The 57,671-nt window shown below is 33.3% G+C and carries 54 protein-coding genes and 2 tRNA genes (1 of these 56 only partly in view); 20 read left to right on the forward strand and 36 right to left on the reverse strand.

Features of this window, described 5'->3' with window-relative positions; all coding sequences use genetic code 11:
• Positions 1 to 4,535: the 3' portion of a GW dipeptide domain-containing protein gene (locus NGI30_RS07155; protein ID WP_251943173.1), read on the forward strand. Its footprint begins 91 nt before the window's first position; 4,535 of the gene's 4,626 nt are visible here — the last part of the coding sequence; the start codon falls outside the window, past its left edge; its stop codon occupies positions 4,533 to 4,535.
• Positions 4,536 to 4,634: 99 nt separating this feature from the next.
• Here NGI30_RS07155 and NGI30_RS07160 read toward each other — a convergent pair whose 3' ends face one another.
• Positions 4,635 to 5,057 (reverse strand): MarR family transcriptional regulator, encoded by a 423-nt coding sequence (locus NGI30_RS07160; RefSeq protein ID WP_251943175.1) that lies wholly within the window; start codon positions 5,055 to 5,057, stop codon positions 4,635 to 4,637.
• A gap of 195 nt (positions 5,058 to 5,252) precedes the next feature.
• Here NGI30_RS07160 and NGI30_RS07165 point away from each other — a divergent pair, with 195 nt between their 5' ends.
• Together NGI30_RS07165 and NGI30_RS07170 are read left to right on the forward strand one after the other, a co-directional pair.
• Positions 5,253 to 6,257 carry an acyltransferase family protein gene (locus NGI30_RS07165; protein WP_251943178.1) on the forward strand — a complete coding sequence of 335 codons (1,005 nt, stop codon included), beginning with the start codon at positions 5,253 to 5,255 and terminating at the stop codon, positions 6,255 to 6,257.
• A gap of 80 nt (positions 6,258 to 6,337) precedes the next feature.
• The gene (locus tag NGI30_RS07170) at positions 6,338 to 7,498 is read left to right on the forward strand and encodes an aminotransferase class I/II-fold pyridoxal phosphate-dependent enzyme (protein ID WP_251943179.1); all 1,161 of its coding nucleotides are present in this window, start codon (positions 6,338 to 6,340) and stop codon (positions 7,496 to 7,498) included.
• A 239-nt stretch (positions 7,499 to 7,737) separates the two neighbouring features.
• Here the strand turns inward: NGI30_RS07170 and NGI30_RS07175 are convergent, their stop codons facing one another.
• The 5 genes from NGI30_RS07175 to NGI30_RS07195 form a co-directional block, all read right to left on the reverse strand.
• The gene (locus tag NGI30_RS07175) at positions 7,738 to 8,181 is read right to left on the reverse strand and encodes a MarR family winged helix-turn-helix transcriptional regulator (RefSeq protein ID WP_251519497.1); all 444 of its coding nucleotides are present in this window, start codon (positions 8,179 to 8,181) and stop codon (positions 7,738 to 7,740) included.
• A 535-nt stretch (positions 8,182 to 8,716) separates the two neighbouring features.
• Positions 8,717 to 9,535, reverse strand: a complete 819-nt coding sequence (gene menB, locus NGI30_RS07180; protein WP_251519486.1) for a 1,4-dihydroxy-2-naphthoyl-CoA synthase — start codon at positions 9,533 to 9,535, stop codon at positions 8,717 to 8,719.
• Positions 9,528 to 10,334, reverse strand: a complete 807-nt coding sequence (gene menH, locus NGI30_RS07185) for a 2-succinyl-6-hydroxy-2,4-cyclohexadiene-1-carboxylate synthase (RefSeq protein ID WP_251519484.1) — start codon at positions 10,332 to 10,334, stop codon at positions 9,528 to 9,530. Before menH ends, menB begins: the two co-directional genes overlap by 8 nt.
• Positions 10,321 to 12,003, reverse strand: a complete 1,683-nt coding sequence (gene menD, locus NGI30_RS07190) for a 2-succinyl-5-enolpyruvyl-6-hydroxy-3-cyclohexene-1-carboxylic-acid synthase (protein WP_251943181.1) — start codon at positions 12,001 to 12,003, stop codon at positions 10,321 to 10,323. The genes menH and menD overlap by 14 nt, the downstream gene beginning before the upstream one ends.
• On the reverse strand, positions 11,990 to 13,348 hold the full coding sequence (locus NGI30_RS07195; RefSeq protein ID WP_251519480.1) for an isochorismate synthase: 1,359 nt from the start codon (positions 13,346 to 13,348) through the stop codon (positions 11,990 to 11,992). Before NGI30_RS07195 ends, menD begins: the two co-directional genes overlap by 14 nt.
• A 181-nt stretch (positions 13,349 to 13,529) precedes the next feature.
• On the opposite strand from NGI30_RS07195, the gene NGI30_RS07200 reads away from it, so the two are divergent.
• Positions 13,530 to 14,468, forward strand: coding sequence for a 1,4-dihydroxy-2-naphthoate polyprenyltransferase (locus NGI30_RS07200; RefSeq protein WP_251943183.1), 939 nt, complete (start codon positions 13,530 to 13,532; stop codon positions 14,466 to 14,468).
• A gap of 60 nt (positions 14,469 to 14,528) precedes the next feature.
• Here the strand turns inward: NGI30_RS07200 and NGI30_RS07205 are convergent, their stop codons facing one another.
• Complete coding sequence (locus NGI30_RS07205) at positions 14,529 to 15,083, reverse strand: GNAT family N-acetyltransferase (RefSeq protein WP_251519469.1); 555 nt, start codon at positions 15,081 to 15,083, stop codon at positions 14,529 to 14,531.
• Between the two features lie 169 nt (positions 15,084 to 15,252).
• Between NGI30_RS07205 and NGI30_RS07210 the strand changes: the two genes are divergently transcribed.
• Positions 15,253 to 15,465, forward strand: coding sequence for a TM2 domain-containing protein (locus tag NGI30_RS07210; protein WP_251519467.1), 213 nt, complete (start codon positions 15,253 to 15,255; stop codon positions 15,463 to 15,465).
• 111 nt (positions 15,466 to 15,576) lie between these two features.
• Positions 15,577 to 15,672, forward strand: coding sequence for an SAR1012 family small protein (locus NGI30_RS07215; protein ID WP_251519465.1), 96 nt, complete (start codon positions 15,577 to 15,579; stop codon positions 15,670 to 15,672).
• A 110-nt stretch (positions 15,673 to 15,782) separates the two neighbouring features.
• Here NGI30_RS07215 and arsC read toward each other — a convergent pair whose 3' ends face one another.
• Genes arsC through NGI30_RS07230 form a run of 3 tightly spaced genes read right to left on the reverse strand, consistent with a single transcriptional unit; the run spans position 15,783 to position 17,812 of the window.
• Positions 15,783 to 16,187: an arsenate reductase (thioredoxin) gene (gene arsC / locus NGI30_RS07220; RefSeq protein WP_251519463.1), complete on the reverse strand. Its 405-nt coding sequence runs from the start codon at positions 16,185 to 16,187 to the stop codon at positions 15,783 to 15,785.
• A gap of 15 nt (positions 16,188 to 16,202) precedes the next feature.
• Positions 16,203 to 17,492, reverse strand: coding sequence for an arsenite efflux transporter membrane subunit ArsB (gene arsB, locus NGI30_RS07225; protein ID WP_251943951.1), 1,290 nt, complete (start codon positions 17,490 to 17,492; stop codon positions 16,203 to 16,205).
• Positions 17,492 to 17,812: an ArsR/SmtB family transcription factor gene (locus tag NGI30_RS07230; RefSeq protein WP_251519461.1), complete on the reverse strand. Its 321-nt coding sequence runs from the start codon at positions 17,810 to 17,812 to the stop codon at positions 17,492 to 17,494. Before NGI30_RS07230 ends, arsB begins: the two co-directional genes overlap by 1 nt.
• Before the next feature lie 378 nt (positions 17,813 to 18,190).
• On the opposite strand from NGI30_RS07230, the gene NGI30_RS07235 reads away from it, so the two are divergent.
• Positions 18,191 to 19,324: a CapA family protein gene (locus NGI30_RS07235; RefSeq protein ID WP_251519459.1), complete on the forward strand. Its 1,134-nt coding sequence runs from the start codon at positions 18,191 to 18,193 to the stop codon at positions 19,322 to 19,324.
• A gap of 129 nt (positions 19,325 to 19,453) precedes the next feature.
• Positions 19,454 to 19,696 carry a DUF3923 family protein gene (locus NGI30_RS07240; protein WP_251519457.1) on the forward strand — a complete coding sequence of 81 codons (243 nt, stop codon included), beginning with the start codon at positions 19,454 to 19,456 and terminating at the stop codon, positions 19,694 to 19,696.
• Between the two features lie 124 nt (positions 19,697 to 19,820).
• Here the strand turns inward: NGI30_RS07240 and NGI30_RS07245 are convergent, their stop codons facing one another.
• Both NGI30_RS07245 and NGI30_RS07250 read right to left on the reverse strand, forming a co-directional pair.
• Positions 19,821 to 20,423: a CPBP family glutamic-type intramembrane protease gene (locus tag NGI30_RS07245; RefSeq protein ID WP_251519455.1), complete on the reverse strand. Its 603-nt coding sequence runs from the start codon at positions 20,421 to 20,423 to the stop codon at positions 19,821 to 19,823.
• A gap of 5 nt (positions 20,424 to 20,428) precedes the next feature.
• The gene (locus NGI30_RS07250; RefSeq protein ID WP_251519453.1) at positions 20,429 to 20,614 is read right to left on the reverse strand and encodes a YkvS family protein; all 186 of its coding nucleotides are present in this window, start codon (positions 20,612 to 20,614) and stop codon (positions 20,429 to 20,431) included.
• A 196-nt stretch (positions 20,615 to 20,810) separates the two neighbouring features.
• Here NGI30_RS07250 and lplA point away from each other — a divergent pair, with 196 nt between their 5' ends.
• Complete coding sequence (lplA, locus tag NGI30_RS07255) at positions 20,811 to 21,800, forward strand: lipoate--protein ligase (protein WP_251519451.1); 990 nt, start codon at positions 20,811 to 20,813, stop codon at positions 21,798 to 21,800.
• Positions 21,801 to 21,878: 78 nt separating this feature from the next.
• Here lplA and NGI30_RS07260 read toward each other — a convergent pair whose 3' ends face one another.
• Positions 21,879 to 22,097 carry an IDEAL domain-containing protein gene (locus NGI30_RS07260; RefSeq protein ID WP_251519449.1) on the reverse strand — a complete coding sequence of 73 codons (219 nt, stop codon included), beginning with the start codon at positions 22,095 to 22,097 and terminating at the stop codon, positions 21,879 to 21,881.
• Positions 22,098 to 22,349: 252 nt separating this feature from the next.
• On the opposite strand from NGI30_RS07260, the gene NGI30_RS07265 reads away from it, so the two are divergent.
• From NGI30_RS07265 to NGI30_RS07275, 3 genes are all read left to right on the forward strand, one after another.
• The gene (locus NGI30_RS07265; RefSeq protein ID WP_251519447.1) at positions 22,350 to 22,913 is read left to right on the forward strand and encodes a competence protein ComK; all 564 of its coding nucleotides are present in this window, start codon (positions 22,350 to 22,352) and stop codon (positions 22,911 to 22,913) included.
• A gap of 151 nt (positions 22,914 to 23,064) precedes the next feature.
• Positions 23,065 to 23,139: transfer RNA gene (locus NGI30_RS07270), tRNA-Asn, on the forward strand.
• Positions 23,140 to 23,142: 3 nt separating this feature from the next.
• Positions 23,143 to 23,231 (forward strand) — tRNA-Ser (locus NGI30_RS07275).
• Between the two features lie 152 nt (positions 23,232 to 23,383).
• On the opposite strand, the gene NGI30_RS07280 is transcribed toward NGI30_RS07275, so the two are convergent.
• From NGI30_RS07280 to NGI30_RS07310, 7 genes are all read right to left on the reverse strand, one after another.
• On the reverse strand, positions 23,384 to 24,892 hold the full coding sequence (locus tag NGI30_RS07280) for a bifunctional metallophosphatase/5'-nucleotidase (RefSeq protein WP_251519445.1): 1,509 nt from the start codon (positions 24,890 to 24,892) through the stop codon (positions 23,384 to 23,386).
• 148 nt (positions 24,893 to 25,040) lie between these two features.
• Positions 25,041 to 26,399 carry a TrkH family potassium uptake protein gene (locus NGI30_RS07285; protein ID WP_251943192.1) on the reverse strand — a complete coding sequence of 453 codons (1,359 nt, stop codon included), beginning with the start codon at positions 26,397 to 26,399 and terminating at the stop codon, positions 25,041 to 25,043.
• Positions 26,400 to 26,818: 419 nt separating this feature from the next.
• Positions 26,819 to 27,718 (reverse strand): hypothetical protein, encoded by a 900-nt coding sequence (locus NGI30_RS07290; protein WP_251519442.1) that lies wholly within the window; start codon positions 27,716 to 27,718, stop codon positions 26,819 to 26,821.
• Positions 27,719 to 27,954: 236 nt separating this feature from the next.
• Positions 27,955 to 28,755: a TerC family protein gene (locus NGI30_RS07295; RefSeq protein WP_251943193.1), complete on the reverse strand. Its 801-nt coding sequence runs from the start codon at positions 28,753 to 28,755 to the stop codon at positions 27,955 to 27,957.
• A gap of 291 nt (positions 28,756 to 29,046) precedes the next feature.
• Positions 29,047 to 30,609: a peptide chain release factor 3 gene (locus NGI30_RS07300; protein ID WP_251943194.1), complete on the reverse strand. Its 1,563-nt coding sequence runs from the start codon at positions 30,607 to 30,609 to the stop codon at positions 29,047 to 29,049.
• A gap of 12 nt (positions 30,610 to 30,621) precedes the next feature.
• Positions 30,622 to 30,861 carry a YueH family protein gene (locus NGI30_RS07305; protein ID WP_251519439.1) on the reverse strand — a complete coding sequence of 80 codons (240 nt, stop codon included), beginning with the start codon at positions 30,859 to 30,861 and terminating at the stop codon, positions 30,622 to 30,624.
• Positions 30,851 to 32,335 (reverse strand): UDP-N-acetylmuramoyl-L-alanyl-D-glutamate--L-lysine ligase, encoded by a 1,485-nt coding sequence (locus NGI30_RS07310; RefSeq protein WP_251943196.1) that lies wholly within the window; start codon positions 32,333 to 32,335, stop codon positions 30,851 to 30,853. The genes NGI30_RS07305 and NGI30_RS07310 overlap by 11 nt, the downstream gene beginning before the upstream one ends.
• 423 nt (positions 32,336 to 32,758) lie before the next feature.
• Between NGI30_RS07310 and NGI30_RS07315 the strand changes: the two genes are divergently transcribed.
• Positions 32,759 to 33,934: a diglucosyl diacylglycerol synthase gene (locus tag NGI30_RS07315; protein ID WP_251519437.1), complete on the forward strand. Its 1,176-nt coding sequence runs from the start codon at positions 32,759 to 32,761 to the stop codon at positions 33,932 to 33,934.
• The gene (gene ltaA, locus NGI30_RS07320; RefSeq protein ID WP_251519436.1) at positions 33,912 to 35,108 is read left to right on the forward strand and encodes a lipoteichoic acid biosynthesis MFS flippase LtaA; all 1,197 of its coding nucleotides are present in this window, start codon (positions 33,912 to 33,914) and stop codon (positions 35,106 to 35,108) included. The genes NGI30_RS07315 and ltaA overlap by 23 nt, the downstream gene beginning before the upstream one ends.
• A 143-nt stretch (positions 35,109 to 35,251) precedes the next feature.
• Here ltaA and NGI30_RS07325 read toward each other — a convergent pair whose 3' ends face one another.
• Together NGI30_RS07325 and NGI30_RS07330 are read right to left on the reverse strand one after the other, a co-directional pair.
• The gene (locus NGI30_RS07325; protein ID WP_251519435.1) at positions 35,252 to 35,761 is read right to left on the reverse strand and encodes a YjcG family protein; all 510 of its coding nucleotides are present in this window, start codon (positions 35,759 to 35,761) and stop codon (positions 35,252 to 35,254) included.
• A gap of 77 nt (positions 35,762 to 35,838) precedes the next feature.
• The gene (locus tag NGI30_RS07330) at positions 35,839 to 36,594 is read right to left on the reverse strand and encodes an esterase family protein (RefSeq protein WP_251943198.1); all 756 of its coding nucleotides are present in this window, start codon (positions 36,592 to 36,594) and stop codon (positions 35,839 to 35,841) included.
• A gap of 208 nt (positions 36,595 to 36,802) precedes the next feature.
• Here NGI30_RS07330 and cozEa point away from each other — a divergent pair, with 208 nt between their 5' ends.
• Complete coding sequence (gene cozEa, locus NGI30_RS07335) at positions 36,803 to 37,888, forward strand: lipoteichoic acid biosynthesis protein CozEa (protein ID WP_251519431.1); 1,086 nt, start codon at positions 36,803 to 36,805, stop codon at positions 37,886 to 37,888.
• A gap of 248 nt (positions 37,889 to 38,136) precedes the next feature.
• Here the strand turns inward: cozEa and fabI are convergent, their stop codons facing one another.
• From fabI to NGI30_RS07370, 7 genes are all read right to left on the reverse strand, one after another.
• Positions 38,137 to 38,907, reverse strand: a complete 771-nt coding sequence (gene fabI, locus NGI30_RS07340) for an enoyl-ACP reductase FabI (RefSeq protein ID WP_251519429.1) — start codon at positions 38,905 to 38,907, stop codon at positions 38,137 to 38,139.
• A 220-nt stretch (positions 38,908 to 39,127) separates the two neighbouring features.
• Complete coding sequence (locus NGI30_RS07345) at positions 39,128 to 40,966, reverse strand: monovalent cation:proton antiporter family protein (RefSeq protein ID WP_251519427.1); 1,839 nt, start codon at positions 40,964 to 40,966, stop codon at positions 39,128 to 39,130.
• A 10-nt stretch (positions 40,967 to 40,976) separates the two neighbouring features.
• A complete protein-coding gene (gene mgtE / locus NGI30_RS07350; protein ID WP_251519424.1) occupies positions 40,977 to 42,362 on the reverse strand; it encodes a magnesium transporter in 1,386 nt (461 codons plus the stop codon).
• A gap of 25 nt (positions 42,363 to 42,387) precedes the next feature.
• A complete protein-coding gene (locus tag NGI30_RS07355; protein ID WP_251943200.1) occupies positions 42,388 to 43,242 on the reverse strand; it encodes an RluA family pseudouridine synthase in 855 nt (284 codons plus the stop codon).
• Positions 43,242 to 44,051 carry an NAD kinase gene (locus tag NGI30_RS07360; RefSeq protein WP_251519420.1) on the reverse strand — a complete coding sequence of 270 codons (810 nt, stop codon included), beginning with the start codon at positions 44,049 to 44,051 and terminating at the stop codon, positions 43,242 to 43,244. Before NGI30_RS07360 ends, NGI30_RS07355 begins: the two co-directional genes overlap by 1 nt.
• A gap of 10 nt (positions 44,052 to 44,061) precedes the next feature.
• The gene (yjbM, locus tag NGI30_RS07365; RefSeq protein WP_251519418.1) at positions 44,062 to 44,697 is read right to left on the reverse strand and encodes a GTP diphosphokinase; all 636 of its coding nucleotides are present in this window, start codon (positions 44,695 to 44,697) and stop codon (positions 44,062 to 44,064) included.
• 17 nt (positions 44,698 to 44,714) lie between these two features.
• Entirely contained in the window at positions 44,715 to 45,062 is a 348-nt protein-coding gene (locus NGI30_RS07370) for a UPF0738 family protein (protein ID WP_251943202.1), read from the reverse strand.
• A gap of 182 nt (positions 45,063 to 45,244) precedes the next feature.
• On the opposite strand from NGI30_RS07370, the gene NGI30_RS07375 reads away from it, so the two are divergent.
• The 3 genes from NGI30_RS07375 to yjbH all read left to right on the forward strand — a co-directional run bounded on the left by NGI30_RS07375 (position 45,245) and on the right by yjbH (position 47,094).
• Positions 45,245 to 45,844, forward strand: coding sequence for a CYTH domain-containing protein (locus tag NGI30_RS07375; protein WP_251519414.1), 600 nt, complete (start codon positions 45,245 to 45,247; stop codon positions 45,842 to 45,844).
• A 70-nt stretch (positions 45,845 to 45,914) separates the two neighbouring features.
• Positions 45,915 to 46,286, forward strand: coding sequence for a truncated hemoglobin YjbI (locus NGI30_RS07380; RefSeq protein WP_251943204.1), 372 nt, complete (start codon positions 45,915 to 45,917; stop codon positions 46,284 to 46,286).
• A gap of 16 nt (positions 46,287 to 46,302) precedes the next feature.
• A complete protein-coding gene (yjbH, locus tag NGI30_RS07385) occupies positions 46,303 to 47,094 on the forward strand; it encodes a protease adaptor protein YjbH (RefSeq protein ID WP_251519410.1) in 792 nt (263 codons plus the stop codon).
• A gap of 86 nt (positions 47,095 to 47,180) precedes the next feature.
• On the opposite strand, the gene NGI30_RS07390 is transcribed toward yjbH, so the two are convergent.
• Entirely contained in the window at positions 47,181 to 47,819 is a 639-nt protein-coding gene (locus NGI30_RS07390) for an FMN-dependent NADH-azoreductase (protein ID WP_251943205.1), read from the reverse strand.
• 80 nt (positions 47,820 to 47,899) lie between these two features.
• Between NGI30_RS07390 and NGI30_RS07395 the strand changes: the two genes are divergently transcribed.
• Positions 47,900 to 48,835 (forward strand): helix-turn-helix transcriptional regulator, encoded by a 936-nt coding sequence (locus NGI30_RS07395; RefSeq protein ID WP_251519406.1) that lies wholly within the window; start codon positions 47,900 to 47,902, stop codon positions 48,833 to 48,835.
• A 277-nt stretch (positions 48,836 to 49,112) separates the two neighbouring features.
• Here the strand turns inward: NGI30_RS07395 and pepF are convergent, their stop codons facing one another.
• The 4 genes from pepF to spxA form a co-directional block, all read right to left on the reverse strand.
• Positions 49,113 to 50,921 (reverse strand): oligoendopeptidase F, encoded by a 1,809-nt coding sequence (pepF, locus tag NGI30_RS07400; RefSeq protein ID WP_251519404.1) that lies wholly within the window; start codon positions 50,919 to 50,921, stop codon positions 49,113 to 49,115.
• Between the two features lie 48 nt (positions 50,922 to 50,969).
• Positions 50,970 to 51,980, reverse strand: coding sequence for a competence protein CoiA (locus tag NGI30_RS07405; protein WP_251519402.1), 1,011 nt, complete (start codon positions 51,978 to 51,980; stop codon positions 50,970 to 50,972).
• A gap of 261 nt (positions 51,981 to 52,241) precedes the next feature.
• Positions 52,242 to 52,946, reverse strand: a complete 705-nt coding sequence (gene mecA, locus NGI30_RS07410; protein ID WP_251943207.1) for an adaptor protein MecA — start codon at positions 52,944 to 52,946, stop codon at positions 52,242 to 52,244.
• Positions 52,947 to 53,226: 280 nt separating this feature from the next.
• Entirely contained in the window at positions 53,227 to 53,622 is a 396-nt protein-coding gene (gene spxA, locus NGI30_RS07415) for a transcriptional regulator SpxA (protein WP_000258003.1), read from the reverse strand.
• A 306-nt stretch (positions 53,623 to 53,928) separates the two neighbouring features.
• On the opposite strand from spxA, the gene trpS reads away from it, so the two are divergent.
• Entirely contained in the window at positions 53,929 to 54,918 is a 990-nt protein-coding gene (gene trpS, locus NGI30_RS07420; protein WP_251519399.1) for a tryptophan--tRNA ligase, read from the forward strand.
• 55 nt (positions 54,919 to 54,973) lie between these two features.
• Here the strand turns inward: trpS and NGI30_RS07425 are convergent, their stop codons facing one another.
• Positions 54,974 to 56,227 carry an MFS transporter gene (locus tag NGI30_RS07425; protein WP_251519398.1) on the reverse strand — a complete coding sequence of 418 codons (1,254 nt, stop codon included), beginning with the start codon at positions 56,225 to 56,227 and terminating at the stop codon, positions 54,974 to 54,976.
• A 186-nt stretch (positions 56,228 to 56,413) separates the two neighbouring features.
• Entirely contained in the window at positions 56,414 to 57,658 is a 1,245-nt protein-coding gene (gene fabF, locus NGI30_RS07430; RefSeq protein ID WP_251943209.1) for a beta-ketoacyl-ACP synthase II, read from the reverse strand.
• Positions 57,659 to 57,671 lie beyond the last annotated feature (13 nt).

A 57,671-nucleotide genomic window follows, 5' to 3' on the forward strand; every position in this document is an offset into this window, starting at 1 on the left:
CAGAAAACACTCAAGACCAAACTAAAAATACGAATGTTTTAAATGATGAAAAAACGCTTAACGACAGTCAACAAATTAAATCTGAAGTGAGTAAACCAACAAATAATATTTCAGGGACACAAGCTTACCAAGACCCAACACAAGTCAAAACTTCTGATAGTGACGAGTCAAATTACGATGCTCAGTTAGATGATTTAAATAATGAAAGTGCTCAAACTACTCAAGATCAAACATCTACTACTCAACAAGACAGTAAAGACAACAGCACTCAAGCTTCTGAAGATAGTCAATCTACTGACGGTGATGCGACTTCTTCTAGTGAACAACAAGATGATGTGCAATCTCAATCTAACCAAGATTCTACTGTAGCTGATCAAAACGACAGCGAAGATAACAGCACTCAAGCTTCTGAAGATAGTCAATCTACTGATGGCGATGCGACTTCTTCCAGTGAACAACAAGATGATGTGCAATCTCAATCTAACCAAGATTCTACTGTAGCTGATCAAAACGACAGCGAAGATAACAGCACTCAAGCTTCTGAAGATAGTCAATCTACTGATGGCGATGCGACTTCTTCCAGTGAACAACAAGATGATGTGCAATCTCAATCTAACCAAGATTCTACTGTAGCTGATCAAAACGACAGCGAAGATAACAGCACTCAAGCTTCTGAAGATAGTCAATCTACTGATGGTGATGCGACTTCTTCTAGTGAACAACAAGATGACGTGCAATCTCAATCTAACCAAGATTCTACTGTAGCTGAACAAAGCGACAGCGAAGATAACAGCACTCAAGCTTCTGAAGATAGTCAATCTACTGATGGTGATGCAACTTCTTCTAGCGAACAACAAGCTGACGTACAATCTCAATCTAACCAAGATTCTACTGTAGCTGATCAAAACGACAGCGAAGATAACAGCACTCAAGCTTCTGAAGATAGTCAATCTACTGATGGCGATGCGACTTCTTCTAGTGAACAACAAGATGATGTGCAATCTCAATCTAACCAAGATTCTACTGTAGCTGACCAAAACGACAGCGAAGATAACAGCACTCAAGCTTCTGAAGATAGTCAATCTACTGATGGCGATGCGACTTCTTCTAGTGAACAACAAGATGATGTGCAATCTCAATCTAACCAAGATTCTACTGTAGCTGACCAAAACGACAGCGAAGATAACAGCACTCAAGCTTCTGAAGATAGTCAATCTACTGATGGCGATGCGACTTCTTCCAGCGAACAATTAGCAGAAGCAACATCAGAAAATACACTTGCACGTAAAGTTGCAAATAGTACTGATGATTCAACTCAACAAGAAAGCACGAACTCAAGTGAAGCACCAGTTTTCAAAACATTCGCAGCTTATAGTGCTCCTGAAGCTGGTTCAACAACTGATAGTTCTGAAAACAAAGTTTCAACACGCTCAGCTTCCCTAACTGAAGAAGCTGCGACAACAAGCAGTCTTCCTAAATATACGCCAACAGTAAGTTCAAAAATTAATGATTACATCCGTAAAAATAAATTTGAAGCGCCAAATTACGAGAAAGATATTGCAAGTTATTTACCACGTTACAACTACCGTTACGGTTCTCCAGAAGGTATTGTAATGCATGATACTGCGAATGATAACTCTACAATTACTGGTGAAGTCAACTACATGAAAAACAATTACAATATGGCTTTTGTTCATGCTTACGTCGATGGAAATCGTATAATTGAAACAGCTAATACGGATTACCTTGCTTGGGGCGCTGGCCCAGCTGCAAATGAGCGTTTCATCCATGTTGAACTTGTTCATACGCACGATTACGATTCGTTTGCTAGATCTATCAATAACTATGCTGACTATGCAGCAACAAATTTACGTTATTATGGTTTAAAACCTGATAGTGCTGAGTATGATGCAAAAGGTACTGTTTGGACACATAGAGCAGTAAGTAAATATTTAGGCGGTTCAGACCACAGTGACCCTCATGGTTACTTAGCTCAACATGGCTACACTTATGATGAATTATACGACTTAATCAGAGAAAAATACTTAATCCAAACTGGTCAAGTTGCACCATGGGGCGCTTCTTCTTCTGGTAGTACAGACGGCAGCAGTAACGATCAACCTAAAACAGGTGAAGTATCAGTAAATACTACGAATGGAATGGCACGCATTGGTTCTACAAATGATGGATTATATACAACAATTTATGACCATGATGGTAAAGAAACGAGTCGTACAAACCAATCGTTAAAAGTTACAAAATCAGCATCAATTGGTGATGAAAAATTCTACCTTGTATCTGACTACAATAAAGATAGTTTATTAGGTTGGGTCCACCAAAACGATGTAACTTATAAATCAGCAAACAAAGTACAATCAATCGATAAAGCATATAAAATCGAACCTGGTTCAAACGTATACAGCGTACCGTGGGCAACTTCTTCTCAAAAAGTTGGCTCTGTATCTGGATCTTCAACACAAACATTTAATGGAACAAAAATGCAACAAGTTGGTTCAACTAACTATGTATATGGTAAAGTCAATGACCTATCTGGCTGGGTAAGACTAGATAAACTTACAGATTCAAGTTCTGATAGTGATGATACACCATCAACTGAAAATCAATTAACTGTTACACCTTTAACAAATACTCAAGGTATCGTGAATCGTACAAACAATGGTGTGTTCACTTCAGTGTATAATTCAACAGGTACTCAAAAATCTTATGTTAATGGAAATACTTATAAATTAAGTAAGAAAGCTACATTAGGTGATCGTTCTTTCTACTTACTTACTGACAACGCTTCAAGCGATAATATCGGTTGGATGTTAACGGGTGATGTTGCAGTTAAAGTTAACAATGATTTATCTGTAACTGAATTATCAAATACACAAGGTACTGTTAAGAATACTAACAGCGGTGTTTATGGTTCAGTTTATGATAAGACAGGTACTCAAAAATCTTCAGTTAATGGCAACACTTACAAATTAAGCAAGAAAGCTAACTTAGGTGACAAATCTTTCTACCTACTTACTAATAATTCAAACGAAAATATCGGCTGGATGAAAACTGGCGATATCACTGTTAACGAAGCAGCAACTGCGACTAATTCAACGCAATCAGTAAGTCAAATCGGTCAATTAAATACGACTAATTCAGGTATCAGAACAACTGTTTATGACCCACAAGGTAAAGATGCAACAAAATATGCAGGAAAAACGTATACAGTAACAAAGCAACGTACACAAGGTGATAACACTTATGTATTAATTCAAAATGCGCAACAAAATACACCAATTGGTTGGGTAAACAAAAATGATATTAATACTCAAAGTTTAAGTAAACCAACTACTAACAATAACAAATATATTGTAAAATCAACTAATGGCGGTCTTTATGTCATTCCATGGGGAACTACTAAGCAACGCTTAGACGACTTACAAAATCTTGAAGACAATAACTTCAACGCTTCTAAGTCAATTTACGTTGGTAAAGATGAATATGTTTACGGTAATGTAAACAATAAAACTGGTTGGATTGCAGGCAAAGATTTAACTAAAGCTGATGATCAAGATGTAAATCAATCACCTGTTACAGCGAAGAATTTCAGTTATATCATATATAACGAAAATGGTGATTATTACACTGATCCTACTTCTAAAACACCAGCTGGTTCATTAAAAGATTTCTATACAGGTATTTTCACTGTATTTGAACAACAAACTATCAATGGTGTAACTTGGTATCATGGTAAATTAGCTAACGGCCAAGTAGTTTGGATTAAAGCAAGTGATTTACGTAAAGAATTAGTACAATATAATCAATCAGGCTATACATTAGATCAAGCCGTAGCTAAACAAAAAGCACTTTCTGCAAAACCACAAATTCAACGCATTGCTGGTAAATGGGAAGATGCTACTTCAAGTGAAATCAAACAAGCTATGGATACTACAAAATTAGCTAATGATCCAGTTCAAAAATACCAATTCTTACAATTAGATAAAGCCCAAAACATCCCTTCTGAGGATCTAAATAAGTTATTAAAAGGAAAAGGTATTTTAGAGGGGCAAGGTGAAGCGTTTAGTGAAGCTGCTAAACTGAATAATATCAATGAAATTTATTTAATCTCACATGCATTATTAGAAACAGGTAATGGTACTTCAACATTATCTAATGGTGGAGATGTAATTGATAATAAAGTGGTTACAAATGTAACACCTAAATACTATAATATGTTTGGTATAGGTGCGATTGATCGTGATGCAGTTAAAGAAGGCTTTAAAACTGCGAAAAACAATGGTTGGGATACAGTACAGAAAGCAATCGTTGGCGGTGCCAAATTCATTGCCGGTTCTTATATCCACCAAGGTCAAAACACACTTTACAAAATGCGTTGGAATCCATTAAACCCAGGTGTACACCAATACGCTACAGATATTTCTTGGGCTGAGAAAAACGCAACACGCATGAAAACTTTTTACGATTCAATTGGTCAATTAGGTAAATATTTCGATATTTCAACATATAAAAAATAGGATTGAAATTCAAAGAGGTCGGGACTTGATGTCCCGACCTCTTTTTCTATTTTATAAATACATGTTTATGACTTAATCCAGTATTTTTTTATTTACTACTCAAGAGATATACGTCTTCTGATTGTTCAGTTTATATAGTAGCTGATTTAATAATTCAACATCTATAGATGTCATACTTGTACATCTACCCTTTATTAATGTAATCCTTGTTTCATAAATTTGTTCAACTAATCGATTCGCCTTCTCAGTAAGTACTAACTCTTTACATCTTAAATCTGTATTCGATTGTTTACTTTGGATATAGCCTAAATGACACAGCTTCTTCACCCATCTCGACACAATAGATTGCTCTTTATTCAACTGCATCGTCAAATCATATTGTGTTAATATCTTATTGTGATACAAAATTCTTAGCATTTCTATTTGTTCAGAAGTTAAATTTGCACGTTGACCATATCGTTTATTCACTACATTTAAATCATTGCTAATTTGAGTAAGTAATATTTCCAGCTGTGTGTACATGTTGTTCATCTCCATTTATAATTTATCATCAATCCATGCGATTAATTAACAATATTATTTATTAATATTATAAGGTTATTTTTCAACATATACAATATCAATGCAACAATCTGTCTGATTTGTTGCATTTCCCCTATCTTTTATAATAAATTAGAATAAATAAAGGATAATATCGCTGTTTAAAGGAGAAGCTTAATGACGAAATTACAAAACAGGGATTATTTTTTTGATAGTGCAAGAGCTGTACTCATTATGTTAGTCGTCTTTGGACATTTATTGCAACCTTATAAAGATGAAAACATATATCTATCAGTATTATATTTAACAATTTATAGTTTCCATATGCCAGCTTTCTTATTTATTTCTGGTTATTTTGCTAAAAATGCTGGCAAAGAAGGTTATTTAGAGAAAGTATCAAAAAAATTACTAGCCCCTTACTTTATATTTTTTGTATTTTTCTCTATATATTATTACCTAACAGGTAAAGAAGATAAAGTTCAATTGGATCCATTTGATCCTGTCTTTGCGTTATGGTTTTTACTCACCTTGTTTTTCTTTCATATTATATTGGTAATTGTAAAAAACTATAAACCCTATTATGTACTTCCCATAGCCTTTATTATTTCATTATTAGCTGGATATTCTCAGGACATCAACAATTACTTAAGTTTTTCACGTACAATCATGTTCTTTCCAGTATTTTATATTGGCTTTCTATTTGATCAACGTTACACGAGCATCTTTAAAGATAAAAGATTAGTAATCATTGCTATAGAGGTACTAATTCTGTTCTATCTTATTTACCTCAATCACCCAATCAACCCAGATTGGTTACTTGGAGATTCTCCATATATGTCATTAGAAGGTAAGCATGATTTATACAGTCCGTTCAAACGTTTATTACTCTACTTCATCATATTTACATCAATGTTTGCATTTTTCGTTTTAATACCAACAGGAAAGTTATTCTTTACTTATATTGGTAGAAGAACAATGCAAGTTTACTTATTACATGGTTTAATCATAGGTGTTTTACGTGGTTTTAAAATATATCCGTTTAAAGAACATATTAGCATATTAACTATAATTTACCTGATTACCGTTACAGCGCTCATTGTATTTGTACTATCTTCTCGGTTCGTAGCAAAATGGACGAACCCAATTATTCATTTGAAATCCCCTGCAAAATTTAAGGAATAATGTAAAATTTACCGAATTGTTTTTATTTTCTTATGTTATGATGGAAATAAAATAATTCGGTATTTTTCTGAGGTGAAAAGATGAAACTTTCATTAAACAATAATTCAAAACATTTAAAAGCACCAAGTATACGTCAATTTTCAAGTCGTATAAAAAATATAGATGACTGTATTAATTTAACTATTGGTCAACCTGACTTTCCAATGCCAGACACTGTAAAAGATGCATACATACAAGCGATAACAGAGGATCAAACACGATATTCTCACAATAAAGGATTATTAGAAACTCGAGATGCAGTAAGTCAGTATTTCGAACATAAATATGGGTTTAAGTATACAAATGAAGAAATTATCATTACGAATGGTGCCAGTGAAGCATTAGATACTGCACTCCGAAGCATCATTGAAGAAGGTGATGAAATATTAATACCAGGCCCGGTATACGCAGGTTATATACCATTAGTTAAGACTTTAGGTGGTACCCCAGTTTATATAGATACTACTACCACGAATTATAAAGTTACACCAGAAGCCATCCAATCACACGTAACACCTAAAACTAAGGCCATCTTACTAAATTACCCAACGAATCCAACAGGTGTCACGTTAAGCTATGAAGAAGTTCATGCCATCACTGAAGTACTTAAAGAGAAAGAAATATTCATTATTAGTGATGAGATTTATGCTGAAAATACATTTTCAAATCAACATACTTCATTTGCCGAGTTTCATGAAATTCGTGACCAGTTATTGCTCATCGGAGGTTTAAGTAAGTCACATTCTGCTACTGGTATTCGTATAGGATTTTTAATTGGACCTGAGTATTTAATTGAAAAATTAACATTTATGCATGCTTATAATTGTATTTGTGCGAATGTTCCTGCACAAATTGCTTGTATTGCTGCTTTAACTCAAGGTCTTGAAGCTCCTCAACACATGAACGAAGCTTATATAGAACGAAGTGATTATTTAATTGAACAACTAACATCAATGGGCTTTGAATTAAATGCACAACCAGAAGGTGCATTTTATATTTTCCCTAATATTGAAAAATTTACTTCAGATGATTATGCATTTTGTGTAGATGTATTAGAAAAAGCACATGTAGCGATTGTACCTGGTTCAGCATTTACCGATGTTGGCAAAGGCCATGTTCGAATTTCGTATGCATATGATTTAGCCTCATTAAAAGAAGGAATGCGTAGATTAAGTCAATATTTAAAACTGCATTATAGTTAATACATGTAACAATATCACCAAAACATAAATACCTAGCAATAAGCCCACCAAAGGTTCTTCAAACTTTGATGGGCTTAATTTATATATCGATATTTAGTTTTGAATTTGTTCGTTACCTAAGGGGCTAGGTTGAGTCTCGGTCTCAACACATATACTCCTCCTTACGGTGTCTCGCAAACAATACTCTATTTTTATAAGTTATTACTACAAAAAATATTACATACCACTTTATTTATATCTTATTCCTGATTATATATATTTTTCTCAGCGAAGGTTTTTAAAATTTCATAATAAGCAAGCGAATCTTCTTTATCCATTCCAAATTCATCAACGACATCGTCTGTAATTTGGCTAAAGTGTTCCTTTAATTCGGCACCTTGCTCAGTGAGTTTAATCATCACACGACGCTCATCCTCTTCTGCTCGAATGCGTTGAATGAGCTTCTTCTTTTCTAAGCGTTTCATAATTGGACTAATTGTTCCTGAATCTAAATAGAGTTCTTTGCATAGTGTATTAATATAAATAGGTTTGTCTTTTTCAATATATAATAAAACAATGAAATTAGGAAAACTAATACCATATGCTTTTAGTTTGTTATTATATTGACTGATTACCTCTTTACTCGTTATATAAAACAAATAACTCATTTCTTGCTTCATTTGATTATATGATTGTGCTGTCATATTTCTCCCTCAATCCTTTTATAATAATGTCATTATACATTTTAAATAGTTTCAAATACAATAATAAGTACTAAAAAAATTGTAAAAAGATTAGTTATTTAATTTTATTGAGTCGAACTCACGCTCTATTAAAACAGAGCTATAATTGTTAGGATATTTTTAATCTGAAAATATAACGTATTCAACTTAATTTTAACGCATAATAGAAAAAAATTCAACTGATTAAAGTGTTTTTAGCATTAATCTAATTTATATTCATTTAGCATTTTAGATAATTTGCACAAAAAATAAAAAGCTGGGTTATACTTTCCTAGCAAAAAGCCCATCAAAGATCTTCAATCTTTGACGGGCTTTACTTATATATATATCTATAATGAGTATTAAATTTGCTCGCTTACTTAGGATGCTAGGTCGAGCCTTGCTCTTGACACGATTACGGTGTTATACAAATAACCATTACCAACTAGTGGGACGACAAAACCTCTCACAGAAATTTCGATTTCTGTCCCAATCCCTACTTTAACTCTATATTTTATTAAGGGAATTTAGGGAATTGGTCGAAGTCTGGTTGGCGTTTTTCCTTAAATGCGTCTCTACCTTCTTTAGCCTCATCAGTTGTGTAATAAAGTAAAGTAGCGTCGCCTGCCATTTGTTGTAAACCAGCTAAACCATCTGTATCGGCATTCATTGCTGCCTTCAAGAATCTTAAAGCTGTTGGTGAATGAACCATCATTTCTTTACACCATTGAACTGTTTCATCTTCAATTTGGTCTAAAGGCACAACTGTATTTACTAAGCCCATATCTAATGCTTCTTGAGCATTATATTGACGGCATAAATACCAAATTTCACGAGCTTTTTTATGACCTACGATTCTAGCTAAATATCCTGAACCATACCCAGCGTCAAATGAACCTACTTTTGGACCTGTTTGTCCGAAGATCGCATTATCAGCAGCAATTGTTAAGTCACATACTACGTTTAATACGTTTCCGCCACCAATTGCATAACCACGTACCATGGCAACAACTGGTTTTGGTATCACTCGAATTAATCTTTGTAAATCTAATACATTTAAGCGTGGGATTTCATCGTCACCTACATAACCACCGTGTCCACGTTTCTTTTGATCTCCTCCAGAACAAAATGCTTTGTCCCCTTCACCAGTTAAGATAATAACAGAAACACGTTGATCATCACGCGCTCTTGAAAATGCATCTATCATTTCTTGAACTGTTTTTGGAGTGAATGCATTGCGTACTTCTGGACGATTAATCGTCACTTTCGCAATACCTTCAAAAAATTCATATTTGATTTCATCATATTCTTTAAGTGTTTCCCATTGTCTAGTCATTTTGCTCCTCCTTTTGAATAAAACCTAATACTATTTTATCAAATTCTACTTCATCTTCCACGTGAACTGTATGTCCACTATTTAAAACTTCATGAATTTGTACTGTATTAAGTTCTTTTTCCATTTTACTGGCAATATCGATAAATTTTTTATCTAATTCACCTACAATTAAGCATGTTGGAAGTGTAAGTTGGCTTAGTTTTGGCCATAAATTTGGCATTTGTCCGGTACCATAACCTCTTAAAGCTTTAGCAAGTCGTTGCGGTTGTTGGCGCATACGCATATCACGAATGCGTTTCCTCGTTTCTTGTGGTAATTCATATTGTGTATAAAATAAAGGTAACTTCTCCCAATCATTTACAAATATTTCTAACCCTGCGATATCAAGTACTTTCGCTCGTGCATTATCGACTTGCATTCTTTCTTCTCTATCATCTGCTTGAGCAATACCCGGCGATGTACTCTCTAAAATGAGTCCTTTTAACTTATCTGAATATGTGAGGGCGTAATTCAAGGCGACGCGTCCTCCCATGGAATAACCATGTAAAAAGAGTTGATAACTTTCAAATTGTTGTAACGTGTCGTCTAGCTGTTGATTAATGAAATCAAAGCTCCAATCATATTCAAAGTTAGAATTATCCTCACCATGGCCCGGTAAATCAATCGTCACAATATTCATTTGATTTGATAACACGTCAACATGATAATCAAAAGCATGTTGATCGCTAATAAAACCATGTAACATGATTAACAACGTATTTGATTCTTGTTTCGACTCATAAAAATTATAATGTAACATTAATGATATCACTCAACTTTTTGTATAATTTTTGATGTTGCGCATGATTCTCTTCTCTTGAAGTTACGACTTCATAGATATGGGCACCAAAACTTGAAAGCTGTGTTTGTTGAAATGCCGAAATTGATTCGAACCGTTCAAATGTAAAGCCATATAATAACGCTGTATGTTCAAAGTTCAAACCAATTGGTGTTCCAAATAAGCGCTCGAAATAGCTTTCCGCTTCTTGCTTTTGAGGTAGATAGGAGAATATACCTCCTCCATCATTATTTAGTAATACGATATTCAATTGGATATCATGTAGTTTTGACATTAATAAGCCATTCATATCATGATAAAACGCTAAGTCACCAATGAGTAGCGTAGTTGGTTTGTGGACTGCCATACCTAAAGCAGTGGAGGTTACCCCATCTATACCATTCGCGCCACGATTTGCATATACTTTAGCCTGGCAGTCAATCAATAAATTATCAACGTCTCTGATCGGCATACTATTACTTACAAATAATGTATCCGTGTCAGAGAGTTTCTCTAAAAGTGCACGCACATAGGCCGATTCATCTGTAGCATATTTAACGTATTCTTGGATTTCAAGCTTGGCATGATGCTCTAATGATTGCCATTTTTTTAACCATTGTGTACGTTCAGCAGGCTGAACTTCAGTTGCCTGTCTGAAAAAGTCATTTGCAGACATTTCAAAGGATCTGTGCGGTGCAATTGGAAATGCATCTGGCAAATCAGTATTTTGTACTAAAATTTGATAGGCAGGCGTTACTTTCAACCATTGGTTTACCTTTTTAGAAATCACTGGCTTACCAACTCGAATGACATAATCTAATTCGACTTCCATCTCGGCTCTAAACAATAGATCATACGTCGTTATTACATTGGGATGAGATGCTTGTCTTAACTGACTTAATGGATCTGCTAACACAGGGATATCATGCACTGTAGAAAATGTAAGAATTTGGTCAACATCTTGATGTTGCATATCACCAACGATAATCAATCCTTTTTGTTGTTGGATAATCGATGCAATATCATCGATGTTTGTCATTTTTTGATAATGAGGTAGTTTTATTTCATCACTTGTTAACCATTCTACTTTTTCAGTATCAGGAGTTAAAGGCTCTCTAAATGGTAGATTAAAATGAATGGGTCCACGATGAGGTCCAGTAAGAAATTGACTTGCTTTTTGCATTTGAAAATCAATAGTATTAACCATATGGTTATTATTTTCATCCGTATCAACGATTGGGAAGTCAAACTGATATTGTACAAAGTTAGCATACATTTGGTTTTGATTAATAGCTTGAGGTGCGCCAATACCTCTTAATTCATGTGGTCGATCACTCGTTAATACGACTAAAGGTAAATGACTTAACTGACTTTCTGCTATCGCAGGTGTGTAGTTAGCTGCAGCAGTTCCAGATGTACATAAAATAGCGACAGGACGTTCATTCCCTTTCATTAGCCCTAACGCAAAAAATGCTGCACTTCTTTCATCTGGATGAATCCAAGATTTTAAATTTGGATGTGCTTCTATTGCAATCGCTAACGGGGTTGAACGTGAACCTGGACTAATCACTACTTCACGTACCCCATAGGCATAGAGGTGTGATACGAATGTAAAGACTTGTTTAGTTAAAGCTTCTTTATGGTTGGTCATAATTATCGACTCCTAATGCTCTCATCATTGGGATAAATTTCATTGCTGTTTCATTCACTTCGCTGTCTGCATCTGAATCACTTACGATACCGCAACCTGCAAATAATGTTGTTCTATTTTTCTTTATCAACATTGATCTTATAGCAACGATAAATTCGCAACTATTGTACATATCTATATAACCTACAGGCGCGCCATAAAGCCCGCGTGTACCAAATTCAAGTTGCTCTATATATTCGACGGCTTCATCTTTAGGATAACCACCTAATGCAGGTGTCGGATGTAAACGATCAAGTAGCCCAATATATGATTTCTTACTTAAGTTACCGTGTATCATTGTATATAAATGATACAAATGATCATTAGCCAAGATTTGAGGACGCTTGTTAAATGACACTTCTTCTACATAAGGCTCAATGTCATTTAAAATACTTTCCACTACAAAACGATGTTCGTTTAAGTTTTTCTCATCTTGTAAAAACTGTTCAATGTTTGCATTATCCAGTTGTTCTTGATGTGTGCGTTTAATCGTACCTGCAACTGCTTTTGTTGATAATACATCCTCATTAACTTCCATCAATTGTTCTGGTGTTTGTGAGAAAAAGACACTATTCTGTGATTCTAAAACAAATAAATAACTATTATGCTCCGCTTGAAGTGCTTGTCTTAAAATAGTAGGAATACTTATATCTTTATCAAACTGAACAATTCTTCTTCTCGCTAATACAATTTTCTTCTTATCATCTAACGTTTCTATGGTTTCTTTAACTAAATCACGCCATTCATCTTTATAGATGTCTTCAATCCGCTTAACATTTCCCATTTCTTGATCAAGCGTTATATCTGTTTGTGATAATTGTCTAATGACATGCTTAAATGATTCAATATCGAATTCGCTCGTTTCAACCGTATAAGTTATAAATGTACAACCATCTTCAATCGTCACTAATACTTCAGGTAACACAAAATGATTTATTCCAAATTCTCGCCATTCATCACCTGATTTATGAGCAGTAAATTGAAAACCACCACAAATTTTAAGGTGATGTTTATCTGATTCTGGATGAATGAGCTCAATATCGTTTCTATATTTTTCCCACTCACGAAAAATAGATTGTTTATTCTCAAAATCATTTTTGAACCTTTTTATTGCATTATAGCCAAAGAATGCAGTTTCGTTGTCATTTTTTTTGAAATAAAAACGGTCGCCCTTATTATCTTCTGTAATATGAAACAGTAACGTTGGGTCTAACTCGAAATTTAATTTCGCTTCTACAGAAACCCAGTTGCGTTTACTTTCATATACCGCTTCGACAATTTCACTTTCCTTGACATCAAAAGTCATCTATTTCACTTCTTTCATTTAACTGATTACGCTCGTTATCCTATTGTATCATTTTTCGATATTGATGTGATAAATATAGCCTATTTCATTATATAATTTTGAAGTGATTTGACCACGTTTTAAACTTCATTTAAAATAAATATGATTATATTATTAAAAAAGGATAAGAGGTAAATAACATATGTCATCTCAATATCAACAATACTCTACAGTCAAGAAATATTGGCAACTCATGAGACCTCACACATTAACTGCTGCAATTGTTCCTGTACTTGTAGGTACTGCAACAGCAAAGATTTTTTTACTTGGTAGTGAAGACCATTTGAAATTAAGTTTATTTGTAGCGATGTTACTCGCATGTTTATTAATACAAGCAGCTACAAATATGTTCAATGAATATTACGATTATAAGAAAGGGTTAGATGACCATACCTCTGTAGGCATAGGTGGCGCCATTGTACGTAATGGGATGAGCCCTAACCTAGTTATGAACCTTGCAATTGCTTTTTATGTGATTGCTGCCCTATTGGGTATCTTCATTGCAAGCCAAAGTTCTTTTTGGTTACTTCCAATCGGGTTACTTTGTATGGCAGTCGGCTATTTATATACAGGAGGTCCTTTCCCAATATCTTGGACACCTTTAGGAGAACTATTCTCAGGCATATTTATGGGAATGTTCATCATACTTATCGCATTCTTTATTCAGACAGGTAATATTCAAAGCTTAGCCGTATGGATTAGCTTACCCATCGTCATTACGATTGGCCTGATTAATATGGCGAATAATATACGTGACCGCGTAAAAGATAAGAAGAGTGGCCGTAAAACATTGCCAATATTATTAGGTAAAAAATTAAGTCTTCTATTCTTAGGATTCATGTACCTAGTGGCTTATTTATTAGTCATTTATATCGCATTCTTTAAAGATGGAGGCTCAATATTTTTCTTACTCGCATTATTATCATTCCCATTCCCGATTAAAGCATTTAACCGGTTTAAGAAGAATGATACCCCTTCATCAATGATGCCAGCTATGGCCGCTACAGGTAAAACCAATACATTCTTTGGTTTTTTATATGCACTAGGTATTTATATTAGTGCCTTACTCGGTAATATTTAATTTATTCTAAAAAAATCACCCCTTCAAAGTACATGTTCATTGACTTTGAAGGGGCTTTATTTATGCTTGGAAAATCATATGATAGTGTGGCAAACCATATAAATCAAACTCGGATTGACTTTCAAATCCTAATTTACGATAAATATGAAGTGCGCCTTTATTATTTACATCACAGTTTAAACTAAACTTTTCACCTTTTTTATGATCCATTATAAAATCCATTAATTGAGTAGCTACACCTTGTCCTCTATACTCAGGAAACGTAACTACTGTTTCAATATAATATTCATCATTGTTAGCCTCACGTTGTGGCATGGGCGTACCAAATTGACGGATATCTTGATCCAAATCTAAATCTAACCATGCTTGTTCTAATGCTTCTTCTTGATCTCCTGAATATGCAATAAGACAACCTGCAATTTTATTGTCAATTTCCTTCACCCAAATGTGACTGTAGTGTTCACGATATTTTACATCGACAATACCTTTTTCTATAGCCTTTAGCAAACGTGACTTTTCAATGTGCTTAACGACATCAACTTCTAACTCGTGCCATATGATATAACAAAGTTCAGCAAGTTGATGACTGTCCTCTGGTCTTGCTTTTCTTATCATAATTTGCACCTCTTTTATATATTTATTATTAATTATAATTCAACTTTTCATAAAATGCTAAAACCACGGTGCATTTTTTGAAATGATAAATTCAGTTAATTGTATTATTTCGCCCTTTCACTTATCATAAAAATAAGTTAGCAAGTTACATGAAAGGATTTTCATTACAATGAAAGTAAGTAAAGTCATTTATGTCGTATTAGCCTTTACACTCGGGTGGATGGGCATTCATAAATTTTATTCTAACCAACTGAAACAAGGCATGTTACATTTAATTTTCTTTTGGACAGGTATTCCTCTCGTTGTTTCAATCATAAGCGGTTTCCTCACATTGTTCTTGCACAAAGCAGATGACGAAGGTTATATCATACTTGAGAAGTAGATTTCGCAATATACTACAAATAATTTAAATAAATACCCTTAATTTGATAAAATTCGGGTAATAATTAGAAAAGTATATTCTATATACGCAACGCTTTAAGGAGGTACAATCATGAAAGAAATTATTCAACGCGTGTTCAGAGCGCTTCTAGTTGGTTATATTGTTAAGGCAATTAGAAATTTAATCAGCAGAGCAACCAATAAATAAAAATATGAAATTGTTTAATCGGGTATAATTATGGTCGATATCAATTTTGAAAAATACTCTATATTATAGAAGGCCAATCAGTATAACTTCACTGATTGGCCTTAGTCTTTTTAATTTTCTTGTTCTTTTTTAAACTGTTTTATTTTCTCTCCGATTTCGTCTCTTACACGTTGAAATTCAGCCCATGGTTGTCCGGCAGGATCATCGAATCCCCAATGCATTTTATTTACATTTGATGGTAAAATTGGGCAGTTCGAATCTGCATCGCTACACAAAGTAATAACATAATCTGCTTTGTTTAATATTTGTTGATCGATTAAATCCGATGTGTGGTCAGATATATCTATGTTGACTTCTTTCATAGCTTGTATTGCATTTGGGTTAACTCCATGTGTTTCAATGCCAGCAGAATACACTTCCCAGTTATCTCCTAATAGTTGTTTCCCCCAACCTTCTGCCATCTGACTTCGACAAGAGTTTCCGGTACAAATAAAGTAAATGATTTTATTATCCAATTGATATGCTCCTTTTTAAAAAATAATAAGTGTTAAATATAATCCCAATAAAGTGATAAAAAGGACCGGAATAGTAATAACAATCCCGGTTTTAAAATATGTGCCCCAAGAAATTTTCATACCTTTTTGTGATAACACATGTAACCAAAGTAAGGTTGCTAAAGAACCTATAGGCGTAATCTTTGGACCGAGATCTGAACCAATGACATTAGCATATATCATGCCTTCTTTTACTATATTTGAAGTGTGCGTGTGTCCAATCGCAATTGCGTCTATCAATACTGTTGGCATATTATTCATTATTGAAGATAAAAATGCTGAAATAAAGCCCATACCCATGACACTACTAAATAATCCATAATGTGAAATATTTGTGAGTACATCTCCGAGCACCGTCGTAATGCCTACATTTTTCAAACCAAAGACGACGAGATACATTCCAATTGAGAAAATCACGATATTCCATGGAGCACCTTTGATGACTTGTTTCGTATGAACTGCATTTGATTTCCTAGCCAAAACGATAAATATTATTGCTATAATACCCGCTATAAATGAAACAGGAATATGAATAAATTCGCTCATGATATAGCCAACAAATAATGCACCTATAACTAACCATGACACATTGAAGAGCTTTTGATCTTTGATTGCTTGTTGTGGAGTTTTAAGATTTGTTGTGTTTACTTTAGCTGGGATTGATTTTCTAAAATATATCCACAACACTACGACACTTGCTATAAATGAAAATAAGTTCGGTATAATCATGCGTGCCAAATATTCAATAAATTCAATGTTAAAATAATCGGCAGAAACTATATTCACTAAATTACTGACTACTAATGGTAACGAAGTCGTATCCGCTATAAATCCACTTGCAATGACAAACGGAAATATGGTCTTTTGGTCAAAACCTAAATGACGAACCATCGCTAATACGATAGGTGTTAGTATTAAAGCTGCACCATCGTTCGCAAAGAAAGCAGCAACGAATGCACCCAATATCATAATATAGATAAACATCTTCAATCCATTTCCTTTAGATGCTGCTACCATATGTAGTGCTGCCCATTCAAAGAATCCTATTTCATCTAATATGAGTGATATGAAAATGACTGCAACAAATGTTAAAGTCGCATTCCATACAATACCTGTAACTTCTATTACATCACTGAAACTAACAATACCAGTAATGATTGCTAATATTGCACCAATTACTGCTGTGATTCCTATATCTAGTCCTTTAGGTTGCCAAATCACAAAGGTTATTGTTAATACAAATATTGCAATCGCTATGCCTGTCATCATGATTGACATTCACCTTTCTCTATTTGATTACAAATACATAAATGATTAGATGTATTGATTAAATCTAAGTTATATTTTACTTCGTTTAACTTCTCGCGATTGAGTTTGTATAATCGCTTATTCCCTTCCTTTCTGGAAGAGACTATTCCGCTATCTACTAACGATTTCATATGATGACTCAAAGTCGGTTGTGAAAATTGAAAATGCTCCAGTAAATCACAAGCGCAAAGTTCTCCACATGAAAGAATATCTATTATTTCCAAACGTTTAGCATCTGCTAAAACCTTTAAAATAAGAGCTATCTCTTGATAAGACATTTAAACGCCTCCTAATTTTTATCACTATATAGATTACCATCTATATATAATATTGTCTATGTAGTTTCGGGTACTCGGTTAAATAATGATTTTTCACAACAACATAATAAATTTCATCGTTAAAATTTATATATATGGGTTTTATTTTTCATGTCTTTATGTGTATACTTGAGAAAATGTTATATACAATGATTTTAAATTTTATTTTTCAATTTTGAATATTTTTACTAATTAATAATGATATTCTTATGTTTTAGAATTCAACAATCATTCCATTTTTGCTCGACTGAATTTAGAATCATATTCATTAATTAACTATATGTATTAATCCACACACTTATTTACATTTTTTTAAATTTAATACTAGAGGTGACTGCTATGAGAAAAATCGTACTATCATTTTTTGTAATCGCTATCATTTTAACTGTCGGTTATGGCGTTTTCTATTTTACCCATAGTGAAAAAATCAAGTTTGTCGCTGTTGGTGATAACCTAATCCACCCCGTCGTTTATAATGATGCAAAAACGAACAACAACTTTAACTTTGATAAAATGTATCACCCTATCAAATCATACATAAAAAATAAAGACATTGCTTATATTAATCAAGAATCACCAATGGGAGGAGATGATCGACCCTTCCATGGATTTAAACAGTTTAATACCCCGAGTGCAATTGCTGGATCACTCGTAGATACAGGATTTAATTTAATTAATGGTTCTAATAACCATGCATTAGATCAGGGACTCTCTGGCGTCAATGCACGAATAAAAACTTGGGAGAAATATAAAGATAAAGTTTTGTTTACTGGTACGTTTAATTCACAAGAAGACCGTGACAAAACACACGTATTGAACATCAAGGGTATAAAGGTATCTATGTTAAGTTACACCTTTGGTACGAACGGATTGAAACCAGAAAAGCCGTACTTAGTTAACTATTTAAATAAGCACACAATGAAAAGGGATATTAAACGAGCTAAAAAGCATAGCGACATGGTCATTGTTTCTACACATTGGGGTAATGAAGGTAAACATTTTCCAAATAAAACACAACAAGATTATGCTAAATTTTTAGCTCAACAAAATGTAGATGCTGTGATAGGCACACATCCACATGTCATTCAACCAGTCAAATGGATTCAAGGTAACGGTAAACATAAAACTTTAGTTGCTTACTCTTTAGGCAACTTTTTAAACGGGCAACAAACAGGAACGGAAAGTAATCACCTTGGTGGAAGTGTACAATTCGATATCACTAAGCAAGCAGGTAAAATTAAAATTGATCATGTAAAATGGCGATCAATTGTCAATCACTATGAAATGCCGAACCCATATGATGTTAATAGTAAGAGAAACTTCAAATTATACATGTTAGACGACTATACGAACGAACTTGCAAGAAAGCATGGCGTACAATTCAACAGAGGTGCTCAAATGTCGAAACCTCGCTTAGTAACACTCACGAAAGATATTATAGATGATCAGTTTTTAGATGATTCAAGCTATTAATTGTCTGGTGGCTTTGTTTACATTTTACAACCAAACCCATATACTTATAGTATTGAATACTTTTTAAATTCGTTAATATCAATTTGTTTTCCTAGTTAATGATGAATATTTTATTATGGAGGGATTTTAATGAAAGTTTCGTGGATATTGTTTTGGATTGTTTGTGTACTAGAAATTGCGACATTTGCAATAATTTCGCTATTTTTATGGTTCCGTGAAGTAGATGCAACGGGCGCAACGCAAACTTTTGAGTTAAAATTAATCAACATTGCAGTCATTGCAGCATTCTTCATCATTCCGTTTATCATTCAAATTGTTTGGGCCATTGTTAATATTATGGTTTCAAAAAAGCACGCTCACGCCCAAATATAATCAAATAAGCCCTTGGCAGTCATATTGCCAAGGGCTTTAGTAATTTAGAAAGAGAGTTCTTTCCTGTTGATTATTATAGAATTGGACTTAAATATTCACATTATATCGCGCAAATTATTAAAAATTAAGCGTTAAATATTAATAAAACAACAACTGCAACAATTTGTGCAATCACTGTCGTAACAATACGTCGTGAATATAAATAACTAAATGAAAGGATAACTTGTGCAATAAAAACAAATAATACAATCCATAAATTACCTAAGTAGTAAAATAAAGATGCTGAGCAAATAGCAGTAATTAAAACTGCTATCCAACCAGGTATTTTTAACTTTAATAGTTCCTTTTGTAACACTGTTCTCATATAGAGCTCATGACACGGCACTACTAAGAATAAAGTTACAAACATTTGCCATTTGAAAGCAACGCCTGTTTTCGTTAATAATTTAACGAGTTCAGCATACTTTAACTCTGGTGCAATTGCAGACATAACCAATTGAACAATAATCAGTACTAGTCCTGCTAACAAACCAATACCGATCGAATTCAATAAGCGTTTAGATTCTAAATCTCGCTGATAAAATACATAGCTAATGCCAGCAAACAGCATTATTCCTGTATATAAATTCCAATAAACTTGATGTTCTCCTCTCATAATAAAGAGAATCACATGAAAAACAATAAAACTTACTATAAACCAAATTAATGCTTTTGATATTTTATTCATTAAATTTATCCTTCTTGTTCAACAATTGTGTATCGTTTATGATTGATCACTGTTTTTTCTGGCAAATCTAGTTGATTGAAATTCTCCATAATTGTTAAGTCTACAATTACTGAATTATCATTTATTTTTTCTACACGACCTTTTAAACCGTCATAAAATTCTACAATATTTCCAACTTCTGCAATAGTCATGCTTTATCCTCCCTAGAATTGCTTACTAGAAAACATTATACAAAAAATCTCACAACAAATAAACAAAAAACTATTAATTCTTATTGTTTTAATGGTAATTAAAAGTTTCATATTATGGAAGTATATGATTGGTAATTTTATAAAAAATGTAGGATAACTAGTAGTGAAAGTATTTTAGACGGCAAGGAGTGTTTTCATGAAATTTATTAGTAATAAAGATATCACTGACCCATCATTAAATTTAGCGATGGAAGAATACGTTTTAAAAAACATGCCTAATGATGATAGTTATTTTTTATTTTATGTTAATCGCCCTTCTATTATTGTAGGGAAAAATCAAAATACACATGAAGAAGTAAATAAAAGTTACGTCGAATCACACGGTATTGATGTTATACGCCGCATTTCAGGTGGAGGCGCTGTTTATCACGACACGGGAAACTTGAACTTTAGCTTTATTACTGACGATGATGGTAATAGTTTCCATAACTTCCGAAAGTTTACAGAACCGATTGTACAAGCGTTGAATAGTCTCGGCGTTGACGCAGAGATGAGTGGGAGAAATGACATTCAAGTTGGCAACGCTAAAATTTCAGGAAATGCAATGGTGAAAGTAAAAGAACGTATGTTTAGCCATGGCACATTGATGTTAAGTAGTGATTTAAACGAAGTACAAAACGCTTTAAAAGTGAACCCAGCAAAAATTAAATCAAAAGGAATTAAATCAGTTCGAAGTCGCGTTGCAAACATTGAAGAGTTTTTAAAACAACCACTTAATATTGATACATTTAAAGATATCATTTTAAAAACGATATTCGGTAATGAACAACCTGTTGAAGAATATATACTTTCAGATGAAGATTGGGAAAATATCGAGCAACTCAGCAATGAAAAATATCGAACTTGGGAATGGAATTACGGTAGAAATCCTAAATACAACTTCGAACGTGAAGAAAAATTCGATAAAGGATTTGTGCAAGTAAAATTTGATGTAAAAAAAGGACGTATTGAACACGCTAAAATATTTGGGGATTTCTTTGGTGAAGGTGATGTGACAGAATTGGAAAATGCCTTAATTGGTTCATTACATGAATTTAATCATATAGAAGAAGCGCTTTCTCACTTCGATTTACATCATTATTTTGGTGCAATCGATCGATATGAGCTCATTCGTTTAATGGCTTAATAAAAATAAAAGGTCTATACAGTCAATTAACTCAGTTAACTTCTGTATAGACCTTAAATGTTATCATTCGTATATAAATTATCCAACGAGAAATGCCTCCAACTTTTTATACTCGTTTGTATAACGGTTAAAGTCTTCCTCGTTCTTTCTTTCAAGCGCACGATCGATTAACGATTCCAGTTCATCTTTTCGAACATTTCTTAATGATTCATCAATAATTAACTCAATCCCTAAATCATTAATTGTCGAAACAAATGATTCTACTGTATGATATTTAATATTCGTATTGTGTTTCATACTCAGCACAACCTCTCTATTAATATTTACGAATAGTATACAGGCTTTTAATTTTAAAATCAATGAATTTTCTGACTTTTCCGAAAAAAGATATGAAGAACTTACTTTTACCAAAAATGATTAATCTCAATAATTGCATACTCAAAAATCAAATACTAGTAACCAATAAAATATTTTTATTATAAAAGTTGATTTTTATCATAGCTGCGTATATTATTTAGTTAGCGTCACAATACAAAGGAGGCAACAACAATGAATCAACAATACATTATTAAAAAAGGAGACATGGTGCTCCAGCCATGTAATTTAACCATTGGCCCTTACGCAGGAACATGTATTTACAGGTATCAAGAAGATAATTACACCGTAAAAGACCGTACACATAAAATAATAGAGAGGTCTTGCCGATTTTATGGTAGCAGTTATGTCTTTAAGAAAGAAGATACGATTCGAATTACAGGCATTAATAGTAAGCCCCCTATTTTATTCACTCCACTTTTTCCTACTTATTTTTTCCCTACACACTCTGACAGAAAAGAAGAAAACACTTGGATTAACATTCATTACGTAAGTCATATTAAGCCTATGAAAGAGAAAAAATGTAAAGTGATTTTCGTCGACAAACAATCTATCACAGTAAATATTTCAGCTCACAGTATGCAACATCAATATTTAAATGGCATTTACTATTATTATATGATGGATCGTGCAGCAAAAGTTGCAACTTTTGATCCCGAATCCCCTATTGATTATTCTAAATCTCAGATAAATATCTACGAAGCTTTAGCAAAATACTCATTGTTTGAACAAAAGTAATTGTAGCACTATTACTTAATAGTAAAATCATATATGTGGAGTATTTTGTTAATACAGTGTAAATATTCCACATATTTTTTAACATTAACCCTTGAAAAAATTACTGCAATTGATATAATTATATTTGTGCTTGATAAGAGATACATATTAATCCACAGTAGCTCAGTGGTAGAGCTATCGGCTGTTAACCGATCGGTCGTAGGTTCGAGTCCTACCTGTGGAGCCATATGGAAACGTACTCAAGTTGGCTGAAGAGGCGCCCCTGCTAAGGGTGTAGGTCGCGAGAGCGGCGCGAGGGTTCGAATCCCTCCGTTTCCGTTAATAATAGATACTTAAAGGATAGAACTTCATTGTTCTATCCTTTTTTGTTAAAAAATTGTAAGTAGTTTTAATTTATTATTGAAATGACAAAAAAGCTAAGACAAATACGTCTTAGCTTTTTTATTATATTAATTTGTCAGCATTTGCTATTAAGTTAAAACATTAAATGTTTGTTTGCACTCTATACGATAGTCTTTATCTTTTAGATTATTAGCAATTAATTCTACCATTGTGGTTTCCCCTTTATCGTGTATGATTGCATCTTCTAACAATTGTCGATAATTACGGAAACAGTAGTCTGTCATCGTTACGCGATAAACATAATCTAAATTGATGTTATTTAACGTAACACGTTCGAAAGGTTCGGCATTCATATCAATCGTATAATCGACCCCTTGCCAGAACGTGCATAACGTCTCATCAATAATTGTAGAACTCAATGCTTTATTATGAAAGGTAATATGCGCATAGCTATATTCCAATAGCATTTTAATATGTTTGCCCTTGATGGTTAAATCCATTGGCACATCTGGGTGTGGATAGGCTTCATATAATTCTTTATTAGTTACACTTTCAGACAATCCCTTCTCCCCATTGGTAGGAAGATGTACACATGAAATATCATAATTATATGCTCTATGAATACTATCATGCAATAATTGCGTGAAAGGATGCGGTTGTGTTATCACATCATCTAAACCTTCTATCTTCGTAGACTGAATGTGATCTGTTAACGTCTCATCGCCCCAGTGTTCCACAGCTTTACGATCATAATACGTTAAGTTTAACAACGTTGCGTCTTCTTCATAATTATTTAAATCAATAATGTCTGAATCAACGTGTTCCAATTCATAAGAATTTGTACGCTTTTTAAAATTTATTTTTACGTGAATAAGTTGTTCAGCATTTTGTCCTGCTTGCACATATAACGTTTGATCATCTCTTCCCATAAATGTTTGATGTTGGTGCCCAGTTATGAGCAAATCGATAACACCTAAGGACTGCATAATTTTTTCCGCTTCATTTACATTTTGTTCTCTTTCATCAGTTGATTTATTCAATTGATTTAAGCCACCATGATAAATGACAATGAGAAAGTCAGGTGCTTCAGTTTCATGGATATATCTAATCCAACGTTTTGAAGAGAGTAATGTTTTTTCAATGATGACGTCTTCTTCCATTTCAAAATGTTCACGTTCCATCAAGCCATCAGAAGTTAGACCAACAACTGCAATTTTGACGCCCTCTTTTTCTGTAACTATGTATGGTGTAGAGAAATATGGTTCACGCGTTTGTTGGTATTCAATATTCGCTGATAACCATGGAAATCTTGCTAGGGATACTGACTTTGAGAAAAATGATAAGCCAAATTTAAACTCATTAGGACTTATGCCACTCGCGTCATAATGCATAGCATTCATCAATTTGATCATTGGATGACGTTTATAAGGCGCCACGATGGCATAATAAAATGCCGCCAATGAACCTGCTAAACTACCCCCACTATCTAATAAGATAAGATTTTCATTTTGTTCTCGAACTTGATTGACATATGTACCTGCTCTATAAATATTTGATCCGTTATCACCGTTTAGAAAGTAACTGTGCATATCTGACGTTGCAATGATATCAATATCAATAGTCTCGCTTTTTGTCATATTTACCCTCTCCTCATCACCCACATTTTAACATGTTTTTTTAATATTTTGATACTATGAAAAAATTTAAGTAAGTCCATCTTTGATTTTCAGATAAAAATAACGAGGCAAGGATTTGAGTTATAATCCTTACCTCGTTCAAATTAAGTTAACCTATTTGTATACGTTCTTTCGGATAATGGAATTTATCTGGTTCTTTCCGTCCACCTATCATAATGATAAAACTAATCAAACCGACACGGCCGATAAACATTAATAGCATTAATACTACCTTCGTTAAATCATTACAATCAGATGTAACTCCTACTGATAAGCCACAAGTTCCGAACGCTGACATGACTTCGAATAAAACTTGTGTTAATCCGATACCTTCCTTTTCAGTAACTAAAATAACGACAACACTCGTAAACGTAAGTATAATCGACATAATAAATACAGCAAATGAACGTTGTACATCCGTAATATGAATTTCTCTGTTGAATACTTTGATGTCTGTCTTTTCGGAGTTATTATTGAAATTCAAAATAAATAATATAAGAATCGCAAATGTAGTCGTTCTTATACCACCGCCAACAGAGTTTGGTGAGGATCCTATAAACATCAATATACTCATAATCAAATTCGTACCATCACCAAAATGACTCACATCGATCGTTTGAAGGCCAGCACTTCTCGTCGTTGAAGATTGGAATAATGCTGAAAACAATGCTTTATGCCAGGACATACCTTGAAAAGCATGATTATGTTCCAATAATAATAGAATAAGCACACCAAAAATAAACAATCCTAAATAAGTGATTGTTGTAATTTTCGCAAACAATGAAAATCTAAAGTTTGTTATTCTATTCAGTATATATGCCTTAGCTTCAAGTAACACTGGAAATCCTATTGAACCTAACACAATTAAGAACATTACGATTGTTTGTACAAAATAATCATTAGCATACGGAATTAAAGATTCTCCGGTTATATCGAGACCACCATTTGTCGTCGCAGAAACAGAGACGAAAACACCTTGAAGAATCGCGTTTTTCAAATCTGGATTATCTCTGTAAAAATAGAAAGTTAATAATGCGGCTCCTACTAACTCAATAATTATAATCGTACGAACAATATCTAATATTAACTTTACCGTTCCACTCATCGTATGTTTATTATTATCTAACATAATGAGTTGACGTTCTCTCATACCTATATGTTTACCCAATACAAGCCATAGCATTGTACCTATTGCCATAACGCCAATGCCGCCGATATTTAAAATAATTAAAATAATAATTTGACCAAAAGTTGAATATGTATCAGCAATCGTCACGGGTGTTAAACCTGTTACACTCACTCCTGACACTGCAACAAACAATGTGTCTATCGGTTTAACATCTACACCAGGTTTATGTACAAAGGGTAAATTAAGTAATAAAAATGCCACAATAATTGCAAATATATAATAGATTACAATCCCTTGTTGAGGACTTGATTTCTTTAGCAATTGATTAAAAATAGACAATTTCTTTTCACCCCAACATTACTCCAATTTAATTTTTCTCTTTATAACTATTCGATTTTACCATTTTTCATATAATGCTCATTCATGATTTCAATAAAACAATACTTTGTCAGTAGCCTAAGTTAGCATCAACTTGTTTACCATCCAATTTTACTATGACATTATTAATTTGCAAACCTGTAACAGCACTTAATGATTTTTTGACTAACCGATTATGTGATTTTACCGATATTTCCGGGGTACAGTTTGATATATATCATTTATACTATCAATCATAACAATTTTATGCCTGTAATAGGATAATTGACTTTTCGATTTTGTGCAAGCTCTTCATATTAATGATGGTACAACATGCATTTTTGCGACAAAGCTATAACTTAAAAAGGGAGTGGGTCAGATATCTAGTTTTCTAATGGATATTACGTAGTCCCACTAATTGACAAAGAGTCTGAGACATCTATTTTGTCCCAGACTCTTGTACCTAATTCATTCTGTTGTTGACTATTTTTTCTAAATTGTTTATCTGAATTTTTTGTATCATCCGTAGCGTTTTTAATTGTCACTGCAGACGCTTCAGAACCTTCAGTATGATTCATCGCAGTGGTTTGATTTGTATTTATCTCATTATTGTATGCAGTTTCGTGAGCATGTTTATTATGATGTACTGCACCAAATATCGCTTTAATTAATAATAATAGTATGATGACCGCTACAACAATCGCAATTTTCGGCCAATGTTTAGCAAAAAATCCTTGATTATGTTCTTTTGAATTAGCATCAGTGCCTTGCTGATTCTCATTTTCGGTTTCTTTATACGTAGATTGTTTGTTATTAGTTTTAGTGTTAACAGGCGATGAATCTTCGGTAGACTTTTTATGTTCGCTATCTTCATTTAAATTAGCATTTTGCTCTGTTTCACTTTGCGTTTGATTCACCGTATTTAAATTTTTCTGTTTGTCTGAAACACCGTGCACTGACGAGTCATTTGATTGATCATCCACTTTGTGCGTCTCTTCTTTATTTTCGCTTTGGTTTTGATGATCCTTGTCATATGTCGTTTGTTGTGAACGTTTCGCAGCTAAAGCTTGCTGTTGTTGGATTTCTTCTTGAGTCAGCTTTTCAATACGGGCTTTACGTAAATTATCTTTCACGCGTTCTTCGTTATTTTTTGCTAATTGTTCCTCTTTTATTGCTTGTTGTGCTTTTCGTTGTTGTTCTTCTTTTACGCGCTGTTCCCTTTCTTCATTATGAAAGTATTCTCGTCGTTTGCGCTTATATTCATTTTTTGGGATAACGTGTTTTTCATCTTCTTTAGACATAAGTTTTCCCCCTTACTTACAAAAATTCACATCAATTATAATCTAATCATATGAATATTGCTATCTCCCATATTCTACTGCTTAATATAAATTATAATCATTTTTACTCTAAATTACTAATTTATTTTGATATCCGAACAAAATCATTAAAAAAAGACCTAGCTATTATGAACCAATCTCATTGATTGTCATAATTAGCGTAGGTCTCTAACATTCTAGTTTCTACTTTTCACTTTTTACTTTTTTTCTGCTTTCTTATTCTTTCTCGCTGAAGCAATCCAACCGATAATTACGAGAAGAATCATTACACCCCAGAAAATACATTGCCATAATAGTGAATGTGGGAAACTTTCAGGGATAATATGAATGTCTTTATGTGCTAACACCATGACGATTAATTTAATACCTACCCATCCTACGATTGCGAAGGCAGCACCTTCTAAACCTGGGTATTTATTTAATAAATTAACGAACCATGACGCAGCGAAACGCATGATAATTACACCAAGCATACCGCCCACAAACATAACACCAAATTGACCTATGTCCATTCCGCCAAATGGAATTCCAATTTTAGGTAAAGTTTGGGCAATGGCTAATGCTGCCAACATAGAATCAATGGCGAATGCAATATCTGCAAATTCGACTTTAAATACTGTACCCCAGAACTCTTTAGGGCTTGCTTCAGATTCTTCACCATCTTCATTATAGTGATGATCATCATTATCTTGTTGATCATCCTCATCTTTATGTTTGAAGAAATCAAATAGATTTTTACCAGACATATATAGTAAATAAAGGGCTCCTGCTGCTTGAATCCACCAGAATTGAGCAATAATACTAATAATAAATAAAGAAATGAATCTAAAAATCATAGCTCCTAGCAATCCATAGAACAATGCCTTTTTACGTTGTTTAGGTGGTAAATGTTTAACCATAACTGCCATTACAACAGCATTATCTGCAGCCAATAATCCTTCTAAAAAGACAAGTACAACTAATACCCATCCATATGATAATAAAATACTCGGATCCATTAGTGACAACTCCTTAAGTTTTTTTACATAAAAATAGAGACCTAGCTAAATATGCATGCACTGCATCCAATCAACGTTGAACAGACATTCATAATTAGCAAAGGTCTCACTCGACAATAAATGTATTGCCCACATTACCGGAAGTGTCTTGCACTTCGTAATGACGATAAAATGACTACATTGTTTACGTATATATAAATTACATACTGTAAATAATAGCTAAGTTACTCCCCTCTGACTATTAAGCCATAGGTATTCTATTTATAAAGTCATTATACATAAATCCAAAAGTTATAACAAACTATATAATTTGATTTCTGGGAACTTTTCTTCGAACCAACGAGTGGCAAATTCGTTTTCAAATAAAAATACAAAATTATCTTTAATATCTTTCACTAAAATTGAACGTGATGAACTCATACTATCTTTAATATCTTCTTCATTTTCTATCCATCTGGCAATTTTTTGGCCAACTGGTTCCATCACAACTTCTACATTATATTCATTCTTTAAACGGTGTTCGAATACTTCAAATTGTAGTTGACCGACTGCACCGATAATAATTTGATTTGTATGAAGTGCTTTATAATATTGAATCGCACCTTCTTGAACTAATTGTTCAATACCTTTATGGAAATGTTTTTGTTTCATCACGTTTTTAGCTGAAACTTTCATAAAGATTTCTGGCGTAAACTGTGGTAATTCTTGGAAACTGAACTTTTGATTACCACCAATTAATGTATCACCGATTTGATAATTTCCTGTATCGTATAAACCGATAATATCACCAGCTACAGCATGGTTGACTGTTTCTTTATCATCAGCCATGAAAGATGTTGAACGTGTGATTTTTTGTTTTTTCTTAGTACGTTGTAACTTCAGGTCCATACCTCTTTCAAATGCACCACTGACTACGCGCATAAAAGCGATTCTATCCCGGTGTTTAGGGTCCATGTTAGCTTGGATTTTAAAAATAAATCCTGAGAAATCTGTATCATATGGACTTACTTCAATATCCTCTACCGTTTGTCGTGCATCAGGCATAGGTGCATTATCTACATACGCATTTAAGAAGTTTTGAACACCGAAATTAGCTAAAGCTGAACCAAAGAATACAGGTGTCAATTCACCTTGTAATAATGTTTCGTTATCGAATGATTCGCCCGCTTCTTCGACTAACATCAATTCTTCAATCGCTTGTTCGAAAGCACTATCGTTTGTTACTTCATGCTCCTCTTCTAATTCGTAATCATCATTTAAATGTAAGATATTTTCTTCATCTCTAAATGGTTCAATTGTACGTGAATCACGATCTATAATACCGAAGAAATTTTGGCCCATACCAACTGGCCAATTCATCGGGTATGTTTCAATATTTAAAGTAGATTCAATTTCATCTAATAATTCAAATGGTTCTTTACCTACTCGGTCCAACTTATTAATAAATGTAAAGATCGGTATACCACGCATCTTACAAACTTTGAAGAGCTTTAATGTTTGAGGCTCGATACCTTTCGCACAGTCAATTACCATGACAGCACTATCGACAGCCATTAACGTACGATACGTATCTTCTGAGAAATCTTCGTGTCCTGGTGTATCTAAAATATTAATTTTATAATGATCATAATCAAATTGCATGACTGAACTTGTAACAGAAATACCACGTTCTTGTTCAACTTTCATCCAGTCACTTGTAGCGAACTTTCCACTTTTCTTCCCTTTAACTGTACCTGCTTCTCTAATCGCACCACCGAAAAGTAATAACTTTTCAGTAAGTGTAGTCTTTCCGGCATCAGGGTGAGAAATAATCGCAAAGGTCTTTCTTGATTCTACTTCTTCCTTAATACTCATTTATAATCTCCTTTAGTCCTCGAATATCCATTGGATGATTGCGTTTGCTATATCGTTTGATAATGATTCATCCAGTAACGTAAACAAGTGTATCACAAGTTCATCTTTGAAATCATCATCACTTAACGATTTATCTACCTCTAATGACCAGTTTAATTCTGGTATTGCAATCAAATACATGTCATTCTCATTATTTAAAGCAATATATACATTACTTGCGATATCATTAATCGACAAAGATTTAATGATCAACTGGTCCACCGCCAAACTTTTCGTAAGCAGCCTCTAAACCGATTAAATCATCTCTATGTGGAACTTTAACGTGACCTGGCATAATTTGATAAGGCTCTCTACCTTTAGATGCGAGCACAACAGTATCGCCTGGTTGCGCAATTTCAATCGCGTGACGAATACCTTCCGCTCTATCTTCAAATTCAACGTATTGATCATGTGTCGCACCTTTAGCTAATTCTGACGTTAATTTCTTTGGATCATCATTAGCTGGATTATCAGGTGTGAAAATAACATAGTCAGCACGACTTGCAACGCGACCCATTTCTGGTGTTTTCGTCATATCACGCTCACCTGCCATACCACATAGGAAAATTAATCTCTGCGTTGCGAAAGGTTTCACAGCATCTATTAATTTATCCATACCATCAGCCGTGTGTGCGTAATCAATAATTAAATCAATTGGTAAAGAAGGATCTAAGACTTCTAAACGACCTTCTACAGGTTCAAGTGTTTCAACCGCATTGATAATATCCTCTAAAGCAATACCCTTACTCCATACCGCAATCATTGCTGCCATTATGTTAGAGACATTAAAACGACCTACATAAGGTGATTTCACTTGATACGTACCTTCTGGTGTATCAAAGTTAAACGTTACTCCTTGTAATGATTCATTTATATCTTTAGCCATAAATTGAGCTTCATTTTCAATGCCATAAGTAAATGTTTCATAAGGTGTCACTGAAGCTAAGTAATCAGAGAAAGCATCATCATTATTTAACACAGCATATTTATCTTTGGATAAATCTTCACCTAATTGACTGAATAGCAATGATTTCGCATGACCATAGGCTTCCATTGTGCCATGAAAATCTAAATGATCTTGTGTTAAATTTGAAAAAATCGCAACATCAAAGTCAACACCACTTAATCTTCCTAATGACAGTCCATGACTAGAAACTTCTAATGTCATTGCTTCAGCTTTTTTAGTTACCGCTTCTTGCATTTTTTTCGTAAGTGAAACGGTCTCTGGTGTCGTATTGGCACCTTTAGTAATCTCTTCATCGATTTGGAATCCATTTGTACCTAAATACGCACTATGTTTGTCTAACTTCCTATATATATGATGTATCATTGTTGCAATCGAAGTCTTACCATTCGTTCCGGTAACACCATATGTAATCATTTGTTGGCTTGGGAAATCAAATAGAAAATTAGCTAGTATACTTGCAACGCGTAACGTGTTAGGAACAACAACCTGAGTCACGTCACCTTCAAGTGATTGCTCTTGGTTCACGACTACAATCTTACTTCCTTTATCAACAACATCCTGACAGAATTTATGACTGTCGACGGTATACCCTTTAGATGCCACAAAAATACTACCAGCCTTCACAGTACGTGAATCAGTAGTGATATCAATCACATCTCTATCTATAGTACCTATCACTTGTTTTACTTTGATTTTTTCAAACAATGCATTTGCATCCAAAATATATCGCTCCTTTATATCCAGTAGTTCTATTATACACATTTTTATAATGATTTATATGAACAAGATGCTTCATTAAAACACTTATTATTTTAACAGATTACGAATAACATATATCAATCTTTTAAATCTATACCCATTTTATTAAAGGCTCAACAAAAGATTCAGGCGATTATTAATTTGATGTTATGAATTTGTTAAAATTTTCTATATAATTTCTTAAATCGCTCTGAATTAAACACAACTTCCTATATTAATGGTATTGTATAGGTGTAAATAGATATCTTTTCGCATTAAGTATGATTTATTTCAATTCCCTATATAAAATGATATATTATTTAATAAATGTGTTTTTTCTTTCACTTGGGAAGAAAATGCGTTAAACTATGTACGATATAATTACTCTATTGGAGGGTGGCTTTAATGGTTACTCAAAATAAAAAAATACTGATTATTACTGGATCGTTTGGAAATGGTCATTTACAAGTTACACAAAGTATCGTAAATCAATTTAATGAAATGAAATTAGATAACTTAACAGTGATTGAACATGATTTATTCTTAGAAGCACATCCAATCCTGACATCCCTTACTAAAAAATGGTATATAAATAGCTTTAAATATTTTAGAAATATGTACAAAGCATTTTACTATAGTCGCCCAGATCAGCTGGATAAATGCTTCTATAAATATTATGGAATTAATAAACTCATCAACTTACTGTTAAAGGAAAAGCCTGACCTTATTCTTCTAACGTTCCCAACTCCTGTAATGTCAGTATTAACTGAGCAATTTGATATGAACATTCCAATTGCAACAGTTATGACAGATTATAGAATGCATAAGAATTGGGTAACCCCTTTCTCTCAAAGATATTACGTAGCAACTAAAGATTTGAAACAAGAATTCAAAGATATTGGTATTCCTAGCGAGAGTATTAAAGTAACTGGAATCCCAATCGCAGATAAATTTGAAGAAGAGATTGATAAGACATCTTGGTTGCAGCAAAACAATTTAGATCCTTCTAAACCAACAATTCTTATGTCTGCAGGTGCCTTTGGTGTTTCTAAAGGTTTCGATCAAATGATTAAAGAAATTCTTGCTAGCAGTCCACATTCTCAAGTCGTAATGATTTGTGGTAAGAGTAAAGAATTAAAGCGTACGTTATCAGCGCAATTTAAAGATTATGATAATGTGCTCATATTAGGCTATACTAAACATATGAACGAATGGATGGCATCAAGTCAATTAATGATTACTAAGCCTGGTGGCATCACAATCTCAGAAGCGTTAACACGTCAAATACCAATGATTTTCCTTAACCCAGCACCAGGTCAAGAACTTGAAAATGCAATTTATTTTGAAGAAAAAGGCTATGGACGTATTGCAAATACACCTGAAGAAGCGATTCAACAAGTCTCAAAACTAACACATTCACCAACAAAATTATCATCAATGTCACAAACAATGAGTGAAGCACGCATTCAATATTCTACATACAAATTGTGTAAAGATCTTTTAGATTTATTGAATCATTCATCTCGTTATGAAGATGTGTACGGAAAGGTTCCATTATATGCAAAGCTCTTCGTTAAATAATCAACATATTTCTAAAAACTTCATAATTATGTTAGTCATCTTGTTTCTTATGGAATTTGCGAGAGGCATGTATGTACTAAGCTACTTATCATTATTGCCAACTGCGACTTCTGTTGCAGTTGGTATTACATCTACCGCAATATCTGCACACTTTATTTCGGATGCAGCAACTAATTTTGTCATCGGATTTTTATTAAAACGATACGGATCAAAGTTAGTTCTAACGACAGGATTCCTTCTCGCATTCCTCAGTTTATTTTTAGTTATTTGGTTCCCAACCTCACCGTTCGTATTAATCGCGAGTGCGATTTTATTAGGTATCGCAGTTAGCCCGATTTGGGTGATTATGCTTGCGAGTGTAGATGATGAACATCGCGGTAAACAGATGGGCTATGTTTACTTCTCATGGCTCATCGGTTTAATGGTCGGTATGGTTGGTATGAATCTTATATTTAAATTCCACCCTACACACTTTACTTTTATGATGGCATTAATGGTGTTAGTGGCTTGGATTTTATACTATTTCGTTAAAATTAAACTAACGAATTATAATACGCGACCAGTGAAAGAGCAATTAGGTCAAATTGTTAGCGTAACAAAGCGACATAAGATTCTGTTCCCAGGTATATTACTACAAGGTACAGCGATTACCGCGTTAGTACCTATTTTACCTAAATATGCCAAAGAAGTTGTTCATGTTTCAACTATAGAATACACAGTCGCACTAATACTCGGAGGTATTGGTTGTGGCTTCTCAATGTTATTTTTATCTAAGATTATTGATAACAATAGCAGACAATTCATGCATATTATGATCTTTAGTGGTTTTGTTATTTATACAATCATGATTTTCTTATTCTCAATTATTAATAATATTATTGTTGTGTGGATATTAGCAGCCTTCCTAGGTTTAATGTACGGTTTACTATTACCAGCATGGAATACATTTATGGCTGGCAATATTCATAAAGAGGAACAAGAGGAAACTTGGGGCGTGTTTAATAGTGTTCAAGGTTTCGGATCTATGATTGGTCCTATCGTCGGTGGTATGATTTACGAAGTATCTAAATCATTCGACTTACCATTCTATTTCGCCTCACTCGTTTTCTTATTCTTAACGGTATTCTACGGCATTTATTTCATGAAACAACGCCGAGCTATTCAGAATAAATAACATATAAAAAACGCCACGCATTATCTTATTACAGATAATGCGTGGCGTTTTATGTTGTAGGTAAAGTAAGTATGTTAAATTTCGTAGTTTATGTTAATCACTTAAATCGATATTTTGCTACACTTTGTCTTTACCTCGTTCAATTATGCTAAGTTATAGTTTTCAAGTAGTTGCCACTTTTCTTCTTCTTCATTGAAGTAAACAAGTGATAACTGATCTATTGTTTCTTTATAATCAATACCAGCTAATTTTAATTGACCATAAACATCTTCAAATTCTTGGCTTGTTAAACCTTGTGCAATTGTAAAGTGTGGAACGAATGGGTGATCTGGTTCACCATAGAAGTCACCTTTGTTAAAGTTATTAAATAGTTTTTCTAATGCTTCTGTTTTTGCAACTTTAAAATAAATTACATTTGTGATTGGAGCAAATGTTGAAGCTTTTGTAGCGTGTACATCTACAGCTGAAACACCTTCAACACGTGCTTTAATTTCTTCTTTTACAGACTCTAAATCACTATCTTTGATTTCAAATTGCCCTTTTATTGTGATATGAGGCATAATAATAGCGTAGTGATTATCATAACGCTTACGATATGCATTCACTTCATCTTGAAAATCTTTTGACGGAATTAATGCTAATCCTAAAATCATTTAAATTCCTCCTTTGTTTAACATAACTCTATTATATCAAATTTTCGAAAAATTCGTTACTTTAAACCACATTCTCTTTATGAATTTTCAAAAGAAATGTTTTCAGATAAGAAATATATTAATAAATCATCTAATAGATTTTTCCAATATTTCCATCGATGTCCGCCTTCAAACTCCTCATAATGGTAAGTAATATCTTGACTTTCAATAATTTTGTTGAGTTGTCTATTCGGTGTTAAAAAGTCTGCCCTTTTGCCAGTTGTTGGTAATTCGAAATCCTTTTCGTCTAAACCTACGACATGCCAAATGTTCAATTGTTCCTTAAACTGACATCTATCAATAAGTGTGTCAATGACTTCATCATATTGTGGGCTTAGCATACCGACTTGGCTAAAGACATTTGGATAACAAAGTACTGACATTAACGCAACACTACCTGCAAGGCTATCACCAAAGACAAGTCGACCATTGCCTACTTTGAATGAGGAAAATGTTTTATCTACATATGGTAAGATTTCGTTTGCTAAGGCTTTAACTGTTTGTGGCGTACGCTCGCCTCTTGGATGAAACTCTTCACGTCGTTTTTCAACAGTTTCATAATGAAAACCTACAAATATTGCTCTTTCTATTTTATCTTCATCTCTTAGACGTTCATAAGTTTGATGGATTCTGCCATATCTGAAAAAATCTAGACCATCAAAACAAAAAACGACTTTATGTTTGAATAATTCCGTATAATCTTTCGGTAAATAGATAGATAAAGTAATGTCTCTATCTAAAATTTCGCTTGGAAAATTTATTTTATTTACGATACCTGGTTGAAATTCACTCATCAGCCATGTGCCTCCCTTTGTTGTCTTATTGTAATTGTATCAACTGATTAAAAAATTTAAAATAAAACAGATTCAAACACGGTCTATTGTCATTTTTATGAATTTTGTGGAATAAATTTTCCAATATTAATTATTCCTTCTTTTGTTCTATTCATTTATAAGCTATACTTGAAATTACTAAATCAATTTATTCAGGAGGAACTTTCCAATGCTCAATAAAGTTTGGTTCAGGACAGGCATCGCATTGTTGATCCTATTTTTACTGATCAAATTAATCATGGAAGTCCACAGTGTGTTTACTCCCCTATTGGTTATTATTCAATCAGTATTAATTCCTATGTTACTTAGCGGTTTTTTATTTTATATATGTTTACCGTTTCAAAAGTTATTAGAGAAATATAATATTCCACGGTGGGGTAGTATTAGTATTATCTTCCTCGTGTTAATTATTATTGTAGGGGTAATTATTGGTTTCGTTGGTCCAATGATTGTGAGTCAAATCGAAAACTTAATCTCACAAATTCCATCATTACAAAAAGATATCCAGAAAATGGTTAACTTTGGCTTAGATCAAATGAAACGTCTACCTCCAGATGTCACTGAACGTATTAACAAAATGGTTCAATCTATGAGTAAGACATCAACGAATGTATTGTCTAATTCATTAAGCTATGTTACATCATTTATTTCAACATTATTCTTACTCATCATGGTTCCTTTCTTCTTAATATATATGTTAAAGGATCACGAGAAATTCATTCCATTTATCGCTCGTATTTTTAATGGCGATAGAAAAATCTTTGTAGTTAATCTTTTAAAAGATCTTGATTTCACTTTAAGATCTTATATTCAAGGACAAGTTACAGTCAGCCTTATACTCGGTGTGATTTTATTTATTGGTTATTCAATCGTTGGTTTAAAATACACATTGTTACTCGTACTATTCGCATGTGTAGCAAACATGATTCCATTCTTAGGACCTTGGTTAGCATTCACACCAGCGGCAATCATAGCAATCATTCAAAGTCCTGCAACATTTATTTGGGTATGTGTCATTACTTTAATCGCACAACAATTAGAAGGTAATGTCATCACGCCAAATATTATGGGTAAATCATTAAGTATTCACCCACTAACGATTATCGTAGTTATACTAGCTGCAGGTAACTTAGGTGGCTTTGCTTTAGTACTCGTGGCTGTGCCATTATATGCCACAATCAAAACGATTGTTAAAAATATATTCCAATACAGACAACAAATTATGGAAAAAGCAAGTAGCGACGTTAAAGATTAATACAATATATTGAACGAACAACCCAAATGCGAAACGCATTTGGGTTGTTTTTGTTTTAAATAAAAAACTGGGAGCGGGACAGAAATCGAATTTTCTAATAGAGATTTCGTAGTCCCACCCCGGCAAGGATGACTAGGATTGAAAAAAGCTTGTTCTAAGCGCATTTTCAATTCAGACATCTACTGCCAAGTTGAAAAAGAGTCTGAGACACCTATTTTTGTCTCAGACTCAGTTTATTTTAATAGATTTTATTTCACGATATGGTAACCACTATCTACGTGGATGTTCTCACCTGTAACACCACTTGAAAGGTCGCTTAATAAGTAAGCAGCTGTTTTACCTACTTCTTCTTGGTCTACATTACGTTTAAGTGGTGCACGTTCTTCAATTTCTTTAAGGATTGTGTTGAAGCCTCCAACACCTTTAGCACTTAATGTGCGGATAGGTCCAGCAGAAATTGCATTTACACGAATGTTATCTTCACCTAAATCAGAAGCTAAGTAACGTACATTCGCTTCTAAACTTGCTTTAGCAACACCCATAACGTTGTAGTTTTGAACTGCAAATTCTCCGCCTAAATATGTTGTAGCAACGATGCTACCACCTTCTGACATTAACTTCTTCGCTTCTCTTGCAACAATTGTTAAAGAGAAAGAACTAATGTCTTGAGCTAATAAGAAACCATCACGTGACGTATCTGAAAAACGTCCACGTAAATCTTCCATATTAGCGAACGCGATTGAATGATAAACACCGTCAATTGAGCCAATGTCTTTACCAATTTGTTCGAATCCATTTATTACGTCATCATCACTTTGAACGTCAATTTGGTACATTTTTGGTTCTTTTTGGTTAAGTTGTTCAACTAATTTTTCTAATTCTTTTTTACTACGTTCTTTACGGTAAGTAAATACTAAGTTCGCACCAAATTGATCTAGTACTTTCGCAACACCGAAACCGATACTGCGTTTATTAGCGATACCCATAATGACAAACGTTTTATTTTCTAAATTAAACATGAATGACTTTCTCCTTTTTGTTAATTCATAATATAAACTGGTTCGAAGTTTTAGAGTTGTTTTCCTTATTTCGACGCCAATTCTTTTATCCTCATTTTAACATTGGCTTACCTTGGAAAACAATTTATATTACATATCACAACGATTTCAACGTAAATATGCCAACAAATTTTAAAACATTATAATCATTTTCTCTTTTTTACAGAATACATACGTGAACTTAATAATACAATTCTAATTCGCGTTTTAATTCATCCACATATTCTTTCGAGCCTGTAACGATTAATCTGTCACGATAACGCAATTGCGTGTCTCCATGAGGTACGATAGATTCATTATTTCTAATAATTCGCACGAAGATAATATCTCCATCGAACGGGAAATTTCGTAGTTGAATTTGATCATACTGATGATTTAACATCGCAATTTCATAAAGTGATGTTTCTACGTTACTTAAGATGTTAAGCATATTTGGTGTTTCAATTAAACCTTTGAGTAAAATCTTATTACTCATATAACTACTGAATACTTCGACACCTTGACTTTGTAATGCTTCATCTTCTGATCTAGACTCTAGTCTGCAGATAACACGTTTAACACCGTGCTTTTTAGCCATTAAGGCAACTTTACGGTTGATATCATCATCATTTGTAGAACAAACAACAATATTTCGTGAGAACAGACCTAATCGCTCTAACAAATCCTCTTCGTAGTCTGCGATTTCTATCATTGATATCGCATCTGACAACTTACGTTTATCGCTGAGGTCATTTCTATAATATAGAGAAACTTGGTATAATTGCGAGGATAAGTTTTGCGCAATTGGTATCGTTAGTTGGTTTTTACCAATCATACTCACTTCAATTTGTCGTGCAGCTTCGTCTGGTATAGGGAATAGCTTTTTAAATACCATAGGCACGAATACACATGTGATGACTGCACTTAAAATTAATATACCTGAAACCTCTGACGAAATCGTCTTCAACTGTTCAGCAATTTTCGCTGATGCGATAACTAACGATAACGTCGATGTTAAAAGAAATGCTGAAGCAGTGGTCGTTTTTAAATCGAACCATCTACGTATATAAAAGACTGGAATGAGCTTAGAAATTAAAAATGCTAAGATCAGTATTGGAATAATGATTAATAACGATGGTTCCTTTATTAATTGTGGAATATTTAAATCCACACCTACCATTATGAAAAATATAGGAATGAAGAAACCGTAACCAAATGAATCTAATTTCTCCACCATATCTTCCTCAGGTCCAAGTAACGAAACAATAACACCTGCTAAAAAGGCACCTAATATGTTTTCAGCACCTACACCTTCAGCGAGTGCAACTAATAATAAAATCAATGCAAACACGGCACGTATACCAATTTGCGTCGTACCATCCATCAACTTTTGTAAGAAATTGGCTTTTTTAAATTTAACACCAATAAAGTAGAAGATAATTGTAAATACTACAAGAATACCGATTAACCATAACGAAGCGCCACCTTTAGCGTGCATCGCCCCATACGCTGTTAAAAGTATCATTGTAAATAAATCTGCTAATACGGCAACAAGTAATATAAATTGGCCTATTGTCGTACGCATAATATTCATTTCCTTTAAAGTAGGAACGACAACACCTAAAGAAATCGTAGAGATGATAATCACCATTAAGAGTACATCATCAATAAGTCCAAACAGTTTAAACATATATGCTAATATGATTGAAATTATCATGATAAACATAAAGACAATCATAGCAATCTTCAAATGACTTGGTTCTTTTTTCTGTTGTTGCTCGGCAGGTTCATTTTTATCTTTTTTAAAGGCTTTAAAATCAATTTCCAAACCACTTAAAAACATTAAAAATATAAAACCGAGTGTAGATAAGATATTCAGCATCTCATCTCGCTCGACTAATTTTAAAAATGAATCACCGATAATAATACCCATTAAAATTTCTGCAACGACGACTGGCAGAAACGAAATTCTTAATCTATTAACTAAAATGGGCGTCAAAAATGCACAAATAACGACGACCACGAGTGATATAAATTCCATATAACCCCCCCTATGTTAAGTAAGTCATAAATGAAGTTGCTAAACCAAAGTAAATTAGCATACTTACAATATCATTGATAGTCGTAATGAATGGACCACTCGCCACAGCGGGGTCAATATTTAATTTATTCATTACAAGTGGAATCATCGAACCAACTAACGTACCAACAGTCATAGCAATCGTTAAACTTGCGCCAACAATCATTGCTAAAATTGGTTGATGATAAAGTACGATGATAATTAACGATAGTAAAATGGCACAAACTAAACCACTAAAGAAGCCACTACCCGCTTCTCTTAATGCGACTTTAAATTTGCTCTGTTCATCTATTTCACCAGTTGAAATATTACGAACCGATACGGCAAGTGACTGTGTCCCTGAATTTCCGGACATCCCACTGATAATAGGTATAAATGCAGCCAACAATGCAACTTTTGATAAAGTCTCTTCAAAAGAACCTAATATTGTAGCTGTAATCATACCAAGGAATGTAAGAATTATGAGCCAAGGCAAACGTTTAAATGCAGTCTTAAATACTGAGTCATTGGTTGCATCGACATCTGATACACCGGCTAAACGAGAGTAGTCTTCACTTGCCTCTTCATCCATGACGTCTAAAATATCATCGATAGTAATGATACCTAATAAATGATCTTGATAATCTACAACAGGCATGGCAATGAAATCATAATCTCGCATTTTTTGTGCAACATCTTCTTGGTCATCCGCTGCATTAGCCGAAATCACACGTTCGCTCATAATGTCTTCAATATAAGCATCATTTTCTGCAACAATTAAATCACGTAAAGATAAGACCCCTGCTAATTGCTTATCGTCATTTACTGTAAAGATGACATAAATCGTCTCAGCATCAGGTGCTTGATCTTTAACTTGTATCATTGCTTCTCTAACTGGCATCGTTGCCTTTAAAGAGATGTACTCAGTGGTCATAATACCACCGGCTGTATCCTCTTCATAATGTAACAATGCTTTTATTTCTTTAGCATCTTCACGTTTCATTAATGTCAGCAAACTTACTACCTTTTGCTTAGACAAATGATTCATAATATCAACGGAGTTATCATAAGACATGTTCTCCAGAACTTTACTCGCGTAATTTGCATTCATCTTATCAAACAAATCTTCATATTCGTCTTTATCAATTTCTAATTGTTCGAAGAAATCTGCAACTTCTGCTGGAGATAACACTTCATAGATGCGTTGACGAATTTCTTCATCACTGTCTTCAAAATATTCACTTTGCTCATAATTGTGCATTGATAAAAATTCATCACGAAATTGATCAATGTCGTTATCTTTTAATAATTGATCTAGTAATGCTTGATCGTATACTTGTTCATCATCTAATGTAATAGATTCTTTTTCATTGGCCACATTCCCACCTCCATGAATGGTTAAATTATATCATATTAAATATTGATTCTATCGCTTTATAACGATCAACCACTACAATATTTTCATGTGTAATTGGATGTTCAAACTCAACTTGAACACAACGTAACAATTGATGTTTATACTGACTATGTAAACCATTATATAACGAATCGCCTACAAGTGAATGCCCAATATGTTTAAAATGTACACGAATTTGATGTGTCCGACCTGTTAATAAACGGACCTCACATAAACTATATTGGTCTGTGCGATCTAAACATCGAAACATTGTTTTAGCTTGTTTGCCATTTTTGTCTACTCGTCGTTCTATAATACTTGAAGGGGCTCTAGCAATTGGAGCATTGATGATACCTTCTTGTTCAATTTGACCATAACAAATACAATAATAGCGTTTATCTATATTTACTTTTGACATTAAATAGTGTATGAAACCATGTTTTGCGAAGATGACGATACCTGCCGTATTTCTATCAAGCCGTGTAACAATATGAGGGTTGTACACTTGTTCAGTTTGGTTAAAGTATCCGAGTACTTGTTCTACTAAACTATGATGCTTATGTTCACGTGAAGGTGCACAGTTTTGGTTAGGTGGTTTAGATACAATTAATAAATATTGATCTTCATATAATATTTTTAACGAATCCGTATAAGGAATCAGATTTTGACTCGGTACTTCTTTATTAAGATGAATATCTAATTGATCATCTATTTCTAACTGTTTTCGCACTGTTACTGGCTCATTATTTACAAATATAGCGCCATTATTTTTAATGGCGCTTATAGTCTTCTTTGAATAATCATTATTTTGTAAAAATGTTCTTAACAGTATTGGAGATTTAATTTGATATGAAAACTTCATTACTCTCCATCACCACTTGAAATAAATGAATCATGCACCCTTTTCCAAAATGGAAATGGTCTAAATCGAGCAAATCTAATTTTCTCATTAGCAACACGGAATTGAATGGCATTAACATTTTTATGCTTGACACTGACATGATCAATCGTCGTTAAAATAGAATCGTGGTTCACTGGTGTGATTAAACAAGTATGATGTTTTGGTAGCACGAGTGGTGCCCCTACTGTTCTAAATACGCGATTATTAATCGATGCAATTTCTGCCATCTGAATTGCTTCTAATGAAGGATGTATTAAAGCGCCACCTAAAGCTTTGTTATATGCTGTTGAGCCTGAAGGTGTGGATATACACAAACCATCTCCTCTGAAGCGTTCAAATTGGTTGCCACGTATATTGACGTCAACAACTAATGTCGTACCATTTTCAGTTTTCATTGTCGCTTCATTTAAAGCTAAATATCTCGTCTCATAACCATTATTATTATATCTCACAATAATTTCCAACAATGGGTATTCTATCACTTGGAATTCAGAGTTGTTAATTTCTATAATCAATTTTTCAACTTCATGTGGTAACCAATCCGCATAAAATCCTAAATGTCCAGTATGTACCCCGACAAAGGCACATCGTGAAAGCATGTGACTATAGTGATGAAACGCTTGGAGCAACGTGCCATCTCCGCCTACCGATATGACTATTTCAGGATTCTCAGTATCTTCCACCATTTGAAAATCTTTCATGTAACTTATCATCTTATGCTTAAGTGCATTGGATTTTGAATCGCCTTTAGATAAAATCGTATATCGCAAGATGCCACCCCTAGTCATTATTATGCTTCTTAGCACGTTTTTTAGAATAATACTTTTGCGCTTCTTGAATTTCTTCTTTAATTTCTGACATTTCTTCATCAAGTAAGTAAGCCGCTTCAGCAGCACGCTCTAAACGATGTTGTATTTCTGGAGGATAATCTCCATCATATTTATATCGCAATGTGTGTTCGATAGTTGCCCAAAAATTCATCGCTAACGTTCTAATTTGAATTTCAGCTAATATCTTCTTCTCGCCATCTAAAGTTTCAATTGGATACTCGATAATGACATGAAATGAACGATAACCGCTTTGTTTTGTATTACTAATATAATCTCGCTCTTCAATCACTTTAAAATCTTGGCGTTGTCTCAATAAATTAACTACGTTATCAATATCATCAACAAATTGACACATTAAACGTAGACCGGCAATATCATACATTTCTTCATGCAAACGATCAAACGGAATACCACGTTTGTTCGCTTTATCGATAATACTTGTCATTGGTTTCACTCGACCAGTAACAAATTCAATTGGCGATGCATGATCAACAACATCATATTGCTTCCTGAGACCCTTTAATTTAACTTTTAACTCGTCAACTGCCTGTTTATAAGGCGATAAAAATTGATCCCATTGATTCATTGTGCCTCAACTCCACTTCACTCTAGTTCGAATGTCTTTTCAACTGCTGACACAAACTCCTTACCATAATTTGGATTTTCTTCTATACTATCCAATATGTAATTAAATTCTGTATCGAATTGTTTTAATTCTAAATTATCATTTACGATAATCTTTTTACCTTTATTTTCATGAAGCATAGACCACGTTTCTTGCACAAAAATTAAATATGAATATGACTGACCATCATCTAATATATATGCAAAGCTATATTTATCGCTGTCGGCAAGCATTTGACCTGCTTCTTCTAAACCTTCTGTTGATTCCTCTGTATAACATAAAATACTGTCATCAGTAATTTTCATTTCGTTCACATAAATTCGCACGGTTATACCTCCTTATTCCTCATTATTTTAACATAATTTAATTATACATAACACGTGTCAAGGACATATTAAAACCGTTCCACTTTGTATAACAACTATATAATAACTGAACCACATCAATTTAAAATATGTGGTATGTGTTTTAAAATATTATTAAGACTGATATAGAGGAGTGGTACGAAGTGAGTACAAACAATGAAATTGAATTTAAACAATTACTAACTAATAAGGAATATGAAAGTTTCTACAATACATATTTTCAAGGTGAACAACCATTCAAACAAACTAACTTTTACATCGATACACCAGATTTCCAACTCATGTCTAAACTTTGTGCATTACGTATTAGAGTTAAAGATAGTCAATATGAAATGACTTTAAAAACACCTTCAGAAGTCGGACTAATGGAATACAACGAACCAACAGACATTAAACCACAAATAGATGATCAAGTCTCAGCTACTCAACTACCACATTCAATTCGTGAGCAGCTCGACCAATTGCAAATTAACCAAGATAACCTTGTCATCTTGGGCTCATTAACTACCGAACGATTAGAACGTCCTCTTGAAGAAAACTTAATCGTATTAGATAAAAGTACATACTTAGGTTATGAAGACTATGAATTGGAATTCGAAGTAACGGATTACGATAAAGGACTTGAACAATTTAAATCTATTCTTGATCAATTTGATATTGAACACGTTGATCCAGACAATAAAGTAAAAAGATTTTTCGATAGAAAGCAAAAATTAAACAAGAAACCTAACGATAACGGGTAAAGAGTCGAATTACTTCCATATGCTATGATTCGTGTTATATTAGTAATATATTAAATGATACGGTGATAATATGACACAAACACCTTTCGAAATAATCGGACGTGATGCGCTCTATCAAATGATAGATCATTTTTACTATCTCGTAGAAAGAGATGACAGAATCAATCATCTTTTTCCTGAGAATTTTGAAGAAACGAGTAGAAAGCAAAAGCAATTTTTAACACAATTTTTAGGTGGGCCCAACTTATATACAGAAGAACATGGACACTCTATGCTTAAAAGAAGGCACTTAAACTTTACTATTACTAATTATGAACGTGATGCATGGTTAGAAAATATGTATATTGCTATACAACACGCAAATTTCCCTTACGGTGTCGGTGATTATTTATACGAACGATTGCGCATAACAGCAAATCATATGGTGAACTCTGAAATATAATTGTAGGTGAAATAACATGGCTGAAGAATTAAAGTTAATACATGCACAAAGTCGTGAAGATTCAAATCTTTCACCTGTAAGTAAGATAGAAATTTATTCTTTTTTCGACCCATTTAGTAAAGAATGCTTTAAACTATCAGCAATACTTTCTAAATTAAGAATTGAATATAAACAATATGTCAGTATTAGACATATTTTGAACCCTTCGTTACGCGTATTGACGAAATGCCAAGCGCAAAGCACCTCAGACCTCGACAACATTGCCCTATCTTATAAGGCAGCAGAACTACAAGGTCGTTTACGTGCTGAACGATTTATCCATCTCGTACAAAATGAAATTATTCCAAAAAGGGATATTATTACAGAAGCGATGGTCAATAATTGTATCAAAAATGCAGGACTTGATTATGAAGTCTTTAAAGAAGACTTGCATAACAGTAAACTACGCGATAGTTTACAAGTTGACTTGCATATTGCACGCGAAATGGATATTGAAGAAGCACCTACACTTGTATTCTTTAACGAAGATGTGCATGAAGAAGGCTTGAAAGTTGAAGGTTTATATCCGTATCATATTTATACGTATATCATTAATGAATTAATTGGTACTTCTATAGAAAAAGAACTTCCACCCACTTTAGAGCAATATATTCAACAACAACAATTAGTGACAATGGAAGAACTACTAACGATTTATGAATGGCCTGAAAAGTTAATGAATAAGGAATTGAAAAAACTCGCCCTACAACAAAAGGTTGAAAAACTTAAGACACCAGATGGGAAGTTTTGGAAATCTAAAATGAAATAAATTAAAGAAAAAACTGGGAAATAATTGCCAGTAAAAGCCCATCAAAGATTGAAGGATCTTTGATGGGCTTATCTTATATATCAATATTATTTATAAAATTCCTCAAATGCTATATCTAAATTCTGAGAAGCTTTTTGCATTACTTCTTCTTCCGGTAGGATTGCAGTCCCTTCTGCGCGTACTACATAGAATTTATCAAACCCCATTATATTTTCGAACATTTCCTTTAAGTAACGGTATGAAAAATCAAGCGGTGTATAGCGATCATCATTAGTATATATAGATCCACTCGCTTGGAGTAACAGCGCTTTATAATTATCCGTCATTAAACCGACTGATCCCTCTTTCGTATATTTAAATGTTTCTCGAGCAAGCATAATATTATCCATATAGTCTTTCATTTTAGAAGTAATATTAAAGTTATGAAGTGGCGTAACAATTACAATTCGCTGTGCCCCTTTAAACTGTTCCAATAATTTTTTAGATAGTTGTGCTAAATGTTGTTCCTCTGTAGTTAAACTTTGTTTATGACGTTGTTTATCCCAAGTGTTGAGTAATTGTTGTTGTGTTACTTGAGGAATCTCTATATCATATAAGTTTATTATTTCTAATTTATTGTTTGTAAAAACTTTTTGATACTTTTCTATAAACATATTTTCTAACTTAAGTGAGAAAGATTGTTCATTATTAAAATCAGGGTGCGCATTAATAATTAATGTCTTCATCAAATCGACTCCTTTTTTATGATACACTCATTATAAATCGTTAAGGTGTCAGAATAAGTCACCTTTAAAAGGAGAATTTGATGAAAAAATCAGAACGATTAAATCAAGAACTCATTTTTCTGAGTGGCAAAAGTAGTTTTCAGTTAAAAGATTTAATTGAAGAATTTAATATTTCAAAAAGAACCGCAATTAGAGATATTAAAGAACTTGAAAATATGGGGTTAACTATTTATGTCGATCAAGGTCGATATGGTGGATATAAAATTATTAATCAAAATTTATTAACGCCCATTCATTTTAATAACGATGAAATTTTAGCCATATTCTTCGCCTTAAAGTCTTTAAATTCCTTATCAAGTACGCCATTTAACAAAACATACAAACAAATCAGAGAGAAACTTTACGCCACATTACCAAAGTACGCACAAGACAATCTCACAAAAACCCTATCGTTCATCGAATACTATACACCTGATATTATGAATAACTTTAACTATCTATCGGACATTTTATATTCTATTATGTATGAACAGATGATTGAAATCTCATATTCTACTTCTAAATCTAGAAGCTTTCACTTTCAAGTATATGAATTATTTTACAGAAATGGCATTTGGTTTATAGAAGGTTTTGATCTTTCTAATGAAAAATGGGGTATTTTTCGTTGTGATTATATAGCTGCATTAGTGATTAAAGACACTCAGAAAAACTTATTATCGAGAACACAATTAGAAAATTATAAAAAGCAATACGATGAAAGTTATCGAAATATACCGTTTAAATGTCAATTAAATGAGGATGGTGTTGAATCATTCAAGAAAAATCATTACCCAAGCATGCATTTAGAATACATTGATCATATCCCTTTTATCATTGGTTTTTATAATGAGGATGAACTTGAATATATGATTCGATATTTAATTTCGTTAGGACAAAATGTAAAAATCATTTATCCCGCACAACTCAAAACGAACTATTTGAATGCATTAAAAAGCATAATTAGCTCATATGAATAATGAATATGCTTTTATGAAATTTTCAATCAAATATTTCCATTAAATTTAAGTTTCTTGAAGATACTAAAAAATGGCATAAAAAAACGCCGTGTCTGATTACACGGCGCTAAACAAAGGGGATGGGAGAAATTTTTTCACTTCAAACAAAGGGGTATGTTTGTTATGTGATTAATTTCATGTTTACAATATAACACGCTCTTTACACCCTATCAAGCTTTTAAACATAATAAATGCACTTTGTCACAAACTTGTCAAATTGAAAGCGAATTCACTACTGTTAAGCTTTCATAAGTTTTTCAAAAGCATCTAATTTCTCTTCAAATACTTTACAAGCTTGTTCAATTGGTTCTGGTGTTGTCATATCGACACCTGCATTTTTTAAGATTTCAATTGGATAATCTGAACTACCCTTTTTCAAGAATTCATTAATATAGCGTTCTACAGCCGGTTTACCTTCTGTTAAGATCTGTTGACTTAAGCTTTGGGCTGCACTATATCCTGTTGCATATTGGTATACGTAGTAATTCATATAGAAATGAGGAATGCGTGACCATTCTTTGCTGATATTCTCATCAGTTTCAACAGCATCTCCGAAATATTGTTTATTTAATTTAGCATATTCATCATTCATACGTTGTGCAGTAAGTGGTTCTCCCGCTTCTTCAATTTGGTGAATTTTATGTTCAAATTCTGCAAACATTGTCTGTCTAAATAATGTTGCTCTAAAGCGTTCTAATTCTTGATTTAATAATAATAAACGACGGTCATCATCTAAATGTTTGTCCATATAATCACTTAATAATGCTTCATTACAAGTAGATGCAACTTCAGCAACAAAAATTGTATAATCACTTGAATTTGATGGTTGATGCTTTCTACTGAAATAACTATGTGTAGAATGACCAAACTCATGCACTAATGTATAAAGATCGGATACTGTGTTTGACCAGTTAAGTAAGATAAATGGATTTGTTAAGTGCGCACCTGATGAATAACCTCCTGAGCGTTTACCTTTATTTTCATAAACATCGACCCAACGGTTATTAAGCCCTTCTTCAATCACATTCATATATTCTTCGCCCATTGGTTGTAGTGCATTTACCATCCACTCTTTTGCTTCTTCATACGGCATTTCGAAATTAATATCTTTAACCAATGGTGTATATAAGTCATACATTTTCAAATCATCAATACCGAGTAATTCTTTACGTAATTTCGTATATCTATGGAGTAATGGTAAATAATCGTGAACTGTTTTCACAAGATTATCATACACTGTTTCAGGTATATCATTACTATTTAATGCAGCTGCTCTAGCAGTTTCATAGTTGTGCGCTTTTGCACTGAATACATTCTTCTTAACTTCACCTGCTAACGTCGCACTTAAAGTATTATTATAAGTACCATAAGCATTATACAAATTATCGTATGCAGATTTTCTTAATTGGCGATCATCAGACTCTAAACATTTAATAAATGTACCTTGGGTTAATGTGTGCGGGTTCCCCTCACTATCGATGGCATCTTCAAATTCTAAATCTGCATTACTAAACATACCATAAACATTTTCAGGAGTTGATAATGCACCTTGTGCTTCAGTTAATAGTTTCTCTTTGTCTGAACTTAGCACATGTGGGCGTTTTTCATTAATTTGTTTCAAATCAAATGCATAACGTTTCAAATCATCATTAGATTCAATAAATGATTGAATTGTAGATTCATCTATTTGTAAAATTTCTGGTACTAAGAAACTCCAATTTGCACTAAATTTAATGATTAATTGATGTGCACGTGCTTCAAAACCAGTATATTTATCATTTGTTGCATCTTGGTCTTGCTTTAAATGTGCATAAACATAAACCTTTTCGAGTTTAGAACCTAATTCATCTTCTAAAGCGAGTGCTTGATATAATGTTTCTGCGTCATCTCCAAGATGTCCTTGGAATTTTTGTTCTTCACCTAAATGACTTTCTATTTCTTTAAATGCATCTTCGAACGCATCATCATTTTCAAATATAGTAGATAAATCCCATGTATATTGTGGATATTTACGTTCTTGTTCTTCTCTTGTTAATTGTTGACTCATAATCTTTGTAAACCTCCTATTAAACATCATTGATATAATTTTCTCATTTCAACAGTTATTTTGCACGTCATTATGTTTGAATGTGCGATATATTTGAACAAATCGATCCACAATTTTTTGGATAATAATCTCTTTATCGTATGTATTTATGTAATAGCGATTGAAGTTGATTAAACCTTCAAAGACATGTACATCATATTCACGATTGATCAATAAGTTGAGTAATTGTAACTGCCAAAATACTGGATGAGACTTTATAAATATTTGCTCAGGAAAAATATAGCCTACATGTCGGTAAACCCAACGATCTGATAGTTGTAACTGATACATCACACTAAGCGTAGGTTCTAAAACAGAAAATTGTTTTCTACAATTTAAAAGATAACGTTTTATTTCAATTTCGCTTAATTTAAATGTAATCATCGTTTCATAGGAATTTCTTTTTATAGGATCAAACAGTTGTATGAGTTGCGATAAAGGTATGTATTTTCTAATTGCTAAAAACCGTTTTCCTGATACGTACTGTATGTCAGAATAAAGATAAAACCGCTCTCGTATAGTGTCCCATGCAACCAACTCACGTCGAGTTACATCAATAAAGGTCCTTTCAAAATCCGACAACGTTAACGTATGCGTGTGTCCATTATAATGAGGATTTTTAATTATCCAAATGATGTGATAACCCGATTTGAGTAATCCATTCGATCTTTTTACAACATCTTTTATGTTTATTCGAGAAAATTGTATTTCTATCGCAATTGTTCCATTAACAATTAAATCAGGATATTGAAAACACGACGCAACGTAAGGCTCAATATTGACATGATGACCTTGAAGTCTTAACCACTGTGCTAACTGGTACTTTAATTGAAAGTGTTCAACTGTTTCTTGTTTTTGGCAATAAGTAGTGCTACTCACTTTATGTGAAAAATGCGCAACTTTAATAACCCCTCGCTTTAATATCACTTCATTCTGACAATGGGGACAAAAATAACGACTTCGTTCCTTCGCTTGTTGCGCAAAGACAATCTCTCCTGACTGGTTTTTAGCACATAGCATAATCAATCACCTCACTTATATACACGTGAGTACGGTGATGATTACTTTAAATTATCAATACAAATGCGTTCAAACTAAAAAAGAAGGAGTAGGACAGAAATCGAATTTCTAATAAAGATTTCGTAGTCCCACCCCCGCAAGGATGACTAGGATAGAAAAAAGCTTGTTCTAAGTGCATATTCAATTCAGACATCTACTGCCAAATTAATAAAGAGTCTGAGACACCTAATAGTGTCTCAGACTCACGATGAATTCATTATATTAAAAGTAACGACGTACTTGTGCAGCTACATTGTGACTCATAATAATCTTCGCATAATCATTTAGATAAACTTCTGATTTATCACTTGGATGTGCGAATTCTAATAATTGACTGTAATTATCATCAATAACTTCTTGATTTACTGAAGCATCAAAATAAACCGCATAATAGTAAGTGTTATCTAAGCTATATAGTAAATCTTCGTATTCGTCTGTATTTAAATTATTATGATATGCATATTCAATGACTTCTTCTAAATCATTAAATCTCACAATAACAGTATGAGCGTTTGGTTGATTGTGTGTCTCTTGTTCTTCACTTTGGCTGTGGGCTTTCTTTTGTCGTTGACGTTGTTCAAATAGATCTTCTAAGCTATCCTCTTGATTCATTGATTGTGATAATAAATCATTAACTTGATAATCTAATTGGTCATTATCTTCATCAGCCATATTAATTAAATCTTCATTTTTAGATTTAGATATCGTTACTTCTACGCCCTTTTCAAAAGCATGCACTTGTATCCATAATGGACCTTCTACGACGAAATCTTCTTCTTCGTTAATTTCTTCCATCATATTCCAGAAAAATTCTTCGCCACGTTTACGATTAGTCCATAAATCTTCACGTTTAAATCCTCTAGCTTCAATGTCACTATATGTTATAAATAATTTAACCGTTGTATCGTCAACACGCTCTATTCTCAAATCATCTCACTCCTTACAGTCGATGAATAGTAATCACTATTTTATTAGACTCTGACTGAAATTACAATTAATTTGTTTGATTAAATTTTACCATTATCTATTTAGTGTTATATGATAACATATTCTATTTTATAAACCAAAGATGTGCGTATGAATTTTATTTTCAAACTAAATCATAGAACGTGTTTGTCCGTAAAGCAAATAATCAATATACAAAGACATAAAAAAGCCATAAAGTGACAGGTATGTATCCCTTTATGGCAATCTTGATTATTCAAATTTAGTCAACCATACGTTGCGCTTCTTGCAATTGGAACGTACGAACTTTTCTTGGTAAGAAACGTCTAATTTCGTCTTCGTTATATCCAACTTGTAAACGTTTATTGTCTAAAATAATTGGACGACGTAATAAACCTGGATTATCTTGAATAATTGAATATAAATCTTGAAGAGGTAATGAATCGATATCTACGTTTAGTTTTTGATATGTCTTAGAACGTGTTGAAATGATTTCATCAGTTCCGTCTTCAGTCATTTTTAAAATTTGTTTGATTTCGTCAATTGTTAAGTGTTCAGAAAAAATGTTACGCTCCGTATACGGAATGTCATGTTCTTGTAACCATGCTTTCGCTTTACGGCAAGATGTGCAACTTGGTGAAGTAAATAATGTTACCATACATCTCACTCTCCTATTTTTATGAATTGAATTCATTTGATTTCTAAATTTATGATTAAAAATTTTCAATTGCATTTCCAATTTCTAACCTTACAATCTAAGTATACCCATCCAACATTAAAATTAAATGAGAATCTCTCATATTTTTCCAAAAATCTAAAAATAATTTATTACTCATCCAATCAAGTCAGAATGGCTTTATATACATACTTATAGTCTATCACAACTTACAAATGTTTGAAATACTGTTATAATAAACCCGATGAGAATTGACTAATTAAATATTAAGAAAGTAGGTATTATTCAATGGAAACATTATTTTCAGGAATCCAACCAAGTGGTATTCCGACACTCGGTAATTATGTAGGTGCTTTGAAACAATTTAATGAAATACAAGACGATTATGATTGTTTCTTTTGCATTGTAGACCAACATGCTATTACAGTACCACAAGATCGATTAAAGTTACGTAAACAAATTCGTCAACTTGCCGCTATTTATTTAGCTGCAGGTATAGACCCAGAAAAATCTACTTTATTTATACAATCTGAAGTGCCAGCCCACGCTCAAGCTGGTTGGATGTTAACAACGATTGCATCTATAGGTGAATTAGAACGCATGACACAGTTCAAAGACAAATCGTTAAAGCAAACAGACGGAGTGCCTGCCGGACTACTTACATATCCACCATTAATGGCTGCTGATATCGTTATTTATAATACGAATATTGTCCCTGTTGGTGATGACCAAAAACAACATATGGAATTAACTCGAAATTTAGTTGATCGTTTCAACTCTCGATATAACGATGTATTAGTTAAACCAGAAATACGCGTGCCTAAAGTTGGCGGCCGTGTGATGAGTTTACAAGACCCAACTAAAAAGATGAGTAAGAGTGACGATAACCAGAAAAACTTTATTTCATTATTAGATGAACCAAACAGAGCTGCTAAAAAGATTAAAAGTGCTGTGACCGATTCTGATGGTATTATTAAATTTGATAGAGAAAACAAACCAGGTATTTCTAACTTGTTATCTATTTATGCAAACCTAACTGAGGAAACGACAGATACATTAGAAGAAAAATATAAAGATTCAAACTACGGTGAATTCAAAACAGACTTAGCAGAAATTGTAAAAGAATTCCTTACTGATTTCCAAGAGAAGTATAATAACTTCTACAATTCAGATGAGTTAGACGAAATTTTAGATAACGGAAGAGATAAAGCACAGAAAGCTTCATTTAAAACATTGAAAAAAATGGAAAAAGCGATGGGCTTAGGTCGTAAGAGATAAAATAAAAGGTCACCTCAATCTTTATTGAGGTGACCTTTTATTAATAATTTTACTTTTAATAATATACATAAGATTTGCCTTCTCGCTTCAATTTCGTATTATAGAATATCGCATAAAAAAGTAGAGCAAAGCCAATAATGACTGTAACAACAATGTAAAGTGACATCATCCAAGGTGCAAATATCGTTCCTAATATGAGACTAAAACGGGCTAAAGCTTTAGAGCCATAAAATGAAACCATGCCTACCGTCGCATAAGTACTTCGTTGATCATTGGGTATCATTAAAAATCGCTGTGCATTTTGTATAGGAGAATAAATGAGCTCTCCAATTGTAGCAATTATAGTTACGAGACATAATAACCAAAAAGATGTCGCACTTGTTAATATGCCATATCCCACAGTATATAATACGCCACCAATTAAAAATGCGAGACGTTTTGAGTGATGTTGAATCAATTTGTTAATGGCAAAAGTCATTGTTACAACTACCAATGTGTTTATTATCATAATAATTGAAAACATCCGTACACCATCGATATGAATACCTAAAATATAAAAACTATCAAATTCTTCTTTCAATCGCACAACAACATAGGAATTTAAACTTAGTTCTGCCATAAGTATAAGCATATAACCTAAATTAAATAATAAATAATATTTATCTTTTAGCACTGTCAAATAATTATTGAGTATACGTTTCATTGGTGAACGTGACTCATGGTTTTCAGAGAAGACCTGTTCCACATCATAATATTTATCAAACAAATACCAACTGATGAGCATCGCTACTAAAAAAAGTAAAAAGAGTAAGTGCTTATGCCCTAGATAGAGTAACGCACCTAATAACATCCCAAGTGCTGTACTAATATTAAACATCCAATATTCGAGTTGATAAACATATTCTCTCACTTCCTCATATATCGCATCCATAGTGGCAGCTTCAAATATCGGATTACTCAATGCAAATAGCAATTCAAAAATAAATACGCTGCTACAAAATATAATTAAACCAATACCATTCATATTTACAGTTATCGATAATATGATAAGACATATGGCATATAATGCATGAACGATGTTTACAATTTTCTTTCTGTTGAAATGGTCTCCAATAAATCCTCCTAAAAAGGTAATACCGAAGGTCACAATTATATTCACTATTAAAAAAGTACCAGCAAATATTGCATTTATTTTACTTGTTAAATATAAAGCCATAAATGGGAGAATTGACTGACTTGCAATATTTAAAATAAACTCAGCGATGAGTCTACTTTTTAAGGTTGACGAAAGTGTATTAAACTTTTTCATTTTTGTCCCCCCATTTAAGCAAATATTGTAGTTAATGATGAATTTGAACTCTATTATAGCTTTTTTAAACAGATGACACACCCTATTTTTAAAATTTCCACTTAATAAAGTACATAATTATTTATAAAAATAAAAAACTAGGATACTCAAAAAGTATCCTAGTTAACGCATCTATTTATATATTTATTAATCTTCAAATTTCTTGAATACAAGTACAGCGTTGTGACCACCGAAGCCAAGACTATTACTCATAGCATGTGTGATTGCTACATCTTGGGCTTCGTTTGGAACGATATCAATATCCACCTCTGGGTCTGGTGAATTAACATGAATCGTTGGAGCTACGCGTTGATCACGGATTGATAATGCTGAGAAGATGGCTTCTATTCCACCTGTAGCTCCGAGTAAGTGTCCAGTCATAGATTTTGTTGAACTTACTTTTAATGATTTTGATGCTTCACCAAATGTGTTTTTAATCGCTTGTACTTCAGTTAAATCTCCAACTGGCGTGCTCGTACCATGCGCATTGAGATATTGTACATCTTTCGCTTCGATACCAGCGTCTTCTAAAGCTGCTTGCATTGCACGTGAGCCACCTTCACCTTCAGGAGCAGGAGCTGTAATATGATAAGCGTCACCTGTTGAGCCATAACCGACAACTTCTGCATAAATTTCTGCGCCACGTTTTTGAGCTGATTCTAATGATTCAAGAACTACAACACCAGCGCCTTCACCCATAACAAAACCATCACGACCTTCTTGAAATGGACGGCAAGCCGTCTCTCTATCTTCATTTGTAGAAAGTGCTTTACTTGCAGTGAATCCTGCAATGGCCATATGTGTAATTGGCGCTTCAGCTCCACCTGTAACCATTGCATCTGCGTCTCCGCGTTGAATGATTTTGAAAGCTTCACCAATTGAGTTTGTACCTGTAGCACATGCTGTAACAGTGGCACCATTTGGTCCTTTAGCACCTAAATCAATAGAAACTTGACCTGTAGCCATATCGGCAATTAACATCGGAACGAAGAATGGGCTAACGCGTCTAGGACCTCTCTTTAATAGTTTATTATGAGCAGTTTCAAATGTTTCCATACCACCGATACCTGAGCCAATCCACACGCCAACATTATTCGCATTGTTGTCATCGATAGTCAATTTAGCGTCATTTACAGCTTCACGGGCAGCAATAACTGCATATTGTGTGAATCGATCCATACGACGTGCTTCTTTTTTATCAATATAATCCTCTACGTCGAAATCTTTCAATTCACCAGCTAATTTAACATTATAATCTGATGTATCGATACGTGTTAAAGTATCAATTCCATTGACACCTTTTAATGCATTATCCCATGAAGTTTTTGCATCATTACCAAGTGGGGATAATGCGCCAACACCTGTAATCACAACTCGTTGTTCTTTGCTCATATTTATACTCCTC

It is taken from the genome of Staphylococcus sp. Marseille-Q5304, from assembly GCF_943737015.1.
Lineage (GTDB): Bacteria > Bacillota > Bacilli > Staphylococcales > Staphylococcaceae > Staphylococcus > Staphylococcus hsinchuensis.

Coding starts and splice junctions, on each gene's coding strand:
- pepF (WP_251519404.1), bottom strand. CDS start 50,921: ATGAGTCAACAATTAACAAGAGAAGAACAAGAACGTAAATATCCACAA.
- NGI30_RS07250 (WP_251519453.1), bottom strand. CDS start 20,614: ATGACTATTGCAGAAGTTGGAAATATTGTAGAATTTTATGACGGTTTA.
- NGI30_RS07300 (WP_251943194.1), bottom strand. CDS start 30,609: ATGAGTATTAAGGAAGAAGTAGAATCAAGAAAGACCTTTGCGATTATT.
- NGI30_RS07205 (WP_251519469.1), bottom strand. CDS start 15,083: ATGATAAGAAAAGCAAGACCAGAGGACAGTCATCAACTTGCTGAACTT.
- NGI30_RS07235 (WP_251519459.1), top strand. CDS start 18,191: ATGAGAAAAATCGTACTATCATTTTTTGTAATCGCTATCATTTTAACT.
- NGI30_RS07390 (WP_251943205.1), bottom strand. CDS start 47,819: ATGAAGACATTAATTATTAATGCGCACCCTGATTTTAATAATGAACAA.
- NGI30_RS07425 (WP_251519398.1), bottom strand. CDS start 56,227: ATGAAAAAGTTTAATACACTTTCGTCAACCTTAAAAAGTAGACTCATC.
- lplA (WP_251519451.1), top strand. CDS start 20,811: ATGAAATTTATTAGTAATAAAGATATCACTGACCCATCATTAAATTTA.
- NGI30_RS07170 (WP_251943179.1), top strand. CDS start 6,338: ATGAAACTTTCATTAAACAATAATTCAAAACATTTAAAAGCACCAAGT.
- NGI30_RS07405 (WP_251519402.1), bottom strand. CDS start 51,980: ATGCTATGTGCTAAAAACCAGTCAGGAGAGATTGTCTTTGCGCAACAA.
- NGI30_RS07315 (WP_251519437.1), top strand. CDS start 32,759: ATGGTTACTCAAAATAAAAAAATACTGATTATTACTGGATCGTTTGGA.
- NGI30_RS07245 (WP_251519455.1), bottom strand. CDS start 20,423: ATGAATAAAATATCAAAAGCATTAATTTGGTTTATAGTAAGTTTTATT.
- NGI30_RS07195 (WP_251519480.1), bottom strand. CDS start 13,348: ATGACTTTTGATGTCAAGGAAAGTGAAATTGTCGAAGCGGTATATGAA.
- trpS (WP_251519399.1), top strand. CDS start 53,929: ATGGAAACATTATTTTCAGGAATCCAACCAAGTGGTATTCCGACACTC.
- NGI30_RS07160 (WP_251943175.1), bottom strand. CDS start 5,057: ATGTACACACAGCTGGAAATATTACTTACTCAAATTAGCAATGATTTA.
- NGI30_RS07355 (WP_251943200.1), bottom strand. CDS start 43,242: ATGAAGTTTTCATATCAAATTAAATCTCCAATACTGTTAAGAACATTT.
- NGI30_RS07210 (WP_251519467.1), top strand. CDS start 15,253: ATGAAAGTAAGTAAAGTCATTTATGTCGTATTAGCCTTTACACTCGGG.
- NGI30_RS07280 (WP_251519445.1), bottom strand. CDS start 24,892: ATGACAAAAAGCGAGACTATTGATATTGATATCATTGCAACGTCAGAT.
- menH (WP_251519484.1), bottom strand. CDS start 10,334: ATGTTACATTATAATTTTTATGAGTCGAAACAAGAATCAAATACGTTG.
- yjbM (WP_251519418.1), bottom strand. CDS start 44,697: ATGAATCAATGGGATCAATTTTTATCGCCTTATAAACAGGCAGTTGAC.
- NGI30_RS07165 (WP_251943178.1), top strand. CDS start 5,253: ATGACGAAATTACAAAACAGGGATTATTTTTTTGATAGTGCAAGAGCT.
- NGI30_RS07345 (WP_251519427.1), bottom strand. CDS start 40,966: ATGGAATTTATATCACTCGTGGTCGTCGTTATTTGTGCATTTTTGACG.
- cozEa (WP_251519431.1), top strand. CDS start 36,803: ATGCTCAATAAAGTTTGGTTCAGGACAGGCATCGCATTGTTGATCCTA.
- NGI30_RS07325 (WP_251519435.1), bottom strand. CDS start 35,761: ATGATTTTAGGATTAGCATTAATTCCGTCAAAAGATTTTCAAGATGAA.
- ltaA (WP_251519436.1), top strand. CDS start 33,912: ATGCAAAGCTCTTCGTTAAATAATCAACATATTTCTAAAAACTTCATA.
- NGI30_RS07240 (WP_251519457.1), top strand. CDS start 19,454: ATGAAAGTTTCGTGGATATTGTTTTGGATTGTTTGTGTACTAGAAATT.
- NGI30_RS07215 (WP_251519465.1), top strand. CDS start 15,577: ATGAAAGAAATTATTCAACGCGTGTTCAGAGCGCTTCTAGTTGGTTAT.
- NGI30_RS07295 (WP_251943193.1), bottom strand. CDS start 28,755: ATGGATCCGAGTATTTTATTATCATATGGATGGGTATTAGTTGTACTT.
- NGI30_RS07290 (WP_251519442.1), bottom strand. CDS start 27,718: ATGTCTAAAGAAGATGAAAAACACGTTATCCCAAAAAATGAATATAAG.
- NGI30_RS07175 (WP_251519497.1), bottom strand. CDS start 8,181: ATGACAGCACAATCATATAATCAAATGAAGCAAGAAATGAGTTATTTG.
- fabI (WP_251519429.1), bottom strand. CDS start 38,907: ATGTTTAATTTAGAAAATAAAACGTTTGTCATTATGGGTATCGCTAAT.
- menD (WP_251943181.1), bottom strand. CDS start 12,003: ATGACCAACCATAAAGAAGCTTTAACTAAACAAGTCTTTACATTCGTA.
- spxA (WP_000258003.1), bottom strand. CDS start 53,622: ATGGTAACATTATTTACTTCACCAAGTTGCACATCTTGCCGTAAAGCG.
- NGI30_RS07395 (WP_251519406.1), top strand. CDS start 47,900: ATGAAAAAATCAGAACGATTAAATCAAGAACTCATTTTTCTGAGTGGC.
- fabF (WP_251943209.1), bottom strand. CDS start 57,658: ATGAGCAAAGAACAACGAGTTGTGATTACAGGTGTTGGCGCATTATCC.
- NGI30_RS07380 (WP_251943204.1), top strand. CDS start 45,915: ATGACACAAACACCTTTCGAAATAATCGGACGTGATGCGCTCTATCAA.
- NGI30_RS07260 (WP_251519449.1), bottom strand. CDS start 22,097: ATGAAACACAATACGAATATTAAATATCATACAGTAGAATCATTTGTT.
- NGI30_RS07200 (WP_251943183.1), top strand. CDS start 13,530: ATGTCATCTCAATATCAACAATACTCTACAGTCAAGAAATATTGGCAA.
- NGI30_RS07330 (WP_251943198.1), bottom strand. CDS start 36,594: ATGAGTGAATTTCAACCAGGTATCGTAAATAAAATAAATTTTCCAAGC.
- menB (WP_251519486.1), bottom strand. CDS start 9,535: ATGACTAGACAATGGGAAACACTTAAAGAATATGATGAAATCAAATAT.
- NGI30_RS07265 (WP_251519447.1), top strand. CDS start 22,350: ATGAATCAACAATACATTATTAAAAAAGGAGACATGGTGCTCCAGCCA.
- arsB (WP_251943951.1), bottom strand. CDS start 17,492: ATGACAGGCATAGCGATTGCAATATTTGTATTAACAATAACCTTTGTG.
- NGI30_RS07230 (WP_251519461.1), bottom strand. CDS start 17,812: ATGTCTTATCAAGAGATAGCTCTTATTTTAAAGGTTTTAGCAGATGCT.
- yjbH (WP_251519410.1), top strand. CDS start 46,303: ATGGCTGAAGAATTAAAGTTAATACATGCACAAAGTCGTGAAGATTCA.